This is a genomic window from Romboutsia sp. BSD2780061687b_171204_C1 (genome assembly GCF_015560225.1).
In the GTDB taxonomy this organism is placed as follows: domain Bacteria; phylum Bacillota; class Clostridia; order Peptostreptococcales; family Peptostreptococcaceae; genus Romboutsia_C; species Romboutsia_C hominis.
The window spans coordinates 230,686-288,356 of the sequence record NZ_JADMRK010000003.1 but is presented as its reverse complement, the minus strand read 5'-3'; the positions used below and the strand labels follow the sequence as shown (position 1 = coordinate 288,356).

The window sequence follows — 57,671 nt, the reverse complement described above, 5'->3', positions numbered from 1 at the left end:
ACACAAAAACTTATAGAAGATTTAAAAATAGTAGAAAGAAAGTTTTATTCTCTTACTTTAGATCATCCTAATTTAAAGGACTCTTATTTAAAATATATGAATTTTGGTGATAAAGAAGACATGTTAGAAATATCTATAAATAAATATTTTAAATCTGATAGTAGTGAGTATAAGCATTACTTAATATTACGTTCTATGTGCAATTCAAAACCTATATATCCTAAATTCAAGCTAGATAATCTTATTAGTTCATTTAATTACAATATTTAATAAATTTTATAAAAACTATTTATATTTAATAGCTAATCATTATAGAAAATACCTGCACTACATATATAATAGTATATCTGTAAATATCAATAAATTAAAAATGGTATTGTTTTAATTAAATCAATACCATTTTCTGTATGTTACTAACTCTTTTATCTTAGCTTCCTATATATATTCTCTCAATATGCAAGCTAATTTTTTGTAAAAAAATAGACTGCATATGCAGTCTTAAGATTTTTAATACTATTCAGGGGGGATAGTATTTTCCATGTCATTAGATTTACTCTTATATTATTCATCATTTAAAAATAGTCTGAGTAAATTAATTTATTCTTATGATATAAATTGTGGTTGTGTCCTTCTATGTCCGTTCCTGTCGGTGACTATTAATAATATAATATATTTCTACATTTTTTACCATATTATAATTTCTTTTTTATGTAAAATTTTATTTTTATGTATTTTTCAATTAATTATTTTTAAACATCCTATAAAATAGATTTTATATTTTTCTCATTTTTATAATATAATTTATATATTTGTTTTATTTAATCAATTTCTTAATACAATAAAAATGGATACCTAAACTTTTAGGCATCCATTTTTATTATATATGTGATTCTACTTTGCTCTTTATAGATTCCTTTGGCATAAATCCAACCATAGTATCTACAGGCTTTCCATCTTTAAAAATCATCATTGTAGGAACACTAGATATCATATATTTTCTAGCTATTTCAAGACTTTTATCTATGTCTACCTTAACAAATTTAGCGTCATCTTTCATTTCAACGCTAAGTTGCTCAAATATAGGAGCTAGCATTTTACAAGGTCCACACCAAGTAGCAAAGAAATCAACCACTACAACTCCATCATTCACTTCTTGTTCAAAATTAGTGCTATCAATTATTTTTGACATTTTTCTCCTCCAAAATTTCCTCTTTAATTCTTATTAATTTAATACATACTATTTCTAGTGTAAAATATATTAATAGTATATTTATTACATTTAATAACTGTTAAATCAATTTTTCAAAAATTTATATCTTGGCAAAATTTATTTATATTTAATAGTTATTAATTTGTATTTTTACATTTCCTCTGCAAGTAGCTCATTTATAGCATCATAAGTAAAGTTTATTATTTCATCGCATCCAACTTTATTTTTCTTTAAGTCTACACATATTTCTGAATTATATTTTTCTCTAACTTTTTTCATCAACTTATTTGAATATTTTCTAGCTATATTAGCCTCTGTATTATTTTCTCTTCCTTTTATAAATCCTATAACTACTATACCTGCATTTACAGCACCACATACACTTCCTACTGTCATACCAACTCCCATACCACTACCTAGTGCAACAGGTATGTCTGTATTATGTTCTTCGTTATATGCTTTTATTAATGCTTCTGCACAAGTATACCCTTGACTATGGTATTCTGATGGTCTTATCATACTATCACTCCTTAAGTACTTTAGTTCATGAATATATGTTACCATACTTTACTACATATTTCTGTGACTTTGTCACACATATAAATAACCCTTATAATTATAAAGATTTATTATATTAACTTATCATCTTTTAGAAGTTTGTATAATGTTGGCTTAAAGTTAAATTCACTTATTAAATTATTTACTTCATTTAATGCTTTTTCTCTCTTCTCTTTAGACACTTTTCCCTTAGCCGCTCTTATTAATATATTCTTAGGTGAGTGGGCTATATCTATAAATTCTAATAATTGAGTTTTATACCCTATACTTTCAAGTAAATTTGCTCTTACAGCATCTGTCATAAGTGCAGCCATTCTTTCTTGGATTATCCCATACTTTGTAAGTAGTGAAAATTCATCTGACTTCATTTGACTATTAAACTCGTGTTGACAACAAGGAACTGAGAATATCATCTTTGTATTCCACTTTATAGCATTATATAGAGCATAATCAGTAGCCGTATCACATGCATGAAGTGTTATTACCATATCTACCTTATCTGTAAATCTATATCCATTTATATCTCCTAATTCAAAGCTTAAATTATCATAATTGTACTTTTTAGCTATATCATTACACTTTTTAATAACATCAGCTTTTAAATCTAGACCTATCATTTTTACGTTTATTTTTTTTATCTCTACAAAATAATAATATAAGACAAATGTTAAATAAGATTTTCCACATCCAAAGTCTAATATAGTAAGTTCTTTATAGTTATTCTTCTTAATTTCATCATCAATAATCTCTATAAATCTATTTATTTGCTTATATTTATCATATTTTGATTTAACAACCTTCCCTTCCTTGGTAAATACTCCTAAGTCTATAAGTGGTTGTATTATCATTCCTTCTTTTAATATATAGTTTTTCTCTTTATTATGGCTCTTGTTTACCATATTTGAGTTATCACTATTCTTTTTTCCTAAAAATATTTTACCTTTTTTAGATACTTTTAGATCAAAAGTTTTAGATATAGTCCATGCTGCTAATTGTTTATAGTTATCGCCTATATACTCTAATAATTTAGTATTTAACTCATCTTTTTCTATGTTCTCATGAAAAACTTGTTTATCTGTATACTTTTCTATTTGATAGTATTCTTTATTGTTTTTTTCTTTTAAAACTATATTTATTTTATTGTATTCTATATCTTTATTTTTTTTATTACTTATAACTACTTTAATAACTTCATCTTTAGTTATTTCATCAATTGATTTTATTAGTTCTTCCATTTATTCACACCTATCATCTCATATTTTTATGTCCACATTAAGATATTATTATATATATTAGATTAATTCAAACTCTTTTTGCATAACACCATCATGTATAGTCATTTTTTAATATTTACCTTACACACTTATCTCTATTCCTTCATTTTGTAAATTTTCTTTGAGAATATGCACTTCTAATAAAATAAATTAAAAAGCCGCCTTTAATTAAAGGCGACTTTTTATTAAGCTATTTTAATTTCCTTTTCAGCTTCTAGTCTTTGTCTTCTATCTTTGTTTAGATTATTCATTCCTCTAGATGCTATTATAAGTAATATGTATGCTGCTGCAACACAAGCTAATATTCCCATCCATGCAGTGTTATAACCAAACTTATCTGTAAATAAACCAAATATAGCTGATCCTCCTGAGAATCCAAGTGCAAATACCAAGTTTATCATACCTAGTATACTACCATATTCTTTTCTTCCAAAGAATGAACCTGTAAGATATGCTGGTCCCATCATATACATATAAACAGCTATACCTTTTATAGCAGAGAATGCATATGCAAATATTGGAGATGTTCCAGACATAGTCAAGAATATTCCTGATACAAATACTGCTACTGATGATATTACTAAACACTTCATAACACCTATTTTATCAAATAATATACCACCAACTACGTTTCCACATAATGATGTAATTGCAAATATTGAACCTGACATTGCTACAACACTAGGATCTAACTTTAACTCTCCTTGGAAATATGCAGCATATTGTACTGAATATGCAGACACATATATTCCTACAAATAAGAATCCTATTGCCATCATCCAGAAATATTTTATTTTCTGTACTTCTTTTAATGTATATGCTAAATCTACTTTTTCTTCCTTTTTATCTTCTGCCTTATCTGATTTTTTATTTCCTACTACTATCTCATCTTTATTTTTAGGCATTCTTATCATTAATAATGCTACTGGTATACCAACAGCTAAAGATAATACTCCAAATAAGAAATAAGCTCTAGAATATCCATTAGATGCTATTGAGTATATAGCCATTTGTTGAAGGAATATATTACCTATAGATCCTCCAGCAAAAGCAATTCCCATTGCCTTTCCTTTTGTACTTTCATCAAACCATGAGTTTATTAAAAGTGGAACTCCTATAGCTGATATAGCCGATGTTCCTATATTAACTATTCCTGCTACTAAGTAGAATTGCCATAACTCTGTACACATAGAGAATAACATAAATCCTCCACCAGATAATAAACATCCTACTATATATATTAATTTAGCATTTACCTTCCCGTAAAGCGCACCTATAAATGGAGATGCTACCGCTGATACTATTGTCCCTATTGTAAATATTAATGAGAATGAACTTAAGCTAAACCCCTTATCTGTTGTTACTGGATGTATAAATAATGGCTGAATATTTGATGCTACACCAAATGGTATTGCTTGTATAAGCATACATGCTATTACTATCATCCATCCCTTTGCTATTTTGTTACTCTTTAAATTGCCCATATATCCTCCTAATTTATTGCCTAGAAATTTTCTAGTTTTTCCTTACCGTAATTTTAGTATATTTCGTATTCCCTTGTTGAGAAAACGTATTTTTCATTGTCTATGCTTATATAATAACACGTATCATCTACTTACTTTTACGAATAATAACGAAACTTAAGGATATAAGGCATTTTTTATATGCCTCTGCATTTTTCATTGAAAAAACTTTCTTCAAATTGCTTCTATTTTATTATATTTCAATCTATTTCGAACTCTTATAATATACCTTAGTAAGTGATATAATATAATTTAAAAGCTGACATAAAACGAATTATTAGGGGGAATATAACTTGAAAACCATTACTTTTGGAAGTTTATTAGAGAATCTACTATACTTATCAAATCAAAAGAAAAGTAGTTTGGCAAAGTATGTAGGCTATGATGTTTCTTATGTAAATAAGTGGATTCTTTCTAAACATCTTCCAAGCTCAAAAAGAATAAATGAAATATGTAAAAATATATCAGACTTTATTATGGAGTCTTTAAATGACGATACATTAGATAATTTAATAGATTATTTTGAAATATCTTCTGATAGCAGTAATGAATTCATTGGAGAATATATAGAAACTAAGCTCAAAGAAGTTTATATGGATACTGTCAATGTAAACAATACTCAGGTAAAATCCATGCCTAAAACTACGCATTCAGAGGAATATTATAATAGTACTTCTTTAGTTAATCCAGGCATAATTTATAAAACCTTTTTTAAAGAATTGAGCTTTTATGCTGATAAAGATGAAGATTTAGAAGTACTGATTTCTGTAAATTTACTTTATCTAAACCATAAAGATAAATTAACACTATCTAATTTGAAAGCTTTTTTAAATGAATTAAGTAAAAAAGTTAATGTTAAAGCGAGTTTTTTAATCGGTCTTAATGACTATGAAGATGAGGACGTTATTAATACACTCCTTGCTATAAACTTAATTTCAACATCTACTTCACTTAATTTTAAGTTATACAACTGTAGTATAAATTCCAATACTGCAATATTTGCAATTAAAAATAAATTCTTATCTACAAATCTATTCTTTGAAGAAGGTGAATGTATGTTTACCACAACCTCTAAAGACAGAAAATTAGTAGAAGATTTTTATGCAAATATAAAGTATACTTTAAAAAATAAAGGAAAACTTTTATACGACAAAAGAGATTGTACCTCTATGATAGAAAATCAAACTTATATACAATATATAATGAACAATGATTTAAGATGTCTTTTAGGTTCTATTAATGAATTCTTTATGCCTCCGGATTTATTCATGGAGATTGCCGAAAGAGTTTTTGGAGATAATAAAAAAATTATAAATGAGCTAAAAAAAATAAATGTATTCCTTCATAATGTTACTTATAAATCTAATCTTAAAGTACTTATATATGAATCAGAACTTAGAAAGTATATGTCTTCAGGTTGCTTACACTTTTTCAATATACCAGTAACTCTTACATTCAAAGAAAGGGAAAGACATATTGAATATATAGAAAAAATATTAATGGAATCTAATGATGTTGAAATACGATTAGTTGATGGAGATTTTGTTGATGATTTTAGAGAAAAAGAAAATCCATCTTTATATTTATCTAAGAATTTAAAGTTTACAAAAGTACATCCTAATTCAGGACAAAATGATTACTTTATAATAAGTGATAATGATTTCAAAAATATGTGTAATAATTTATTTGATACACTTTGGAATGATAGAAAAGATATAGTATTAGATAAAAAAGAAGAAATATTAGACAGAATATCAAAATCTATAAGTTATACGCGAATAATAAGCGAAAATTTCGGAGAAAATATAGAATAAAATCAAAGCTGTAGAAAAGCCTTTTGCTATCTACAGTTTTTTTGTACATTACATTATTGTAATATTATGTTTTTTTATTGACAAACGATAATTACATATTTATTATAGGTGTATAATATATATTTTTTAAGAGAGGTAAATAAAAATGATAAAAAGCTTAAATTCTAAAATATTAAATGTTATTATATTAATAGGAATATTTATTACAGGTGTTTTACTCCTAGCTACACCAATGATAAGTATAGCTTTATGTAAAACACAAGTACCTGTGTCAGAACTTAACCCAATAATGATTAATGTATCAATTTGCGTATACTTATGTTTTATACCTTATATGATATCTTTATTTAAATTAAAAAAGCTTTGTAGATTAATTATAAAGAATATACCTTTTACTATGGCCAGCTCAAAAGCTCTAAAAACTATATCTATATGTTCTTTTAGTGAGATTATTATATTTGCTGTATGCATGTTGTATCTAAAATACTTTGTAAGTCCATTTAATGACACTCTTATAATTCCAGCAATTATAGTAGTTACTTTTATCTGCCTAGTTATAGGATTATTATGTCTTACTTTATCTCAATTATTTGAGACAGCTACAAAGATAAAAAATGAAAATGATAAAACAATTTAGTGAGGAATATTTTATGCCAATTCTTGTAAATTTAGATGTTATGATGGCTAAAAGAAAGATTAGTTCTACCGAACTTTCAAAGGAACTTGGTATAACTATGGCTAATCTATCTATATTAAAAAATAATAAAGCCAAAGCTGTAAGATTTACTACATTAGATTCAATATGTAAAATACTAAACTGTCAACCAGGAGACATATTAGAATATGTAGATGAAGATGATGAAAGATTAAAGTAAATAATTAAAAAAGGAGCTATATTAGATTTCTAATAGCTCCTTTTTTAGTTTAATATTTTAAGTTACTACAAGTTCCACATTAAACAAATACTTTTTTAATATACAAAACAAGCTAGATACATATATTGTATCTAGCTTATTTTTATATTATGAATTTTTGACTATATTTTTATATCCAGTATAAGTTGCATAGAAATATCCAACATATATAAACACAAATATTAACGCAGTTACTAAAGATGATAATCCTATATCTGGCTTACCATACATAGCTATAAACTCATTTGATACTTTTATACCAACTATAGAATGTATAAATGCAAGTACTATTGGTAAACTAAAATATATTAATGTTTGTATAAATATACTCTTATTTATCATTTTATCATTTGCACCTATTCTTCTTAGTGATTTATATCTTTCTATACTATCACTTGCTTCTGATAACTGTTGTAATGCTAATACTGCCATACTAGATATTAAGAATATTATTCCTAGGTATATACCTATAAATAACATAATTGTTGTCATACCTTTACTTTCTGCATATACTTGAACCTTAGTTTCTCCGTAGATAAATGCTGAATTTTTATAGTCAATCTTACCATTTTTAAAATCATCAAATAATTTAGATAGTTTTTCTTCTGAGTTCTTGCTATTTTCTCCAAAATTCACATTTAAATAAGATTCTCTAACTTGAAGTTTGTTTGTTAAATCATCATTAACTACTATAGTAAACATATTGTCAGCTAAAGCAGTTGTATGAAGAGAGTCCTCTATAGCCTTTTCATTTTTAACCTTATAATTTTTTTTATCTATTTTTATCTCTTTATTATTTTCTAAAAAGTTATTTATTATTTTGCTAGCCATATTATTATTTGACATAATTAAAACTTCATTCTTACCTAAGCTTATACTTTTTTTACCCTCTAGCTTTCTTATGTCATTGTATTCTGATATTTTTATAAAATCAGCACCTATGTCCTCTATCTTGTTTAAATTCTTTTGATTTTCCTTATCTAAACCTTTATTTAGATTCTTTATCTCAAATCCTGAGTCATATGTATTATAGTATAAATATTTGTCTTTATCATTAAATTTAAATCCTAAATTATTTAAAGCATCTTTTATACTTTTAATTTTATCATCTTCATTTGCAAATACTCTCGCACTAGCATCAAATGGTGTTGTTTTCTCAAGTCCTTTTTCTAATGCATTTTTAAACCCTATTCCAGTTGATAACATTCCCATAGTTAAAAATAACATTAGACATATAATAGACATTGATATAAAGTTTGTATTAACTTTGCTATTTATTTGCTTTGTTATAAAAATATTTAATCCTCTAAAATAAATATTTTTACTATTTTTAAATATATATAATCCAAATCCAGCTAAACTATAGAAAAATAAGAATGTACCAACCACACCAAGTCCTATTGACATTGAAAATCTTATATCTTCAATATTAAGTTTAACATCTAATATTAACTTATATGCAGTTCCTATTGAAATTAAGCATAAGATAAATGTTATTAGGTATATAATTGGATTTTTAAATCTTATATTTTCATTCTTTTTCCCTGCAGTTAATAAATCTATTATCTTGTATCTAGATATTACAATTACATTAAATGCCATAACAATTAAAAATATTATTCCAAAGTATATTATGGTTTTGATTATTGCACTTGTAGAAAAAATAAATTTATACTCACTCATATTTACTTCAAATAATTTAGATGTAAATAATGATAACCCTTGACTCATTATTAGTCCTAATATAAGCCCACTTGCTAATGATATTACCCCAACTATAAGTGTTTCTAAAATTAGTATTTTAGATATTTTTCCTTTACCCATACCTAAAGTCATATATATTCCAAGCTCTTTTTTACGTTTTTTGATTAAAAAATTATTTGCATATACTATTAAACTACCTAATATAAATGATACAAATACAGATATTCCACCTATAATCTTAGATAGTGTATCTACAAATCCCATTGTTGAATTGTTCATCTCTAAAATAGCTTTTTGAGATTCTATTGAGTTAAAACTATAGAATATACTTACAGCTAAAGTTAGTGTTAAAAAATATATAGCATAATCTTTAAAACTCTTTTTTACATTTCCTATTGCTATCTTAGAATACATCGTTGTCATCACCTCCAAGAAGAGTTATAACTTCTATTATTCTGTTGAAAAATTCTTTTCTAGTATCACTACCTCTTACTAACTCACTAAATATTTTTCCATCTTTTATAAATAAGATTCTATGAGCATAACTTGCAGTAAAGGCATCATGTGTAACCATAAGTATTGTTGTTTTTAAGTCTTCATTTAAACTTTCAAATCTTTCAAGTAATAATCTTGCTGATTTTGAATCTAATGCTCCTGTAGGTTCATCTGCAAGTACAAGTGATGGATTTGTAACAATCGCTCTTGCTGATGCTACTCTTTGCTTTTGTCCTCCTGATATTTGGTATGGATATTTATTTAATGCTTTTTCTATTTCTAGATATTTTGCTACTTCTTTTACTTTAGAGTCTATATTAGATGGCTTCTCTCCTTTTATAGTAAGAGCTAATGCTATATTTTCATAATTTGTTAAAGTATCTAAAAGATTAAAGTCCTGAAATATAAATCCTAATTCATTTTGTCTAAACTTATCTAGTTTTTTTGATTTTAAATTCGTTATATTTTGACCATTTATTATTATATTTCCTGTAGATACATTGTCTATTGTCGATATACAGTTTAGTAGAGTTGTCTTACCACTTCCTGAAGGACCCATTATACCAACAAATTCTCCTTCATCTACTCTAAAACTTATATTATCAATTGCCTTTGTTATATTGTCTTTATTTCCATAGTATTTTTCTATATTTTCAACTTTTAATATATTATTCATTTAATAACCTCCTTAGATTTCTTATATATGTATTTTATACTAAATCCAAAAATCTACATATTCATTTGTCTTTCATTTTCATTACACTTTTGTAAGATTCTATAACTTTCTAATATTTCTTATTGTCTAATTTAGGTATATGTAACCATATTGCAACCAAATTTGTCTAAATATATCTTACAATTATATTACTTACTTGTTTATTAAGGGGGAATATTTTATGAACTGTTTAAGATGTGACACAAGTCTTGAATTTTTAAAAGAATATAGATTTGATTCTCAAGAGGCTGACCGTGGATTTTTTAAAGCTATCTTTGATGTAGAGGAGCATTTAATGTTTAAAATTTACGTCTGTCCTAAGTGTAGACATACAGAGTTTATATATACAGGTAAATCAACTTGGGTTGATTTATAAAAACAAAAGATGATTCTAAAGTTAGAATCATCTTTTTGTTATATAACTTACTATTTTCTATGAAGTTTTGAGTAAACTCCACCTTTTTCTATAAGTTCCTTATGAGTTCCTCTCTCTTCTATACCTTTTTCCGTTAATACTACTATCTCATCTGCATTTTTTATAGTTGATAATCTATGTGCCACAACTAAATTTGTTCTATCTTTACTTAGCTCTTCTAAAGATTTTTGTATTTCATATTCTGTGACATTATCAAGTGCTGATGTAGCCTCATCTAGTATCATTATTGGAGGATTTTTTAAAAATATTCTAGCTATAGAAATTCTTTGTTTTTGTCCTCCTGATAACTTAACTCCTCTTTCTCCTATATATGTATCATAACCTTTAGGAAGAGTTTGTATAAAATCATGTATTTTAGCCTTTTTACAAGCCTCTACTATTTCTTCATCAGTAGCACCAGTTTTTCCTATTACAATATTATCTCTTATAGTTCCTGTAAATAAAAATACATCTTGTGCTACAACCCCTATATTTTTTCTTAGGGAATCTAAGCTTACGTCTTTAATATTTATTCCATCTATCTTTATGCTACCTTCATCAAAATCAAAAAACCTAGGTATAAGATTACATAAAGTTGTTTTACCTCCACCTGATGGACCAACTAAGGCTATTGTTTTTCCAGCTTCTATAGATAAATTTAAATTATCTAAAACTTGATTTTCATCTTCATATGTAAAAGATACATTTTCTATTTCTATATTACCTTTTACACCATTAAGTTCTATTGGGTTTTTAGCTTCCTTTTCTGTTTCTTCATTTATTATTTCCATAAATCTTTCAAATCCTGTCATACCATTTTGGTATTGCTCAGTAAAGTTTATTAATTTTCTAATTGGCTGTATAAACATTTTTACATATAAAAGATATGCTGCGAAATCACCTAACGTTATACGATTCATATAAGTAAAATATCCTGCTACTATTAAAACAACTAACTCTAATAAATCTATAAATAAAAACATTCCCGAAAAATATTGTGCCATAACTTTATATGCACTTTCTCTTGCGTATTTAAATATGTTATTAGATTTATTAAATTTTTCTAATTCTTCTTCTTGGGTACAGAATGATTTAGTAACTTTCATACCTGCTATACTATTTTCTAAAGTAGCATTTACATCACCAGTTTTTACTCTAGTTTCTTTAAATGCCTTATTCATTCTCTTTCTTTGAGTTATAGCATATAAAAGTATTATAGGTAATATAGCAAAAACTATTAGTGTAAGCTCTATATTTATTCCTAATAATATAAAGAATGAACCAACCAACATGACAATAGATATGAATAAGTCTTCTGGTCCATGATGAGCCAATTCAGATATCTCCATAAGGTCATTTATTATTCTAGACATTATAACACCTGTTTTATTATTATTAAAATAAGAACTTGGAAGTTTTTGAAGATGAGTAAATACATAGCTTCTCATATCAGCTTGCATCCTTACACCTACTACATGCCCCCAGTATTGCATAAAATAGTTTAATCCTGCTTTTATAATAAATATAACTAATAGAGATATTGCAAATACAACTAACATTCTTGTATCTTTATTTGGTACAACATCATCCATTATACTTCTAGTTATCATTGGATAAACTAAGTCACATAGTGCCACTGTGAAAGCAGCTAGTAAATCAAGTACAAACAATTTTTTATAAGGTTTGTAATATTTTATGAATTCTTTTATCATTGTCTACCTCCATCTTTCAATATATTTATACATTGTATATAATATTTTAAAACCATTTTATATTTCAAAGATTTTATGCACTCCACATAATTATATTTCTAATTTATCTATAAGTAAATGATATCTATATTATTCTTACAAATAATATAACTTGTATAATAGTTACTAAAGAACAAAAGTTGTATAAGAATTAAACCCATCCTCATACAACTTTTAGTAAGTTACATTTATTTGTATTATACGTGAATTATTATTTGCTTATTGCTTCATCTACCTCATCTAGCATAGTATTTGTAGATATTATTCCACCATCACTTAAATACCATGAATGAGTATCTAAATAAACTATATTTCCATCTTTAGCTGCCCTAGTATTATTTATTAATTCATTATTTAATATTTCCTGTGCTGGCTTTTGACCTTCATCACTAGATATAACTGACTTATCAACAACAAATATATAATCTGAATCTTGACTTGCTATATATTCAAATGAAACATCTTGTCCATGATCAGAATTTTTCACATTCTCATCTGTCTCTTTAAATCCTAAACTCTTATATATTATCCCAAATCTTGATTCTGATCCAAGTACACTTAATGATCCATCACTAACCATTAAAGTTGTTGCATCTAAATCTTTTTCTGTTACTTTCTTATTTATTTCTTCTACTTTTTTATTTATCTTAGCTAACTCAGCATCTACCTTATCTTCTTTATCAAATATATCTCCTATAACCTCCATATTGTGAGTAAAAGATTCCATGTACTTCCCATCTTCTTTTGATAATGATATAGTTGGTGCTATTTCCGTAAACTTATCATAGAAACTATGTTGTCTTCCATTTATTATTATTAAATCTGGCTTAAGTTCATTTACCTTTTCTAAATTTGGTTCTTTTAAGCCTCCAACATTTCCATACTTAGACCCTTTGTATTCGCTTAAATATTCTGGTATCGAAGATGATTGCGGAGTTCCTACTACACCATCTATACCTAAACTTTGCATTACATCTAATGCTGCATAGTCAAACACTACCACTCTCTTAGGATTAACTCCTACCTCCGTAGTTCCTAAGGCATGCTCTACCTTAACTGTTTCATCTGCTTTAGATGCAACTTCTTTATCTCCTTTATTTGAAAATACTAATGCCCCTCCTATTAATCCTGCTATAACCAAACCTGATATAGCTGCTACTTTTTTATTCATAATAAGTCCTCCTAATAATTTCTATTATTTTATATTGATTATCTTTATCATTAAAACCTTAAATTTTTTAGAAATAAATACAAATTTTATCTCCATTTATCTCTTGAATATCAAATTTCATCTCATATATTGCTTCTAATACTTCCTTATTTATTATCTCATCAGTCTTTCCATGCTTTGCTATTTTTCCATCTTTAAGTGCTACTATATAATCTGAATAGCAAGATGTATAATTTATATCATGCATAACTAAAATTACAGTCTTTCCTAGCTCATCACATAAATTTCTAAGTACCCTCATCATTTCAACTGAGTGCTTCATGTCTAAATTATTAAGTGGTTCATCTAAAAATACATATTCCGTATTTTGAGCTATAACCATTGCTATGTAAGCTCTTTGTCTTTGTCCTCCACTTAATTCATCTAAGTATCTATCTTCTATACTTTTAAGCTTCATATATTCTATTGCTTCATCTATATATTTATTATCTTCTTCTGTAAGCCTTCCTTGACTATGTGGAAACCTTCCAAAGGCAACAAGCTCTCTTATTGTAAGCTTTAGATTTATATGATTAGATTGTTTTAATATAGCTATTTTAGTAGATAATTCTTTATTATCCCAATCTTCTAATCTCTTTCCATCTATAATAACTTCTCCACCATCTTTTTTCATTAACCTAGTTATTATAGATAGGGCAGTACTTTTTCCAGCTCCATTTGGGCCTATAAAGGATGTTATTTTTCCTTTTTCTATATTTATTGAAACATTGTCAACTACTGACTTATTTGAATATTTTTTTATTATATCTTTTACTACTATCATTATGCTTTACTCTCCTTTAGCAATAAGTATATAAAATATACTCCCCCTACAAAGTTTATAATTACACTTAGAGTTGTATTAAAGCTAAATACTCTTTCTACTAAGAATTGACCACCAACTAATGTTGATATACTTATAAGAATCGATGCTACTATTAAGTAACTGTGCTTATATGTGCTTAGCAGTTGCTTTGTTATATTTACTACTAATAGTCCTAAGAAAGTTATTGGACCTACTAAAGCTGTAGATATTGATACTAATATAGATACTACTATTATCATCTTTTTAACAACTTTATCATAATCCACACCTAAATTTATGGCATTATCTTTACCTAAACATAATACATCTAAATACTTAAGTTCATCATATATAAATGGTATTATTGCTATTAAAATTATGGATGCTATTAAAAGTATTTCTGTATTTACATTCCCAAAACTTGCATGTAGGCTATTTTGAAGAGTAGCATACTCATTTGGGTCTATTACAACTTGCATGAAAGTAGACATACTTTTAAACAAAGTTCCAAATATCATCCCTACAAGAAGTAAGAAAAATATATTATTCCCACTTTTTTCAAAAAGTTTCTTATATAAAACAAAAGATGCTACAACCATTATTACTACTGATAATAAAAAGTTATGACTTTTACTTGCTATAAATTTGCTATCTATTCCAACAATAAATACTATAAGCGTCTGAACTAATATGTATAAAGAATCTAAACCTAATACACTTGGTGTAAGTATATTATTATTAGTTATGGTTTGAAAAATCATGGATGAAAAAGCTATACATCCACCTGTTAATACTATTGCTATTAACTTAGGTATTCTTTGGCTCATAGCATAATCTATATGTTCTGGATTTACCCCTGCTATTAAGAATAGTGCTGAAAATGCAATAACCATTAATCCTATTAAATATATAATTCTTTTTTGCCTGTTTTCTTTTTGTAATCTAATATTTATATTTTTACTAGGTAATTTATTTACACTACTAACTTGCATATGACTTCCTCCTTAATATCATATAAAGGAAAACTATACTTCCTATAACACCAACTGTTAATCCTATTGGTATTTCATAAGGATATATTACAATCCTTGAGAATATATCACATGTTAACACAAATATTGCTCCAAATAACCCTGTATGCCATATACTATCTTTTACATTATCACCTTTATAAATTGATACTATATTTGGTACTATTAATCCTATAAAAGGTATACTTCCTACTGTTGTTACTACACATACTGTAACTATTGCTACGATAATTAACCCTAAGTTCACAACTTTATTGTAATTAAGTCCTAGGTTTGTCGCAAAATCTTCACCCATACCAGCTATAGTAAATTTATTTGCATAAATATATGCAAGTATTATCATTGGTATTGTTATGTATAATATTTCATAGTTTCCTTTAAGTATCATAGAGAAATTTCCTTGCATCCAAGAAGTTATATCTTGCATTAAATCATATTTATATGCTATAAAAGTCGTCATTGAACCTATTATATTTCCAAACATTATACCAACTAACGGTACAAACACAGCATTTTTAAACTTTAAACTTTTTAATATTTTCATGAATATAAAGGTCCCACCAAGAGCAAATACAAAAGATGTTATCATTTTGCTACCCATAGTTGCATTTGGTAGAATTAGCATCGCAAATATCAGTCCTAATTGAGCTGAATCAATAGTAGCTCCTGTTGTTGGAGATACAAATTTATTTCTACTTATTTGTTGCATTATAAGACCACATATACTCATTCCTATTCCTGCAACTAATATACTTATTAATCTAGGCAATCTGCTTATTAATAAAATATTTAATTGTTCTTCATTTAAAGTTAATATATCTACTATCTTTATGTTATGTACTCCTAAAAATACTGATATTGCAGATAATATTATCAATATTATTCCTAAGTATCTTTTCTTCATCTTTCCTCCTAGCTATAACCTTATATGAAAATACATATCTCTTGAAATTAATTTTCAACTTACTTTTATTGTATTGATAATTATTATCATTGTCAATATTTTTTTATTTATTAATAATTATTAATTTAAATTTTTATCTTCAAAAACAAAAATAAGCTCTTACATATATTAACGACTTGTTTTCATTTATATGACAAGCACCTAATAATAGTGATTTCTAAATATAATATAAAATAAGAGGAGAATGAATAATCTCCTCTTATTTTAATATTTAGCTATGTCTATTCCACCTAAGGCAATATGAGCAACTCCTGCTCCCACTAGAAGTGCACCTGCCATATTTTTATAATCTTTTCTATTGAACTTCTCTTTTTTATTTTGCTTAGCATCTAACATCAATCCTGTTGCTGTTACTACTGTTCCTAAAGCTACTGGTATTAATCCTTTTTTCATATTACTACCTCCATAATGATATTATTTTATTATTTATCTAAATTTATTATTTGGGTTACCTACTCTATTATGACTTTTAGGCCCTGCGCCTGCTCTAGTTATACATCTTTTATTCCCATTACTGTTTATTTCTGTTATATTCTCTCTATCAGTATTTGTATTCTCACTTTCTGTGTAAAGTAGTTGCTTTCCCAAATTTCTTAATCCATCCATAAAAGAATTATTATCTTCCACTACCTTCACTCCTTTTTATAATCTATTTAACATTAGTTTGTTCATTATACAAAATCAAATACACCATAATTTTTGCAATAAAATCTACTTATCTTCTTTTTTTTAATTAATATCCATTTGTGGATATAAAATACTTATATTTTCCTTAAAAAATTTTAATTTAATTTTTACTAATAAGTAAAATTTCCATTTGTTAAAACTTCCCTTACACTTTCCATATCTTCCTATTATAAAAATTTTATTATTTTTATAGTATTTACTTTTGAATTGGAGACTATCATAAATTAATGCTAATTAGTTTAATCTTAAACATTTTGTGTTATATTTATAATTAAACTATTATATTATCTGGAGTGTTTTATATGAAAATTAATAAGAATATACATTTTACTACTGGAGAATTTGTTAAGCTTTGCAAAACTAGTAAGCAAACTCTTTATCATTACGATCAAGTTGGAATTTTTTCTCCTGAAATAAAAGGAGATAATAATTATAGATATTATTCTTATCAACAAATAGAAACGTTTGGAGCTATAACAATGCTAAAGGATATTGGTATGCCTTTAAAAGAAATAAAAGAATACTTAAGTAAGAGAAATCCCAATGAATTAATTAATTTACTAGAAAAGGAACGTATAAATGTAATCAATAAAATAGATAAGTTAAACCAGATAAAACTCTTTATTGATAGAAAAATTGAATACTCCAAAGATTTTATTAATAATTATACAGATAAAGTCAGCATTTTACCATTACAAGAAGAATACATATTTATTTCAAAAGTTTTTAATTGTTCTACAGATAAAGAAGTTTATGAGGCTTTTTCTGCTCATATAGGTCGTTGTGAAGATAGAGGTATAGCTTACCCCCATTTTTTAGGTGAAATGCTTGAATACAGTGATATAGCTAATGGTAATTACTTAGATTATAAATATATATATAATAAACTTCCTAATAAAGAATATTCTAATTTTACTAAAGCTAAGGGATTGTACATTGTTGCATATCATAGGGGTAGTTATTATAACACTAGCATTACTTATAATAAGATTTTAAAGTTTATAGAAGAAAATAATCTATCTGTTCAAGGTCATTTCTATGAAGATATAATACTTGATGATTTAGCAGTTCAAGAATATGATGATTATGTAATAAAAATCTCAATAAAAGTTAATTTATCTAAATAAAACTCATGATTTAAATGGTATTAACTTTAAATTCTAATCCTTTACTAGATCAAAGATTGTAACTATTTTAAATAGTAAAATACATAAAAATACCTATTTATAATAAAAGTTAGCGTCTAAAATAATAAAAATTATTTTAGACGCTAACTTTTAATCTATATTATATTCATTTATTGTTTTTTTTATATTTTTACTACTCATTAGGTTAGACATAACAGCTATATCATCACAATAATCTACTATGTATTTGACATTGCTAGGTGTTATTCCACCTAATGCAATTAAATTTATATTTGAATTAATAAGTAAAGAATTGGCCTCTTTTAATATTTCAATTCCTTTAGGTTTTAAGTTTTCCTTACATTTAGTTTCATATATGTGTGATAAAAATATATAATCTGCATTTCTTTTTAGTACTTCTACTATATCTTTTATACTATGAGTTGATACTCCTAATATTTTATTAAAGTTTTTGATATCTATATACTCATTTGTATCTTTTTTATTTTTTTCATCATAAATATCTATAAACTTATCAAATGGTAAATGTATACCGTCGGCATCAACTCTTTTAAATACTTCTATATTGCTATTTATTATTATCTTAGTATCTTTATTTATATTTTTTTTAATCTTAAGATATAAATTTTCTAGCTCATCATTACTCAGATCTTTTTCTCTTAGTATTATATTTTTAACGCCACAATAAGATGCTTCTTTTATAACTTCAATATACCTATCATATTTGCATAGATGCCTATTCGTTATTAGATACATTAAAACCTTTCCCAATCTTTAAATATTTGTTGGTATCCAATATCTTTTAACATGGCTTTTATATCACTAACACTACTTTCATCACTAATTTTAAATTGAGATGTATCTTTACTATTTTGAGAATGCCCTCCTACATTTGTTGATACACCTGCACTTAATTTTGTAACTCCCAAAGGTATTAAATTTCTTCGCAATGATAAGCTTTCTCTAGTCGATAAATTTATACCACCTTGATTATCAAATAATCTCATAACAACCATAGCTTGTACTAAATCATTATCATTGATATCAATTATTTTTTCATAACATCCCTTAAATGGTCTTATTCTAGGTATTGAGTATGAAACGTCTACATGTGGATATTTTTTTCTTAAATATCTTCCATGCATTAATGTAAAAAAAGTTTCTTTTCTAAAATCATTAAGACCAAGTAACGAACCTATTGATACACTTCTCATTCCAGCTTTTATTCCTCTTTCTGGTGAGTCTAATCTATATTTATAATTAGATTTTGGACCTTTTAAATGTACCTCTTTATAAATATTTTCATCATATACTTCTTGGTATACAGTAAGCCCTTCAACGCCTTTATCTACTAAATATTTATACTCTTCTTCATCCATTGGATAAACTTCTATTGTAATAGATGGAAATTTATCTTTAAGAACTTCTACAGCTTCACCTATATACTCTACGTCTGAATGAATCTTACTTTCTCCAGTTAAAAGCAACAAATGCTTAAATCCCTCTTTAGATATTTCATTTCCTTCTATTTTAATTTCATTAATGTTGAGCTTTTTTCTACTTATTCCAGAATCTATATTATATCCACAGTATAGACATTTATTTACACAATAGTTTGCTATATACATAGGAGTATACAAAAGTATAGTCTTTCCAAAATATCTATTAGTTATCTCGTGTGCTTTTTGTGCCATTTCTTCCAGGTATTTAGTGGCTTTTTTAGATAATAAATTTAATAAATCATATTCATCTAAATTATCCTTTTCTAAACTTCTTAAAACATCATAATTTGATACATTTTCTAGATATTTATCTATATCAATATCTTTATACTTTTCTATAACATTATAAAAACTCAAATTAAACACCTACTTCACTTAAAAATCCAGTAAGAGGTGAAGATGCATTTGCAAAATTGCTTACTCTTCCTGTTTTAGCTAAATATGCTTCTCTTCCACCTTCAACTGCTAATTTGAAAGCATTCGCCATTTTTATAGGGTCGCCTGCACTAGCTATTGCAGTGTTTACAAGTACTGCTGCTGCCCCCATTTCCATAGCTTCCATAGCCTGAGATGGTTTTCCAATTCCTGCATCTACTATTATTGGTATATCTAATTCTTCTATCATTATTTTTATCATTTCTTTCATTTTAAGCCCTCTATTAGAACCTATTGGTGCCCCAAGTGGCATAACTGCTGCTGCCCCTGCTTCTATTAGCCTTTTGCCTGCATATAGATCTGGACTCATATATGGAAGAACTACAAATCCTTCATCAGCAAGTATTTTAGTTGCTTTTATAGTTTCTTCATTATCGGGTAATAAGTATTTTGTATCACTTATTACTTCTATTTTTATAAAGTTTCCACATCCCATTTTTCTAGCTATTCTTGCTATCCTAACAGCTTCCATATGATTAGTCGCTCCTGATGTATTAGGAAGTATTGTCATATTGCTAGGTATATGTGATAGTATATTTTCTTCTGTATTGTCTAAGTCTACTCTTCTTAGTGCCATAGTTATTATTTCACTGTTACTTGACTCTATTACTCTTGGTAACATATCATTTGAACTATATTTTCCCGTTCCTATTAAAAGTCTACTATTAAACTCATGTCCGTTTAATATTAATTTATCCATTTTTATCCCCCACATAATCTTATTTGTCTTCTATCAATATTTTTGTTGCTAAATTAGCCATGTGATTAGCACATATAGCCACCCTTGGTGCCATAAGCCCATCACCTTCTTTAGCTTCATTTATCTCATCTCCACATATGTAAAATTTATCTCTGATTTTTCTTGTTTTTATTATGTTAGAATCATAATATCCTGCCACTCCAGATGAGGATATTAAATATTTATCTCTCATTTTAGTTAAAATGTTATTTGCAATTTCTGCTTTGTACTTTGGATTATCAAAAGCCTCTATTATTATATCTACGTTCCCAAATTCATGTATATTTGATGAATCTATTATTTTGTTTATAGTTTCAACTTCTATAAATGGATTAATATTTTCTATATTATTTTTAAGTGCCTCGGTTTTATATTTTCCTATATCATTTATAAAATATTGTTGTCTATTTAAATTAGATGGTTCTACTATATCAAAGTCTGCTAGTATTAATGTTCCTACGCCTATTCTAGCTAAAGATATAGCTATATTTGAACCCAATCCACCAATACCTAATATTGCTACTTTTCCATTTTTTAATTTGTAGTGAACATTTGGAGTATGTCTGCTAACCATAAGATTTTCTAATTCTTCAAATTTTGGAATTTCACCCCTTTTTATTAATGTAACTCTATCATTTTCATATAATTCTAAATCTACATATGCATCTACTGGATGACCATTTAGTATTATTATATCTGCATCTTTTTTATATTTTTCTTTAACTTTATCTACTGTAACTATATCTTCATCAATATTTACAAGTAGCTCATTTATAAAAAGTTGCATCTTATCCCCCTCCAACAAACCTTATGACTTCTATAACATCTTCTTCTCTTAGTATATAGCTATCGTATTGATTATTTTCAATTATGTTTAAATTTATCTCTACTACTACGCTATCTTTTTTTACTCCAATATCTTCTAATAACTTTGATATTGTCATATCTGATTTAAATTCAAACTCTTCCCCATTTACCTTCACTTACATTTCCTCCTTTTAAGGATTATCTTTTATAAGATATAAAAATAATTATATAAATTTAACTTTAATAGCATTAAAAAAGCACTCTCTTTTTATAGAGAGCGCCTTATTTAACTAAAAATCTAGGTACATTAAAATATACGAGCTTCCCTACGTAAGAATTATCTTAATCAGGTTCTTAGAGTCTGAAAGTTATGGCTTTACTTCTCAGCTATCCAATCATAGCTCCCCTAGCTTTTATTTATTTTTACAAGTTGAGTGTAGCACAATGTATTTTCATAATCAACAAATTATTAGTTTATAAATAAACTATATATATATATTTATTATACGAATTTTATTTAATTTCCCTATTAAATTAGTTAGATTTCTTATGTATAATAATTATATAGTTATTCAATAATTTCAATATACTTTGAATTATTCTATAAATTAATTCTTATAAAAAATTCGGAGGCGAAAAAAATTGATTTCAAAAGATACAAAGTACTTTTTTATAGTACTAATACTTTTTTGTATAATTGGATTTACAGTAACTATATCTACAACACAACTCAATATTTTAATATATGGTTCTCCTATTTTTATGTTATTTTATGCACTTTCAGGGTATTCTCCTGCTTTAGCTGGATTAATTACCGCTAAAAAGTTTTTGTCTAAAGATGAATTTGATAGATTTTTAAGGAACTGTGTAAATGCAAACAGGAGTCTAAAGGAATATTTATATGTTATTATCGCCGCTTTAATACTTTGGACCGTTCCATATATAGTAGTTGAAATGTTTAGAGGCTATGGTGCCTTACTAAAATCCCCATTAATATTTTTAAGTTGGTTAACTCCTATAATGATATTTGGGGGAGGATTAGAGGAAATAGGATGGAGAGGTTTTTTACTTCCTAAATTACTAAAGAAATATTCTCCTTTTAAAAGTTCTCTAATAATAGGTATTATTTGGTCCTTATGGCATCTACCTTTATGGTTTGTAGTTGGTACACCACAACAACATACTAGTTTTATTCCATTTGCTCTTAGTTGTATTGCTTCTTCTTTTGTACTTACTTACATATACATGGAAACTAATAGCATTTGGCTTTGTATATTATTTCATGCTTTAGATAATGCTTGTTCTTATGTATTTGAGTATGATGTGGATTTACATATAATTATAGCTCTAGCAACTTGTCTAGCTGGTTTTATTATATTTTATATATCAAAAAAATGTATAAAACTAAAATCTAAATAATTCAAGTTATATTAATAATAATAAGCTATTTTTTAATAATAAAAAACGTATTGAAATTTTCAATACGTTTTTTATTATTAAATGTTTATGGTATTACACTTGTTCTATAAGGCCATATCCATCATGTCTTTTATATATAATACTTGTTTTATTTGTCTCTATATTTCTAAATAAAAAGAATTGATGTCCTAATAAATTCATTTGAACAATTGCATCTTCTGGAGTTATTGGCTTGTCCATTTTAAATTTCTTTCTTCTTTTTATTACATCGTCATCTAAATCTATTTCTTCATATTCCTCTATATTATCAAATCTTATACTTTCATTTTTTCTATTTCTTCTTATCATTTGTGTTTTGTATTTTCTAAGCTGTTTATAAAGCTTATCATATAATAAGTCTATTGCTGAATATAAATCTTCTTGGCATTCTTCAGCTCTAACGATAGTTCCATGTTTAGTATATACTGTCGCTTCAATACTTTGATTTTTTCTCTTTACATCTATTTTAACATGTACATCAAAATCATCATTAATATATTTTTCTAGCTTTTCAAACTTACTTTCAATTTTTTCTCTTATTGCCTCTGTAACTTTTACATGCTTTGAAATTATTTTTACGCTCATAGTATGTACCTCCTGTATCTGGACTACATTTTTAAATATACAAGTTATCTTGTATATTTAAATAATAACAGGAAAACAATTACATTTTAAGGCTATTATTATATATTTTTTTGGTGTATTATAGAAGTTAAGGGGGTTTTTTATCTACTATCTTTTTTTATTTTTACCATCTTCTTTTTTACACTAATCTCTTTATACTTCTTTAATATAATTTCACCTTTGTGATTTAATATATCTACATAAGAACAAAGGTCTTGTACCTCTATTACACCTATATCTTCATTATTTATTCCCTCTATACTATTAAGAGCTCCAACAATATCTATAACTCTTATTTTCTTTTTCTTTCCAGCATTTAGGTATAGTCTCGTTACTTCACTGTGAACCTTTTTTTCTTCATTTCTATTTTTTCTATTTTTTAAAACTTTTTTATTATTTTCTTCAAACTTAGCTTTTCCTAAAGCAATATCTTCTTTTTTTATGTCATCTAGATCTTCTATTTTATATCCAATATAATGTTCTATTTCTTCCATATACTTTTCATCTTTTTGATTTACCATAGTTATAGATTTTCCAAAGCTTTTTTTTCTACCTGTCCTACCTATTCTATGTATATAGTTTTCTTTATCTCTAGGCACATTAAAATTTATAACTAAAGATATGTCATCTATATGTATACCTCTACCAGCTACATCTGTACTTACTAGTATATTAAACTTACCATTTTTAAAATCTTTTATCGTAAAATTTCTTTTGTCTTGAGACATATCACCATGAAGTTCTGTTACTAAAAACCTATCTTCCTTTAAATTTTTATAAAGTTTTGTAACAGTTTCTTTTGTATTGCAAAATATCATAACTGATACTGGAGCCTGAGAATATATTATATTTTTTAAAGTATCATACTTTTTTTTATCCTCTACTTTGACTGTCTTTTCTGATATTTGTTTATTATTTAATAAATTTTCATTTTTTACTTCTACCATTTCTGCATCTTTCATATATTCTAAGCAAATATTTTTTATATCTTTATCTATAGTCGCTGAGAATAGTCCTTTAATGCTATTTTTAGGTATACTATTAAATATAAACTCCATATCTTCTACAAACCCTTTTTTAAGCATTTTATCTGCTTCATCAATTATAAAATATCTTATACTTTCAAGGTTAATTGTACCCCTACTTATATGATCAATTATTCTTCCTGGAGTTGCTACTACAATATGAACTCTTTGCTTTAACTCCTTTATTTGATCTTTCATAGGTTGTTTTCCAAATATAGCACTACATCTTATTTTCTTCAATCTACCTATATTAGATATCTCTTCTTTTACTTGAAGTGCTAACTCTCTAGTGGGTACAACTATTAGTGCTTGAAGATTGTTATTATCCACTTCTACTGTTTCACATATTGGTATAGCAAAGCTCGCAGTTTTTCCACTCCCAGTTTTTGATTTGACTATTATATTTTCATATCTTAATAACCTTGGTATAACTTCACTCTGAACTTTCGATGGTGAATTATAGCCTAAATTATACAATGCTTTTAATATATCTTTATTTAATTTTAAACTCTCAAATTTATTATTCATTTAATTCCACCTTATCTAATTTTACTATTATTGTTTTATTAACCATCATAGAATATGGCTAATATGTTTATTTTATTTCAATGTTTTATTGTATTATGATTGTCTTTTTATTTTATTACTTTTATATTAGCATTTAACTAATATACACTAAATTTTTATTTTTTCTATAATTGCTATTACTTAAGCCTTTATAATTTACTGCATATTTATAAAATATTTTTTACTTTAATTATAAAATAATTTGTATAAATTTTCTGAAAAATATTATTGACATATTCCCTTTAACTATATATAATCAATTTAAATATAAATTTTTTAGGAGAATATAAATATGATAATTAATACAAATCTAACTAACAATAAACAATTAAATATATCTTATTTTAGCTTTTGGCTATTGTAGTTGGTTTGTATTTATGAACGATAGATTAATCGTAGATACAAACTGGTACTTGTTTGTATCTATGATGGTGAAAGCTAACTTGTTATGTAAAGCCACATAGATAATACTATGTGGCTTTTTTATTTATCCTAGGCAAAATAAAAGTCACATGGTACATACTATGTGGCTTTTTTATATATAAAATAAAAAAAGAGGTGTTATTATGAAAAAAAATATTGATATTATTGTTATTGGTTTCGCACTATTTTCAATGTTCTTTGGAGCAGGTAATTTGATTTTCCCACCATACATAGGTGTTACCTCTGGTAGCAATTGGCTAATGAGTTTCTTAGGGTTTATAATTGCAGATGTTGGTATAATACTACTTTCTATCAATGCAATAGCAAAGGCTGGTTCATTCCAAGATGTTATTGGAAAAGCTGGCAAAAGATTTGGGCTTACTTTAGAAGTAATAATGATGTTGTGCTTAGGTCCAATATTAGTAGTTCCTAGAACTGGTGCAACTACATTTGAAATGAGTATACTTCCTCTAAATAACTCATTTAATCCAATAATATTTTCAATTTTATTCTTTACACTAGTGTTTATATTAACTATAAAACCAAGTAAGGTTATGGATATTATAGGTAAATTTTTAACGCCTATACTTTTAGCAGCGTTAGCGATCTTAATAATCAAGGGGATATTATCTCCTATTGGTGAGTTAAATACTAATATTTCTTCTGATAATCTATTTATGAGAGGTGTAACTCAAGGTTATCAAACTATGGATGCCCTTGGATTAGGTGGTATAACTGCACTTGTTATGTCATCTTTCTTAAGTAAAGGTTACAGAAATAAGAAAGAAAATATAAGCCTTACGATAAAAGCATCTTTAATTGCAGGTATTGGGCTTACACTAGTTTATGGTGGACTAGCATATCTTGGAGCTACAGTTTCTACGGTGTATGATGCTAGCATTTCTCAGACAGAATTACTAGTTAATATAACAAATCTTTTATTAGGAAATACTGGTACTATATTATTAAGTATAGTTGTTGCATTTGCTTGCTTAACAACTTCCATAGGATTAACTTCTGTTACAGCTAAGTATTTCGAAGATGTAACTAATAGAAAACTAAAATATGAATACATAGTAACCTTTATATGTGTATTTAGTGCCATATTTTCTAATTTAGGCGTAGATAAAATAATAGCTATTGCTGCTCCTATACTAACAGTGTTATATCCTGTTTCAATAGTTTTAGTTCTAATGAGCTTGTTTGGAAAAATATTTAAGAGAGATTCTGCTTTTAAGGGTGCTGCTTATGCAACATTATTAACAAGCTTGCTTACAGTACTTAGTAATCTAGGTATAAATATCCCTTTTATTAACAATCTTCCATTTGCTAATATAGGATTTAACTGGGTTATTCCTGCACTAATTGGAGCTTTTTTAGGCAAACTAATAATTAAAGAAAATAGTATATGTATAAATTCAAAGATTTCTTAATAAAAATATTCATATAAAAAACTAATAAAAACCTTCAAATAATTAATAGTTGTTTGAAGGTTTTTTATAGATTTTATTAACTTATTTTATCTTTTTCAATTTTATCTAATGAACTAGCAACTGCTATTGCTGAAGCCATAGTTCCATTAACATTAAGCATTGTACGTCCCATATCTAATATTGGATCTATAGCAAGTATTCCACCTAATAGCGGGAAATATGCTCCCATACCCATACCTGATATAACTACTGAAACTGACATTGTTGCAGTACCTGGTATCCCAGCTATTCCTAACGAACTTATAGTTATTACTATAAGTAACATGATATAAAAACTAAAGTTCATAGGAGTACCAGACATATTAGCTACAGTAATTGCCATTAATGCTGGATAGATTCCTGCACAACCGTTCATTCCCATATTAGAACCTAAACTTCCTACAAAACTTGCTATACCTTGATCTACTTTAACATTATCTGTAAGTGTTTCTATTGTTACAGGCAATGTTCCTAAACTTGATCTAGATGTAAATGCTAATATAAGTGGTTTAGATACATTTTTTAAGTATTTTATAGGATTTACCCCACTTAAAGTTATTATTACTAAATGTACAATAAACATTATTGCTACACTTACATAAAGAGCTATTATAAAGTCCATAACATCTAATATTGATGTTACACCTCTATCTATTATCGTAGTAGCCATTAAAGCAACTACTGCATAAGGCATTAGTTTTATTACTGTTATAGAAACACTTATTATTATTTTATAAAATGCTTCTACTAAATCTACAAATGGTTTTATTATTTCTGAATACTTTTTATTAAGTCTCTTTACTGCTATACCTAAAAATCCTGCAAATATTACTACTGCAACTACATTAGCTTGTGCCATTGCATTTACTGGATTTGATGGTAATAAACCTCTTATAGTATCGACTATTGGTGTAACCTCTCTTATTTCTCCACTTTTTACTATCGCTTCGTGTCCTACTCCTAAGTTAAATAAATTTCCAACTACTATACCTATTATTGCTGCTATCGCTGTTGTTCCTAATAACATTACAATAGTCTTTCCTGTTAATTTACCTAGGTTTTCACCTTGCTTTAAGTTCATTATTACTCTTACTATTGAAACAAACACAAGTGGAACTACTAACATTTTTAATAAATCCATAAAACCATATCCAAATAGCCCATACCATTTAGATACTTCTGTTAACCAAGTTACCTTAGTAGGATCTTCTGGGAATCCTGCTATAGCATGGACTAATACTCCTAGTCCAATCCCTAATACTATTGATAAAATCATTAATTTATTAAATTTTATCTTTTTACTTAATTTATTTATTACAAAAAACATTCCTATTAAAATTGCTATTGATATTAAAGTCATATAATTCGTGACCATAAGAAATTCTGAAAAAAACGTATAATTCATGTATTGCCTCCCTCCGATTATTTTTATATAAAGTAAATGAGCTCATACCTGTTTTTTATAATATAACAAGTATGAGCTCTTGTATCAACTGGTAACTTTTTTGTAACCAGATTAATATCTATATAAAATTAACAATCACATTTAATATGTTTGTTACTCCAAAGTATCATAGTTTCCATTATTGGAAGTAACGAAACACCACATTCACTTAAATAGTATGTTGATTGGATATTATTTTTTAATTCTTTTTTGTCATTAATTACTATTCCATTTTCGATTAAAAATTCTAATTGTTGAATTAACATCTTCTTGCTACATCCTTCTATGCACCTTTGTAATTCTCCAAATCTTTTTTTATCATTACCAATTTCCCATATTATTTCACATACCCATTTTTTTCCGAGTATGTTTGATATGAATTTTAATGGACAATTATTTTGCTTGATATTGTTCAAACTATACATTAACGACCTCCTTTTAATTATTTTATATAGATTAGCTTATAATATAACTATCATTTTGTCCATTTTTATCTTTATAAAATACTTAAAATAAAAAAATTACCATAAACCCTAAGATTTATGGTAATTTTATATTTAGATTATTTTGAGTAGTACTCAACAACTAAAATATCGTCAATTTCTATTGGTACTTCATTTCTTTCAGGCTTTCTAGTAAGAACACCTGAAAAGTTCTCTATATCCTTAGTTAAGTAAGGATATTGGCTAGTAGCATTTTGTTGAAAACTATCTTTAAACATTGTATTTTTTTGAGATTTTTCTCTTAAAGATATAACATCTCCTACTGACACTCCATAAGAAGGTATATCTACTTTTTTCCCATTAACTAGTATATGTCCATGAACTACCATTTGGCGAGCTTGTCTTGTAGAGCTTGCTAACCCTAATCTATATACTAAGTTGTCTAATCTACATTCTAACATTTGTACTAATGCTGTACCTGTAGAGTCTTTAGATTTCATCGCTTTTTTTACATAGTTAGAAAATTGCTTTTCTAACACACCATAGTAAGCCTTTAATCTTTGCTTTTCTAATAACTGTACTCCATATGGTGAAAGCTTTTTGTCCGCTCTAGACGTTCCTTTTGTAGCTCTATCCATTGCTTTTGGATGCCCACATACATTTAACCCTAGTCTTCTACATTGTTTAAATCTAGGTCCCATCATTCTTGCCATAATTATCATCTCCTATAAAATCAGAAATTTGCCGCGATAATTTTAAGCCTATTTTTAATATATCATAATTTTTATTTTTTGTAAATGAATTTCATTATCATTTTTTAAAATAAAAACCACGATATGAATCGTGGTCTTTATATAGAAGTTGTGTAGTTATATTAGTAAATTAAGAGTATAATTAGCATAACATTTATAATGTAATTTATCATATAGGGGAATATTATACTTTCTGTATTAAATCTAATAACGTGCTGAAGATCATCGGATTTAAAAAATTTATGTAAGCTATGATATAATTTACACTTTTATGTTCACTTGCTAGTAAATTACTCATTAATTCTCTATTTATTTAAAGTATATCATAATTAATCATTTTTGTAAATGATAATAATTATTAATTTCATTTTTTGAAACTAAACGTTAAAGTACTCTATGAAATTACTTCTTCTAGCATAATAATTTTTTATTTTGTAAAAAATTCGCTTCGCTTAAGCCACTGCGTGGGCGCTACACTTCATGTCACCAACGACTTTGTCCGTTCCTCAAATGTCACGTTTTACATTTTCAATCTTATTGACATATTTTACTTTCATGAGTTGTTAACATTTTTGTGCTTAATATAATTTACTTACATGTAAAAAATGCATCAAGATAAAATTTATATTTATCTTGATGCATTCTACATACTTAACCTAGCTCATAAAATACTATTTTATTACTTAATAATGTCTTTTTTACGTCTATAACTCTTTGATTTGATGAACCTCTTAACATTAGGCTTAGATTTCTATTGTTTTCTTCAAACTTACCATCTATTAATACATCTATATATTTTAATACTTTCTTTTGACTTTCATCAAAATTTTCTAGTGTATATCCACTCCATAGGTATATCATTTTATTTGGGTAATGTTTCTTAAATTCTTTGCATAAATTAAATACACCTTCTACATTTTGAGGGCATAATGGCTCTCCTCCTAATATAGATAAGTCTCTATCTATATTATTTTTATTTATATTATCAATAATATATTGTAAATCTTCTTGTGTAAATTCTTGACCTCCGTTAAAATCCCATGTTTCTCCATTGAAACATCCTTTACAGTGGTGGGGACATCCTTGTGTCCAAAAAGACATTGTTACTCCAAGTCCATTAGCTATGTCATTGTCTTTTATTTTGGCAAATCTCATATTATCACTCCAAATTCTATAAGTGAAGTACTCTCTCACCTATCTCTTGAGTACGTCCTTTACCCCACATATTTGCCCCAATGTATCCACAAGTTCTTCTCATAACTTGCATTTCATCTTTATCTCTGTTTCCGCAGTTTGGACAATACCATTCTAAATCCTTATCAAGCTTTATTTCACCTGTGTATCCACATTTATAGCATATATCTGGCTTAGTATTTATTTCTGCGTATTGTATATTGTGATAGATGTAATTTATTATTTGCTCTACTGCTTGTAGGTTTTTACTCATATCCGGTACTTCTACATAACTTATACATCCACCTAAACTTATGTCGTGGAATTGACTTTCAAACTTTAATTTTTCAAAAGCATCTATTTCTTCAGTTACGTGAACATGGTATGAGTTTGTATAATACATTCTATCAGTTACATTTTTAATTTCTCCGAATTTTTGCTTATCTATTCTACAGAATCTTGAAGTTAAACTTTCTCCAGGAGTTCCGTATAATCCAAATCCAAGACCAGTTTCTTCCTTCCAACTTTGGCAAGCATCATTTAAATGGTGCATAACTTCTAATGCAAATGCTTCCCCTTCTTTAGTTGTATGACTTACACCAAGCATTGCTTGAGTCATTTCATATACCCCAACATATCCTAAAGAAAGAGTTGAATATCCATCCTCTAAAAGAGCGTCTATCTTCTCTCCTTTTTTAAGTCTAGCTATTCCTCCATGTTGCCAATGTATTGGAGATACATCTGATTTTACTCCTTTTAATAAATCATGTCTAACCATTAAAGCTTCTTTACAAAGTTCTAATCTTTCATCTAATATCTCCCAGAATTTATCCATATCTTTATTTGCAGTTAATGCAACTTGTACTAAGTTTAATGATATTACACCTTGATTGAATCTTCCATACCACTTATAATTTCCATTTTCATCTTTCCATGGAGATAAGTGACTTCTACATCCCATAGGTGGGAAAGTATTTCCTTCATAATTCTTTCTCATTATTTTAGCACTTTGATAATCTGGAACTAATCTTTTCGTATTACATTTAGCTGCTAGCCTTGTAATATAGTCATACTTACCACCTTCTAGGCAGTTATGTTCATCTAATAAATAAACTAGTTTAGGGAATTCTTCTCCTACTTCTTGTCCTTTGTAGTTTTTCATTCCTTCTAATCTTTGCGCTATCATTTCTTCGCAAATTAAAGCCATTTCCCTTTCATATTCATGACCTTCTTCAATCTCTAAATATATAGTTGAAAATGGTGATTGACCATTACTTGTATATAACGTTGATAATTGATATCTTATAGTTTGTATACCTGCTTTTAGCTCCTCTAACATTCTTTCTTCAGCTAATTCTTTAGCCATTTCTTCAGAATACTTTTCTTTGTATTTATTGAAATATTTATCATACGATACTCTTAAAAATGGTGCTATATGCTTTATAGTTATAGAGTTTCCACCATATTGACCGCTTGCTATTTGAGCTATTATTTGTGTTGTAACTGTACAAGCTGTTGTAAATGATTTTGGTGATTCTACTAATTTATTACTTATTACTGTACCATTATTTAACATATCTTCTAAGTTTATAAGCATACAGTTATGAATTGGTTGAATTGCATAGTCCATATCGTGATAGTGAAGTACACCTTCATCATGGGCATGCGCTATATGTGCTGGTATTAATTTTCTTCTTGCTATATCTTTTGAAACTTCTCCAGCTATTAGGTCTCTTTGAGTAGACGCTAATAATCCATTTTTATTTGAATTTTCATTTATAACATCTTCATTACTATTGTCTAGTAATCCTAATATACTTTCGTCAGTTGTATTCACTTCTCTTTTAAATGACTGTACCGCTCTATATCCTTCATAAGCTTTCGCAGTCAATTCGTGTTTATAATCTATTAACTTCTTATATACCATATCTTCTATTTGATATACTGTCGGCGAAGGTGACTTTTCATAACAATTTTCTTCTATTTCGTTAGCTATTTTTTTAGCTATTTCTTCTTCATATATACCGCTACCATATTTCATAGCATTTAGTATTGCATTTTCGATTTTTATTTTATCAAACTCTGCAACCTTTCCATTTCTTTTTATTATATTTAATTTTCTGGTCATAAAACTCTCCTTTTGCCTAATATTTCTTGATGTGTTTGTCAAGTCTTACTAGATAAAAAAACAATAACTTTTTTAATAAAAAGTATTGACTTTTTTGTTTTTCAGCACTTTACTTAACTTTGCATAAGCACTATATGTAGTAACACAACCTCTATTTTATACCATATATAGTGTATATTCAAGCTATTTATATTCACTTTTCTTATACCCCTTGATACCACCTAATTCTAGCTTAAATTTTATATTTTTCAGTAAATTTCCTTATTTTTTTATATTTTTTTGAAAATTTTATAATATCTCGATGTAAATAATCTAATAAATATAAAAGTAGCTATAGATCATATTTACCCAAATTTTTATACAAATAAAATTTATTTTATACTAAAAAGACACTTATATCATTAAATAATATAAGTGTCTTTATATTCTATATCCTAAAAATAAACAAGAATCATGATTAGAGATACTATCCCATACATTAAATAAATTGTCATACAAATATTTATAAGAATAGACTTTATATAATTTAGAATAAGCTAAAACTATCCCCCATTGATAAGTTCTATATACATTATTTCTATGTATATATGGTTTAATCTTCTCTTTATTATAATATATGTATTCTTTCTTTAATGACGTTTTAATTTCTTTTAATATTTTCATAGCCTCCTTTTGCTTTCCCTGTGATATGAGTTTCATACCTTCACTAGACCTTGAAATATAATAATCTATATTCTCAATCATCTCTTCTTCTGAAACTAACCTTTTGTCAAATTCTAAAACAATACTTTGGTTAAACATATGAACTCACCTCTTTATTAATATACTTTTACAAATTTAAACAAATTCCTTTAATTAATCCACTTTTTTTATATCTTTGTATTTATTATTTAAATATATTAAAAAACACTAACTTTAATAAGTTAGTGTTTTAGTAAATAATCTAAATAGATACTTATATAAACATATAATACTTAAATTATATACCTTTATAAATACCTATTTAATTTATTTATTTACTTTTCTTTCTTCCCTTTTTTCTTCAAACTTTTCTTTTTCTAATTTTTTCATAGATTTTTGATGAGCTTTAGCTTCTTTTTGTGCTTCTTTGTAATTTCTTTCGCTGTTAATTTCGAATTCCTTTTTATCACATTTCTCAGATTTTCTTTCTATCTTTTTAGCTTCTCTTTCTTCTAATATTATTTCTTTTTCCAACTTCATTTTAATATCTCCTAACTACATTCTTTAAATTCTTCAATTTCTTTTTTACTTGAATTAAGCTTTCTATCCATATATATTAATTTTATTCCCATATTTTTACATATAAAACATATAAGTTAGATTTTAAACAAAAAAATACTAACTTTACTTGTTAGTATTTTTTATAAAGAATTTAGTTATTTGTTTAATATATCAATTATTTGACTAAATGAATTTTCATTTCCATTTCCACCAACTTGAGTTACTTCATTTGTTTCTTTAGATGATAAAATTTCTTTTTGCTTCCAATTTAAATTACTTCCAACTATTACAATTGGAGAGTTTTTCTTAGCTGCTAATACTCCTGCTGATAGGGCGTCAATTAAATCATCTTGTTTATTTATGCCATCTTTTGCTATAAGTATGTCTTCTAGATTTTTTTCTTTATAAAAGTTCTCTAAAATTAAAGCATTGGTTTCATTTCTATCATCTCCACCTATTCTTTTATAGTTAGGTAATTTAGTTGTTATATCATTAGATATAGTACTTTGTCCACCTATAACATAAGATGTTTGTATATTGTTTTGTTTAATAAACTTATTAATTTTATCAAAATTTTCATTTTGTGATGTTAGTATTATCGGCATATTCTTATTGGCTGCGACAGGTGCTATACTAACTGCATCTGCTAATCCTTTAACTCCATTTACAACAGCTATATTTGATATGTTACCTAATCTTTTAGCTATTTCTAATGATGTGTCATATCTATCTATTCCACTTATTCTATTTACCTTAAATCCATCATATTCAAGCTCATTTACTATATTATTCGATACTGAACTTGTACCTCCAATAATATATATATTTTTAGCTTTTAGTCTCTTTATCTCTTGTTCAATATTATAATATAAGCTGTCATTTGGTGTTAGAAGTATTGGAGCATTTATAGATTTTGCAAATGGTGTGGCTGAAAGAGCATCTGCTATAGAACTTGAATTTACTAATACTACATTATCAGAAGTATCCCAACCTTTTTGACTTATCATTATAGATGTTTCATATCTAGTTTCTCCTACCATTTTACTTATAACTACTTTAGGATTATTTGAGCTTACCTTCATTATCCCAACAGCTTTTAGAGCATTTTCTACTGTTTCTTTTTCACTTGCTGTTTTAGCTTTTAATAATAATACTTCTCCTAGATGATTAAAATCTGATTGAGAATATAAGCCTTCTGTAAGTGCATCATAGAAAAGTTTACCCATTTTTTCTTCTCCGATACCTTTAACATTAATACCATATTGTGTTCCACCTTCAGATATTAGGTAAGCTAATTTATTTATTATACCACTATTTTCATGTACGTAATCATTGTCACAGCTATCATTATGTACATGAGACCTTCTACAGATTTCCATATTATCTACATTATCTATATCTGGGTTTTTCATGCTTCTTAAGTATCCATATTTTGAAAAATCTTCTCCTATAGTCCAATTTTTGCTTGATTTATAAGTATGTTCTACTAAAGTACCAAAAATATCTCCATATGCTTCGTTTATAGCGCCTGATTGAGATACATAATCTAAATTAGCAGTATGTCTTACTACTGAATGAGTATATTCATGTCCAATTACATCTAATGATCCTGCAGAATCATAAGTTGTTGAGTTTTCATTTCCAAAAACTAGTATATCAACTCCATTTACTAGACTGGAAAATGCATTTCCTGGCTCATTTACATTTACAAGTAATTCTGGCTTACTTCCCTTTCCATCTAGCCCATCTCTATTGTATTTATTTAAATAAAAATCGTAAGTTTTTCCTACATGGTAGTTTGCATCTACAAACTTTCCATCGCTCTTTTCTAGTTTTGTGCTAAAATATTTTATATCATTATCCATGCCATAAGGAATTTTATTTTGATAATAATATTGATAAAAATATTGACCTTTTATATCTAAAGTTTTTATAGGTTTTGATCCTCTACTTAAATCTATAAAATAATACCCGTCTTTAAAGCCTGCTTCACCTTGTCTATGTATTACTTGTATTTCTCTTTCATCTCCAAATACACCTTTTGCTTTAATTTTTTCTGATTTGATTATATTGTTTGTGTTTTCGTATTGATTTATTATATCTCCACTGTTAGCATCTATAAATACAATTTTGTTATAAATTGTTTTTCCTATTATATTTACATCTACTTTGTATGCAAGTTTATATTCTTCTTTACTTTTATATAAATATAACTCTACTTTTTCATTTTTATTTAATTCATTTTTTAGTTCAAGTTTTTCCTTTGCTATCTTAAGTGCATCATCTTTAGTTAAAGTCGGATTATAGTTAAATCCTTTTAATGTCTTTGATGTTGGCTCTATATATCCTGAAATTGATTTTATATTTCCGTCATAATCTACGCATCCTACTAAATCTGAACCATAGATAGGTATATTATTTATATACTGTTGAAGTCTTACTATAACCTGAGAATCATTTTTATCATCTTCTTTTGATTTGACTTTGAAAGTAGAAGTTTTTTCTACATTGCTTAAATAATTAATTAGGATTTGTTGAGGTGATATACCTTCTTTTTTCTCTTCCTTTATATTACCACTTACTACAAATGGTTCCGATTTTTCTATAGCTTTTTTTAATTCTTGTTTTTGCATATCCTCACTTGCAAAACTCAAACTAGTTAGATTTATAGTTATTAAACATAGTGTTGTTATGCTTGCTATGCTCTTTTTTAATAATGTCACTTGCTTTCCCCCTCAATTTTCTTTATTTAATGCTTTTGCTCCTTGTTATATTTTTACTAACTATGTTAACTCTATTTTAACACTTGCAATTATTGTTAGTAAACTTATTATTTATTGTTTTTGTACAAAATCTAATCTTTTCTATTGACTTATTTTTTGTTTTGGTTATAATTTAAAACAACAAGTAGATAACTGAGATAGAGGCGCGAAATTTAAGAGTAGTATTATGGAGGTAAGCTCAATGAAATAATACAAAAGGAAATTTCGCCGAAGTAAATAGTTAATGGCTTTGATACTATTTACTGGGCTTATGTAAAATATGCATAAGACTGTCACATTTTTGTGGAGAGCTATTTTCAATGAAAACGTACGGTACGTTGTATTTTTTGTATATAATTTACGTATTTTTGTCATGGGTATAGTCTCATGGCTTTTTTTGTATACAAAAACCTTATGTAAACCTAAAATTACTGATAACTTATATAAGGTATATCAATAACTCAATAATATAAAAATATATCTGAGTAACCGTCGAAGTCGTTAGCGACATAAACTAAGCGCATTTTTATTGTTAGATAAATTTTATTATCTTAGTTACTTACTTATGGAAAATTTACACCATAAGGAGGATAATCAAATGAGTGAACAAAATCAAGAATTAAAAAGAGGATTAAAAGCAAGACATCTAAACATGATAGCACTAGGTGGTTCTATTGGAACAGGTATATTTCTTGCAATGGGAGATACTATCTATCAAGCAGGACCTGGTGGTGCATTAGTTGCATATGTTTTAGTAGGCATTATGGTTTATTTTTTAATAACAAGTTTAGGTGAAATGGCTACTTTTATGCCAATCTCTGGATCTTTCAGTTCCTATGCTACTAAATTTATTGACCCAGCACTTGGGTTTGCACTTGGATGGAATTACTGGTACAACTGGGCTATAACAATAGCTGCCGAAATGGTTGCAGGTTCTTTAGTTATGAAATTTTGGTTCCCAAACATACCAGGAGTTTACTGGAGTTTATTATTTTTAATAATAATTGTCGGATTAAACTTCCTATCATCAAAAGCCTACGGTGAGTCTGAATATTGGTTTGCTGGTGTTAAAGTTGTTACTGTAATTATATTTTTAATAATAGGTGTATTAATGATAGTTGGTATAATTGGTTCTGATGAAATAGGATTTCATAATTATTTTATAAAAGATGGACCTTTCCATGGTGGAATAAAATCAATCTTTGCCATTTTTCTAGTTGCAGGATTTTCATTTCAGGGAACCGAACTTATAGGAGTTGCTGCTGGAGAAAGTGAAAATCCAGAAAAAACTATTCCTAGGGCTATAAAATCCATATTTTGGAGAATATTAATATTTTATTTAGGAACGATAATAGTTTTAGGTGCTATAATACCTTTTACACAGGCTGGTGTTTCTGAAAGTCCATTTACTATGGTATTTGAGAAAGCAGGTATAGCTGGAGCTGCTTCTCTTATGAATGCAGTAATATTAACATCTGTATTATCTGCTGGAAATTCTGGTATGTATGCATCAAGCAGAATGCTTCACTCTATGGCTAAGGATGGACTTGCTCCAAAGCTATTTGCTAAGACTAATAAAAGAGGTGTTCCTGTAAATGCTTTAATATTAACTACTATAGTTGCATCTTTTTGTTTCTTAACAGGTGTATTTGCCGAAAGTACTGTTTATGTTTGGTTAGTTGCTGCATCTGGCCTTGCTGGATTTATAGCATGGGTTGGAATAGCAATATGCCATTATAGATTTAGAAAAGCATATACTCATCAAGGTAATAATTTAAAAGATTTAAAATTTACTGCTAAATGGTATCCTTTTGGACCTATACTAGCATTAATAATGTGTATAGTTATAATAATAGGTCAAGGTTATTCTTGTATTAAACCAGATGGCATTGACTGGAGTGGTTTAATAGCTTCTTATATAGGTATACCTCTATTTTTAAGTTTATATATAGGTTATAAAATTAAGCACAAGACTAAACTTATCCCTCTTCACAAGGTTGATTTAACTTATGGAGAAGATAAAAATTTAGATAATATAGAAAAAAAGATCCTTGAATTAAATTAATAAACATAAAAAATGTAACTCCTTTAACTTAGGAGTTACATTTTTTATGATGAAGTTATATAATTTCTATCAACATATTCTAATATATAATCTCTAAATAACTTTGCTATTGGAGGTATATATGAATTTTTTAAATAACTCATATATATTATTCTTTCCTTAATAGTTTCTTTAATATTTATTTTAGATAGTGTATTTGTATTGATAGTTGGTGAATCAGGAACTACTGAAATCCCTGCTCCAGCAGATACTAATCCTTCTATTACACTTCCTATATTAGCTCCTTTTGGCTGAATTGATATTTTAGGGGTATACCCTAAAGCATCAGTACAAGAAAGAATCCTATCTTTACTACCTTCACAAAATGCTATAAAAGATTCATTTTCTAATTCCTTTAAAGATACCTCTCCTCTACCGGCTAATTTATGATTCTTTGGTACTATTAATATATACTCTTGCTTTTTTATTGGTATAGATTCTATATTAATATCCCAAATAGGTTCTGTATGATTATCATAGAAACCAATATCAATTTTTCCTTTTTTTAAATCTTCTATTATTTCAGTTACAGACTGTTGGTTAAATTGAAACTTTACATTAGGGTTATCATTTAAGAAATCGCTTATTATAAAATTCATAAAATAAGCTCCTACTCTAGATGTAGAGGAAATAGAAACTGTCCCTGTAGTATCACTAACCATTTCATCTAATTCCTTTATCCCTTTTTCAATCTCTACCAATGCTCTCTCTGCATGAACTAAAAATAATTTCCCAAACCTAGTTAGTTTGACATTTCTGCCACTCTTTTCAAATAAAGGGACTTTTAGTTCTCCTTCCAACTTTGCTATTGATTTACTTAATGCTGGTTGAGTAACTAATAATAACTTTGAAGCTTTAGTAAAATTTTCGGTTTCAGCGACTGTTTTGAAATACTCTAGTTGTTGTAGGTTCATTTTCTACTCCTTTTTATAATTTATCAAATCTATAACTAAAAGTTATATGTTTATGAATATTTTAAATTAGACATAGTGGTTATAACAGTGCTATAATCACTATTATCCTTAATAAATATATTTGTATTTTCTTATGAATTTTACTTATTAGTATACCAAAATAATTAAGACATATAAATTAAAATTGAAAGATATTATATAAATTAAAGGGAGTGTTTTTTATGATGAAAGTAGATAAGGATCTTTGTATAGGATGTTCTCTATGTGTTAAAGATTGCATGGTTAAAGATATTGAACTTATAGATAAAAAGGCTCATATTAAAAATGTAGCCTGTTTTAAATGTGGTCACTGTATTGCAATATGCCCTAAAAATGCAGTATCAACTGATGATTATAACATGAATGAAGTTAAAGATTATAATAAAGAGGATTTCTCTATTGATGCAGATAATTTACTAAACTTTATCAAGTTTAGAAGAAGTGTAAGACACTTTAAAAATCAGGATGTAGAAATAGAAAAACTTTCTAAAATCATAGAAGCAGGGAGATTTACTCAAACAGCAAGAAATGCACAAGATGTATCTTATATTGTAGTTAAAGATGGCATAGAAACTTTAAAAGAAATGTCTTTAGAAAGATTAAGTGATATGGGTAAATATATGCTTGCTAACTTAACACCTGAAACAATGAATTTAAAGCTATATGCCCAGATGTGGGTAAAAATGTATGAAGAATTTAAAGCAAATCCTACTGGTAGGGATAGTCTATTCTTCAATGCTCCTGCTGTAATACTTGTAGTTTCTGATAATCCTGTAGATGCTAGTTTAGCTTCCTCTAATATGGAACTTATGACTAATGCTCTAGGCCTTGGAACTTTCTTTAGTGGATTCTTTACAAGATCTGCTGAAGGAAATAAAAAAATTATGGACTTCTTAGGACTGAACGAAAATCAAAAAATTGTAACTTGCATGGTTATCGGATATCCAGATGTAAAATATCAAAGAACAACTCCAAGAAAAGAAGCACAAATATCTTGGAAGTAATCTAAATAAAAAATTCGCTTCGCTCATGTCGCCAACGACTACGTCCGTTGCTCAAAATATATTTTTCTACATTTTCAAACTTGTTGATATATCTTATATCCATAATTTATCAACAGTTTTGTTCTTAATATAAAATCCTTGTATGTAAAAAAATAGAAATGGGCTATGTTAAGGTAAATTAGCCCATTTTTACTATCTCTTCATTGATTTTATTAAGACTTTCCTTTCTTTGTCAATCTTTAAAGATTCACATATTTTCTGGAGAGATTTATTGTAAGTAAAATCATCAAGATTATTATTATTTAAATATTCTAGTGTTATATTTTTTTAGAAATTCCCATACTATTTCTTTATTTTTATTGGTTATTTTAAGCCCACTACAAAAACTATCACATACAGACCAGTTATTTATTTTAGGAATAAAGTTTTTTATATATACTAATATTTCTTCTATATTACTATCCTTAACATATCCTATTACCATTCCCTGTAGCATAACCTCTTCAAAATATGTATCATTAGCATTTTTTAGATATTCTCTCCAGTCTTTTTTAGCTATTCTCTTCGCTATTTTTCTTAAACACAAAAGTCTAACACCTAGTATATTCTCAACTCCTGGTATTAGCCTTGAAGAAAATTCTCTATACTTTTCTTCTGATAATTTCAAAAGTTCTTCTCTAATTTTTTCGTTCATATATCCCTTCTCCATATAATGTTAATATACTTTTATTTAATTATTATTTTCCATATCTAATAATTGTTTTTTTATCTCTAAACCCGCAGCATAACCAACTAAACTTCCATCAGCACCTATAATTCTATGGCATGGAATTATTATTAATATAGGATTTTTATTATTTGCCATTCCCACTGCTCTAGCTGCTGTTGGCTTACCTATTTTTTGAGCTAATTCTTTATAACTATATGTTTTGCCATATGGTACATCTTTAAGTTCATTCCATACTAGCTTTTGAAATTCTGTACCGTTAAGAGAAAGTGGTACATCAAATTCTATTCTTTGTCCTAATAAGTATTCCTGAAGTTGCTTTGCTGTTTCTTTAATTAATGGTGTTTCTTCAATATTCATATCTTCTGATGATAGTTTCTCCGCTAGATAAAGATCTGTTATTCCTTTTCCATCTTCAGCAATTCCTATCTTTCCCAGCTTTGTTTCATAATAAAAAATATTTTTCATATAAACACCTCATTTGTTAATTTGCATATGTTATTTCATAATCTAATATACAATACTTTATATAATATTTATATAATAAAGAAGTTACTATACTAAAAATAAGCATAATAACTTCTTTATATTTTTCTATATTAATATTATTTTAAATTTTTTAAATCATCATCATAGTATTCTTCTAATTCTAGTAAACTTTCATATGGATTACCTTTTAATCCTAGTTGTTTAGCAAAAGCTGGCTCTGTTTTTAATCCCCTCTTTTTTAAAGCTATTATTTCATTTTTAAAATCTTTTCCTAAAATCTCTATCAATCTAGCTTCTATCACCATATGTCTATATCCGTTGGTTTTCTCTGAATGATTTTTGCTCGCATATATCTCTATTTCTATATCATCCACATAAAAGTTACATACTATTATATTTTCTATACTATTTTATATTACTTTAAATCCTTTTCTTATTTCAAATTCATTGACTAATACTTCTTTAAAAGTAACGAAGTTTTCTACTTCACATACAATATCTAGATCACTACTTTCTATGTTTATTTGTATTGGAATAGTTCCTATCAGTATTGGGTTGTAATCCTTGAGTACTTCAAATATATTTATTCTTTTAAGTATTTCATAACTTTTTCTTTGAGTATTATTCCCCTCTTTTAGGTATGATATATCCTTCCAGTTTATGTCCTTTATTTTCATATCTTCCCCTTATTCAGATCTTTAAATGTAAATTGATTTTAAAAATGATTATCCATTTTCTTAAAGTATATTATAAAACATGAATTATTTATTTATCCATATATTTTTCACACAATCAATAATATAATCTATTTCTTTTTCTGTGTTAAAGTACACAAAACTAAATCTAACAGTACCATTAGGAAAAGTTCCTAGTGTTTTATGAGCAGAAGGTGCACAATAAAGACCGCTTCTAGTTGATATACCGTAATTTTTATCTAACATATGACATACTATCCCATTATCAAGTTCTTTAAAATCAAGAGAAACTACCGAGGTTCTATTTTTAGTATCAAGCTTTCCAACTAACAAACTTTTATCTATTCCTTTTATTCCACCTACAAATCTTTTAGTTTGATTTCGCCTAAAAAGTTACAATTAACTTTTGTAATCGTTATGTCATTTAAAGAATTCAACGGTCTCATAACTGCATTGTGCTCCATAGAAGAAACTATTACATTGTCACCTTTTTTAGTAAGCCTTTAATTACTATATTTAAGCTAGTTGTAATATTAGGTGTGAAAACAACATTTTTAGGTTTATCAAAATTGAATAATTCACATATTAATTCTCTAGTTTCATATAGAACATTTTCCGCTTCATAGGATGATGAATATGCACCTCTATTTACATTACAACCTACATTATTTATATAATCTAGCATAGTTCCACCCTTTAATGTTGTCTTTGGATATGATGTTGCTCCATTATCACAATGTATCTTATCCATTTTTCCCCCTAATTAAATATATCTTAAGTTTAATATATCATTCATTTTTATTACTGCTATACTGTTTTTATCTATCTTTACATGAGTATTTTAGAATTTTTCTATACTACATTTTTACCTAATTATCTACAAAATGGCTATGTTATACTTTGCGTGGAAAAGTATTTTGTATCTAACAATTTCATATGGGGGTATTTTTAATGAAGGAAAAAAGAAACATCATTATCGGTGGAGCTATAATTAGAATTATATCTGTTTTATCCGTACTTTATGGAAATCCAAAGAATATGGGAATATGTGTAGCTTGCTTTATTAGGGATATTGCAGATTCATTAGGTCTTCACAGAACTGAAATAGTTCAATATATAAGACCTGAAATTATAGGAATGGTGCTGTGTTCTTTTATTTTAGCACTTGGTAGTCGTGAATTTAAGTCTCGTGGTGGCTCTTCTCCATTTATAAGATTTTATCTAGGATTTATAGTAATAATAGGAGCATTAATGTTCTTAGGTTGTCCTACTAGAATGGTGCTTAGACTTGCAGGTGGAGATTTAAATGCTTTATTTGGTATAGGTGGTTTTGTAGTAGGTATACTTATTGGTATAGTTTGCTTGCGAAAAGGATTCTCTCTCAAAAGAAGTTACAAACAAACTAAATTAGAAGGATTTTTATTCCCAGCTATAAATATTGTATTATTCATTATGCTAATATCATCTTCTGCTTTATTATTATTCTCAAAAGAAGGTCCTGGTTCTCAGCATGCTCCAGCTTTTATAGCTTTAACAATAGGGCTAGCTGTTGGAGTTATATGTCAAAAAACTAGATTGTGTATGGTTAGTGGATTTAGAGATTTAATATTGTTTAAAGATTATTATTTTTTATTAGGATTTTTAGCTATGCTAGTAGCTGCTTTTATAGGGAATTTAACTTTTGGATTCTTCACTCCTGGATTTACTGATCAGCCAGTAGCCCATACAGATGGTTTATGGAATTTTTTAGGTATGGTATTAGCAGAATGGGGTTCTGTATTATTAGGTGGTTGTCCTATGAGACAATTAATTTTATCTGGCGAGGGAAATATTGACTCTGTAATAACTATATTTGGTATGCTTGTTGGAGCAGCTTTTTGTCACAACTTCCAATTAGCATCTTCTTCAAAAGGACCTACATCTAATAGTCAAATAGCTGTGATTATATGCTTTTTTATACTTGGTATCATTTCATATTACAGTTGCAAGGCTGATAAAGATATAAAAAATAAATTAAAAGTAGATGTTAGTATTGGCTAAAAAAATAGATGCTAGAGGATATTCTTGTCTTCAACCTGTACTCATGGCTAAGAAGGGTTTAGAAGAAAATCCTTAAGGTGTAGAAGTTTTGGTAGATAATAATGCTGCTTGTCAAAATATAAAAAGTTTACTCATTCTTGCGCTATTAAATTTTCTAGATTTTTAACTAAAAGTGGTATGGAAAATGAGTCTTCTCCAGTTCCCAGAAATTTAAGCTCTAACTGTGGTATTGGAGTTAGCTTTTCTTATACAGATGACATAAATAAACTTTATATAAAAGATATAGAAAAAATTTATTTTATAGATTGTAATGAGTACTCTTTGTATAAGGATTTTGATGATTAAATAAATTTATAAAAGCTGTAGATAAGTTTGTTTAATACAACTTTACCTACAGCTTATTTTAATTCAATATGTTTACCTTAACCAATCAGGATTTCCTGGAACGAAAGGTCTTTTACCAAACTTTTCTTTATATTCATCAAGAGCCTTTTTTATAAGTTCTTGATTATCTTTAAAAGTATTTACTTCTTTTATAGTTTCTAACTCTTGTGCAAATGGACATACTGATATACACATCCCACAATCTGTCCCCATATACAACCATTTTATGTAACAAGATTCTTGCTCTATTACCCAAGAATCTTTATCTGGCTTATTGGATAAAGATTGCGAAGGACAAAAATGTGCACACTTGTTGCACAATTTACAGAAGTCATCTAGCCCAAAATCTATTTGCTCATCTACATCTAATTCTAAATCTGTAGTTACCACTCCAAGTCTTATTCTTGAGCCATACTCTTTAGTAGTTAAAATAGTATTTCTTCCTATCTGTCCAAGTCCAGCATCTTTTGCCACCCTAACTGGCATCAATAAATAATTCGAGTCCATATGATTTCTAGCTTCATAGCCTAGGTTTCTTATGTAATAACTAAGTACCATCCCAACTATAGATGCATCTACATAGCACTTACTAGTTTCTATAACTTCTGCTATCATAGGTCCTCTATTTATCATATCTTTATCCATCTCTACTGCAAATACTATTCCATATTTGTGATGATTAGTTATTTCTTCACCATAATTTTCTTCATGTCTTCCTCTATGAGTATAATAATGATAGTCTTTTAATTCTGTTATCCCTACTAATTTAGCTCCATACTGTTTTGCAAACCCCTTTATTTTCTTAGTTATTATTTTTTTATTTACTTTTACCTTTTCTGGTTTAGGTTTGTTTTCACATAAGTGCTTTATGTCTGATAAAAATTCAAATGCAGACAAAGCCATTGGTGAATTTGTTGGATTATACGTCATACTTTCCTCACTGCATAGATAAGGTCTAGTTCTTATGCTATCATCTATATCCTTTTTTTCAGGATTTCTCGAGTAGTAATCTACATAAGCCTCACTACCCTTTTCATAGTTTGATCTAGCAAACATTGTATCTCTTTCATCAACTCTATTCATTATTTTACTTGTCATCCCCTTTGACTTAGTGTTAGTAGATAATATATTCGACTAAATCTCCTATAATCCTTTATACAAAAAAGATACTACATAATTTATTGTAGTATCTTTTTATATATTAATTGTTAACACAAGCCTCTAGATTTTTATTATCTTTTTCTTTATAATCAATATCTCTAATCCACTTTTTGCTAAATAATCTAAACACACACCAAATTCCCTTTAAAATCTCATCTGATTTTAATACAATAAGAACTATTCCTGGAGGTAATTCTAAAACAATCCCAGCTACATATCCTAGTGGAATAGATATAATCCATAAAAATAATACATCCGCAATCATTAAAAACTTAGTATCTCCACCAGCTCTAAGTACCCCTTTTGTAAGAAGTGTTGCTACAGACATAAATACTACTAAAACTGACGTTGAGTTCATTAATTGATAGGCAATAGATTTAGTATAATCTGATATATTATAAAAATCTATTACAATATATTTAAGGCTAAATATAACTACTCCTGAACATCCCCCTAATATAATAGCCATAGCCAAGAACGTAACAGCTCTTTTATATGCTGATTCATAATCTCCTTTACCTATAGTATTGCCTGTAATAACTCCACTTGCATTAGATACACCCATTAAAAATACATTAGTAAACTGTAGGACAACAGCAGATATACTGTTAGCTGCCACCATGTCTGAACCCATTCTACCCATTATTACAGATACCATGTTAAGACCAAGAGCAAGTATAAGATCACTTACTAAAACAGGTCCACCTATTTTTATATAACTTTTAAGTAGCTCTTTATCTAAAGTAAGTAAATACTTTAATTTGAAGTTAAGTTTTTTATCTATCTTAAATAAGTAAGTAACTACCACTGTAAATTCTATAATTCTAGCTATAAGAGTAGCTATTGCTGCTCCTTGTATTCCAAGTTCTGGTGCGCCTAATTTACCAAATATTAAAACCCAATTTAGAAAAATATTAAATCCAAAAGATGTTAAAGATGCAAATAAAGCAACTTTAACTGACCCTACTGTTCTAAACAAAATATTTACTGTAGTAGATATTCCTTGGAATATAAATGATAATGATATTATCTTAAGGTACATTACTCCTTGATCTGCCACAGGTAATTCACTAGTATATATAGACATTATTTTATCTGGCATAAACTGTGATAAACTTAAGAAAATTATAGCAAAAGCTATACTAGCTCTTATCAATATTGATAATACTTTGTTAATGGAATTTATATCCTTCTTGCCCCAAAATTGACCAGATAATACACCTGCTCCTCCACCTAGTCCAAAGTTAATAATTAAAAATATAAAACAAAATTGATTCGCTAAGGATGCTGCTGATAGTGTTATCTCCCCAAAAGAGCCTAACATCATAGTATCTGTCATACTTACACCAACATTTATAAGTCCCTGCATAGCTATCGGTATGCTAATTTTTAGTACATCTTTATAAAAAGATTTTTCTTTCACAAAAACACTCATATTCTCTTTCCTCCTTATGTTAATAACTTATTTATGATATAAAAAGCTGGATAAGTTGCAAGCTTAAAGCTCACTTCTTATCCAGCATATAATCTTAATTTATAAGCACATTTTAATTATTAGCTTGATTATTTTATTATATTATATAATATAATATTTTATTTGTAAATTATTTAAACTTAAAACAATATCACAATTATATAAAATTCCTTTTGCTAAAAATATAATTTAACTTGTCCATAGTTATTATTTTTAGAGTGAGATTTTAGAGTTTTTTGATTCCGAATAAAAATAAAAGAAGATATTATCATAAGACTATGGTAGCATCTTCTTTTACCTTTAATACTTTTAGATTAAATTTTATTCATTACCTAACTAAACGTTATATTATTAAAAATACATCTTATCGCTATCTTTATAACAGTAATATGTCTTTTCTTTTGTTTCTATACGTAAAGAATCATCATATACTACTATCTCATCTATAGCACTGTCTTCTACTTCACATACAGTAGTATTTTTACATTCTCCAAAACTTAGATATCCTTTATCTTCTTTAGGCTCATATCTAAATTTTATATTAGCCTCTTTTATATTCATTTCTTCACCATTTACTTTGCTGCTTACTTTTATATCTGTATATTCATTTGTAAGAAGTAAATTTTGTATTTTGTAAGTTAATTTATCAGTCATAATCTTATGCCTATTTCTAAGTACATTTAATACTTAAAATCCTTTCATTATATTTATATGTTTAATATAACAAATTTAATTGACATTAACAATTAGGCACTTTTTTGTAACTACCATTTTATTGTAGTTATAAAAACACCCTATCAAATATTGATATGGGTGTTTACTTTTAAATGTTTTTTACTTTTTTAAATTCTTTTAATAAAAATATACCTACTATAATCATAGCAATTATATCTGCTATCGGTTGTGATGACCATACTCCATTTAATCCGTATATTCTAGGTACTACAAGTATAACAGGTATCAATATTATTACTTGCCTTAATAAGCTTAGGAACATAGATATCTTTGCACTACCAATTGATTGGAAATATACTGCTCCTAAAATGGTAATAGCTGTTATTGGCAATGTAAATGTATAAATACTTATTCCATTCATAGCTAATTCAGTAAGTTTACTATCTTTTGTAAATATACTAATAAATAACTCTGGGAATAGTCTAATAAGTATAAAACCAAAAGTTAATATTATTGTTGCTACTATCATAGCTATTAACAATGTCTTTTTAGTACGGTCATATTGCTTAGCTCCATAATTATATGCAATTATAGTTTGCATTCCTTGGCTTAGCCCAAATACAGGCATTAAGAAAATCAAGTATATAGATGTTATGGTTGTCATAGCTCCTATTGCTAAGTCTCCACCGTATATTTTCAGTACTCTGTTTGTTACTAAATGTATAGAACCTGATGCTAGTTCCATAAAAAATGGAGTTAATGCTATTAATATAATAGCTTTTAAAAGTCTTTTTTCTAGCCTAATATTTTTGATTTTTAGCTTAAGATTTGATTTTCCTAGTGTAAAATAATAGGTAGACCATATAAATACTAACAGTTGACACATTATAGTTCCTATAGCTGCACCTTTTATTCCCATATCAAATCCAAATATAAATATAGGGTCTAATATTAGATTAAGAATACAACTTATTATCATCATTGTAGCAGCTAGCTTAGGTCTTCCTTCTGCCCTTATAGCACTATTAAGTGCAAACCCTGGCAAATTAAACCATGTACCAAAGAATATTACACTCATATAATCTCTTGCGTATTTAATAGTATCAATACTAGCTCCAAACATATAAAGTATATCATCTAAAAAGAATGCTCCTATTATCATTATTGCTATAGCAACAACTATTTCTAAAGCAAATGTATTTCCTAATATCCTTTCAGCTTCTTCTTTATTACCTTCACCGAGCTTTATAGATATATTAGTACTTCCTCCAATAGCAATTCCTACACAAAATGCTCCTAGTATTGTAAATAAAGGCATTGTCACTCCAAGTCCAGATATAGCAAGTGCTCCTACATCCTTAATAGAACCTATAAAAGCTCTATCTACTGTATTATATAAAGATGTTACCATCATTGCTAATATAGCAGGTACTGAATACTTAAGTAGTAACCTTCCTATTTTATCTTCTTTTAAAGCTTGTTGACTTTCCATAAATTACTCCTATACCACCATGTCATAAGTTATACATACTGGTTTTTGAGTTCTAGGATCTTCAACAATCTCAGCATCTATATTAAATAACTCTTTAAGATTTTCCTTTGTCATAACCTCATGTGCACTACCTTGACATGCTATTTTACCCTTTTTAACACCTATCATATAGTCTGCAAACCTAGCTGCATTGTTAAGTTCATGTATTACCATAACAATAGTTGTTCCCTGTTTTCTGTTTAATTCTTCTAATAACTTTAATACTTCTAATTGGTGAGCTAAGTCTAAATATGTTGTTGGCTCATCAAGTATAAGTATATCTGTTTGTTGAGCTAGTGCCATGGCAATCCAAGCTCTTTGTCTTTGACCTCCAGATAAGGCTTCCATCGGTCTATCTCTAAATTCCTCTATTCCCGTTGACTTTAATGCCCATGTAACTATATCATTGTCTTCTTTTTTTAATTTACCAAATCCCCTTTGATGAGGAAATCTTCCATAAGCTATTAACTCCTCTACAGTAAGGCCACTTGGAGCCTGAGGACTTTGTGGAAGAACTGCCATAGTTTTTGCTAATTCTTTTGGACTTTGTTCCTTTATATTTTTATCATTTATATATATGTCACCACTTTTAGGTTGTATAATTCTAGCTATAGTTTTTAATATAGTTGATTTTCCACATCCATTAGACCCTATTATCGTAGTTATTTTTCCTTTTGGTATGTCTAAATTTAAATCTTTTACTATATCTAAATTTCCATATGAAATATTTAAATCTTTAGTATTTATACAGTTCATTTTTATCTCCTTTGGTTAATTATTTCGATTATTTAAAATGAAATTATTTATTCTGATAGCATCAGATAAATAAAGTATGGAACACCTATTATTGCTACTACTATTCCTACAGGGATTTCCATAGGTGCTATTAAATTTCTAGCTATAGTGTCAGACACTAGTAAAATTAAACTTCCCACAAGTGCAGCTGTAGGAATTAACTTTTTATGCTTAGGCCCAACTAATTTTCTAGCTATATGCGGTGCAACTAATCCTAAAAAGCCTATACTTCCTGCTACAGAAGTCGCTACACCTGCTAATATTACAGCATATATTATTAATCTTCTTCTCTCTTTTTCAACCTCTATACCTAACCCTGTTGCCACTTCATCTCCTAAATTTAGTACATCTAAATATCTAGATTTATATATTGTAAGCAAAGTAAATATTAATATAAAAGGTAAAACTGATAATACATATTTCCAACTTGCTCCCCATATACTTCCTGAAGTCCACGCCATTACTCTATTAAATTCTTGTGTTGTAAATCTTAATTGGAATATCGTAAGTAATGATGTAAATGCTACATTTATACCTATACCTATTAACAATAATCTAGATGAATTTATTCCGTTTTTCCATGCAAGTATATAAATTAAAAATGCTCCAAATATAGCTCCTGATAATGCAACTATTGGCATTGTAAATATAGTCATATTACTTATACCATCATATACATTTCCATTCATAATATAAATGTATATGACAACGAATAATGCAGCTCCTGAATTTATTCCTAGTATTCCTGAGTCTGCCAAATCATTCTTAGTAACACCTTGTAAAATAGTACCTGCTATTGCCAAAGCTGTTCCAACTAGAATTCCAATCACAATTCTAGGTAATCGTAGTTTAAATATAGCAATTTCATGACTTTTAGATCCTTGTCCTACTAAAGTTTTTATAACATCTAATGGCTCTATAGACAGCGATCCCATATTTAAACTAACTAAAAATGTAGCAAATATTAATACCATTAAAATGCCTATAATCATAATAAATTTTTTATTCTTTTTTATATTCATAATCTATTTTGTATCCTTTCTAACAAGGTATATAAACATAGGAACTCCTAATAATGCTGTTAAAGAACCTATCGGTGTTTCATAAGGAGGATTAATCATTCTAGCCATAATATCACTATATACAAGTAAAACTGAACCTAATATCATTGAACTAGGTATTATATATTTATAGTCCGCTCCTACTACTCTTTTAGCAATTTGAGGAACTATTAATCCTACAAATACTATATTTCCAGCCACAGAAACAGATGCTCCAGTTAAAAATATTACTATTATTAAACTCACAAACCTAACTGCATTTGTTCTTTGTCCTAATCCTATGGCAACTTCTTCTCCTAAACTTAAAATAGTTATCTTAGGTGCCATAAACATAGCCCCTATAAATGCAGTTCCTCCTACTATAGCTAGTAGTTTAACACCTTCCCACTTAGCACTAACTAGTCCTCCAGAAATCCAAAAGCTTAGCTGTTGAGATAAGTTGAAGTACATTGAGATTCCCATAGCTAATGATATAAGTAAAGTACCTAATGCAGTTCCTGCAAGAGCAAGCTTTACTGGATCTACTTTCCTTGCCGACCTTGAGCTTATAAAATAAACTAAAAGTCCACTTATACTAGCACCTAAAAATGCAAATACCATCAACCCAAAACTTCCTATAACTAAATTTTTGTATATTCTTTGTAATACAAAAGCTACTGCTATCATAAATGTAGCACCTTGTGTTATACCCATTACAGATGGCTCTGCAATAGGGTTTCTAGTTATACCTTGCATTATAGCTCCAGCCACTGCTAAGAATCCTCCAACAAGAGCTGCACAAATAGCTCTTGGTATCCTAACATCTCTAACTATCTTAATACTTACATCATTACTATTTGTAAATATGCTATGTATTATTGTTTGAAAATCTATATCTTTTGCTCCTAGTGAAATAGACATAACTATTCCAGCTATAAGCAATATTATTCCTATAAGCATAAATGAATAAGCTAAAGTTTTTTTGCTTAATTTTTTCATAGTTCCTCCTTAGATTAAATTTAACTGAAATACTCTTTTAAATATACCCATAAAATTTAATTGTAATTATTTTTTAATTGAAATTAATTCTCTATAAATTAAATAGTAGGTGACAAAAGTTATATCCTTTTACCACCTACTTTATATACTTATATTATTTTACAACTTCATCTTTTATTGATTGTAATAATAATTCTCTTCCTATTGGATTGTATGCTTGACTAAAGTATGGACTTGCATCAAGTATTGTTACGTTACCTTCTTTTACAGCTCTAATTTCTGGCCATACTGTACTTTTTTCTAAATCGGCTTTATCTGAATCTGTAGCTATAACTATTATATGGTCTGCATCTATCTCTGTTAAACCTTCCATAGTAACAGTTGGTAAAGTTATTCCATCTTGCTTAGGCATATTAGCAGGTTGAGGTAATCCCATATCATCTTTTAATATTGTCCCTATACCACCTTCAGTAAATACCATAAATTGACCTTGACTAGCTAATACTGTTAAGTATGTTTTGTCCCCATTAGCTTTCTTTATTTCATCACCTAATTTTTTAGCTTTTGTATAGTAGCTATCTAACCATTTTTGAGCTTCTTCTTCTTGTCCAAATAACTTAGCTACATCTTTAAGTTTAGCTTCCCAATCATTTGCTTCATCTTTTAGCATAACTACTGGAGCTACTTCTTTTAATTGATCATATATCTTTTCTTGTCTTGGTGCCATTATTATTAAATCTGGATTAGATGCTAATATTGCTTCTATATCCATAGTATCCATCATTGAGTGACCAACTACTTTTGACTTTCCTAACTTATCCTCTACGTATGATGGAACTTTATCTGTTTCATATGAATCTACATTTGCTGTAGCTACTGGAGTGTGACCTAGTAAAACTAGCTCCTCACTACTTCCAGATATATCAACTATTCTTTTAGGATCTGCTGGTATTTCTACCTCCCCTTTTACTGATTGTACTACTCTTGTTTCTTCTTTTTTATTACTATCTTCATTGTTACTGTTTCCCGAACAACCAGTAACAATTCCAAGAGTAGCTATTGTTACACCTAATACTACTAATGATTTTAATCTTTTCATGTCATTCCTCCGTGTTGTTATTTATGTAATTATTATCATTATTTTTTGTTATTAATAATTATTATCATTTGATTTATATAATTATTATATCATCTAATTTTTTATAGTCAATATATTTTTATTTTATAAATTTTTTTATATATTTTAAAATAAATAAAAAAATATTATCATACGCTTATGATAATATTTTCTTATATTTGATATATTTAAAATGTATTTTACTTAACCCTATTTAATTTTTCCTTATTATTTTTCTGTTAATCTATCTATAATGCTAACAAGATTAACTATTTCTGGCTTAGTTATCTGTTCATCCGCTCCAAGTGCCTGACCTTTAATACGTATTTCTTCACTTATTAAAGATGAGAATAGTATTAGTGGAATATCTTTTAAAACACTGTCTTCTTTAACAAGTTTTGTTAGCCTATGACCATCCATTAGAGGCATTTCAATATCTGATACTATACAAGAAACATGATTTTCAATTGGGTCACCACAAGTTTTTACTTCTAATAAATAATCCCATGCTTCTTGTCCATTATCTGCCTTAACTGTGTTTTTATAGCCTGCTTTGTGTAAACACTCGATTATAAGTTTTGAAAGTAACATTGAATCTTCTACTATTAAAATAGTTTTATCATTACATTTACGATCGCCTAACTTTTCTATAGCTTCAAATTGAATACTTGATTCCGGACTAATTTCTGCAATTATTTTTTCAAAATCTAATATAGTTATAAGTCTATCCTTGTATTCTGCAATACCTGTTGCTGCGCCTTCATCTCCACCATATATAACTCTATCAGGTTTTTTTATATCTTTCCAAGAAACTCTATCAATCCCAACTACTGAATTTACACGGAATGCAAAGTTTAACTTGTTAAAATGAGTAACGATAAATATATCATGTCCTATATCTTTTGGCTTAGGAAGATTTAAATATTTTCCAAGGTCTATAACCGTGATAATCTCATCTCTTGGCTTAAATACACCTTCTACAACGTCATGTGAATTTGGCATTTTCTTTACTTCTTGAGCCATTAAAATTTCACGTACTTTTGCTACATTTATACCAAATACTTCACCTGAAATTGTAAACTCCATAATCTCAAGTTCATTAGTGCCAGACTCTAAAAGTATTTTCGTTTGGCTTGTATTTTCTGAAAGTCCCATTATAATCCTCCAATTTTCTCTACTAACTATTTTGATGTCTATATATTCTATATACGTCTTTTATGTATAAATCTATAGGATTATTAATCATCTATTGTAACTAAACTCTTGTAACGCTATAAATAAAAATACTCTTCTTTAATATGAATAGCATGTTTATAAAAACAGATAAATAATTGTTATTATTGCTATGATAATAAATATGCTTGATAGATTATCTGAAACCGTACCTACATAGAAATATGGATTTATAATAAACTTTAATAACTTACCTTCATCATTTTCTCTTTCTTCTTTATTTATTTCTAATTTGCTATCTTTTATAAATATGGCAGCTTCTTCTATTGCTGCCATATTTATTTTTAATTCACTTTCTGAAATAATGCATTTACTGCTCATATTTTCTATATTCTTAATTTCTTTTGATACTATTTGTTGCCTTTCTTCTTCATTTTTACATAACTTTAATTGTTCCTTTAAGCTATTACTTTTATTTATATATTTTTCTACTTCATGTCTTAACTCTGGGTACTTTTCATTTATAAGATTTTTTTCTTTAGGAGTTAATTTCTCACTTTTAATCATTTTGATAGCTATTATTTCTGACTTTTTAAGTTCTTTTCGAATATTCTTCATGAACTTTTCAACTTCTTCTATTCCTGACATTTTAATTCTAGTTTGTGCTTCAGAAAGTATTCCTTTTTTATTCATTAGTTTTATATTATTTATTGCTTTTGATATTACTTGTTGTTTTTGTTCTTCACTTTTTAAGTTTTTTATCTCATGCTTTAATTCTTTTACTTCTTTTTCAGATTCTTTTGCTACTTGCTTTAAATCTGGATATTTTTCTTTTATAAAGTTTTTTTCGTCAGAATTTAATATCTCTCCTTTAACTATTTTTACTGCTATCATTTCTGCCTTTTTAAGTTCTTTTTGAATATTCTTTATGAACTTTTCAACTTCTTCTATTCCTGACATTTTAATTCTAGTTTGTACCTCAGAAAGTATTCCTTTTTTATTCATTAGTTTTATATTATTTATTGCTTTTGATATTACTTGTTGTTTTTGTTCTTTACTTTTTAAATTTTTTATTTCATGCTTTAATTCTTTTACCTCTTTTGCAGATTCTTCTGCTACTTGCTTTAAATCTGGATATTTTTCTTTTATAAAGTTTTTTTCGTCAGAATTTAATATCTCTCCCTTAACTATTTTTACTGCTATTATTTCTGCCTTTGCTATCTCTCCTTGAATTCGCTTTAATAAATTTGCTACTTCTTCTTTTTGAGATTTATTTAATTTAGCAAATTGTTCCTTTGATACTGCCTCTAAATCTATTTTTATTGCTGACTTATCTTGTATTGTCTTAGCTTGATTATTTCTATTTGTTAATACTGCTTTAGATAAATTGCTATATGAATTACTATTTATATTATTAATCACCTTGTCTCCTCTTTAGCATTATATTTATTTTAAGTAAAACTATCTTTTATTATATTTTATTACAAAAATAAAAACCACCTATCCATTATAAACCGTCTTAAATATTAGCTTCAGTTTATTTATGAAAAAGTGGTATCTAATATTAAATAATATAAATAAAAACTTCTCTATTCTTAATGATATTATTTAATAAGTTAATTTATTCTTTCTTTTACGTTCTAATACTAAATATAGCATAATTAATACTAATGATATTGATACTGCTGCTAATAAATCTAACCCTATACTTAAATAACTCCCCTCCATAATAATCTTTTTAAATGCTGAATTTATCCAAGTTAGTGGTAAAATCAGTGAAAAATGTTGAACTGATTCTGGCATAAATTCTATAGGAAGAAATCCACCACTTAATAAGCACATTGGAGTTACTATTACAGAAAGTAGTGTATAATACATTGTTGAATTATTAGATATACTTAAAACTACTAAAGCTACTGCTATCCCTACAATGGATAATGCAAACGATAGTAGCATCATCCATATTAAGTTAATATCAAACTGTGGATTTAGTATATAAAAAGTAGCTACTAAAGTTACACCTTGAAACAACAATAATACAAAGCATCCTAATATGTGTCCTAATGTATATTCTACCTTACTTATCTTAGACATTA

56 protein-coding genes, 1 pseudogene and 2 riboswitches (2 of these 59 only partly in view) are annotated in these 57,671 nt (G+C 27.4%); of the genes and pseudogenes, 12 read left to right on the top strand and 45 right to left on the bottom strand.

Features of this window, described 5'->3' with window-relative positions:
• Nucleotides 1-270, top strand: the final stretch of a protein-coding gene (locus tag I2H23_RS09145; protein ID WP_195237902.1) for a hypothetical protein. The gene continues 456 nt to the left of window position 1, outside the view; the window shows 270 of its 726 coding nt (coding positions 457-726); the start codon falls outside the window, past its left edge; the stop codon is at nucleotides 268-270.
• Between the two features lie 607 nt (nucleotides 271-877).
• On the opposite strand, the gene trxA is transcribed toward I2H23_RS09145, so the two are convergent.
• The 4 genes from trxA to I2H23_RS09125 form a co-directional block, all read right to left on the bottom strand.
• A complete protein-coding gene (gene trxA / locus I2H23_RS09140) occupies nucleotides 878-1,189 on the bottom strand; it encodes a thioredoxin (protein WP_195237909.1) in 312 nt (103 codons plus the stop codon).
• Nucleotides 1,190-1,360: 171 nt separating this feature from the next.
• Nucleotides 1,361-1,729 (bottom strand): C-GCAxxG-C-C family (seleno)protein, encoded by a 369-nt coding sequence (locus tag I2H23_RS09135; RefSeq protein WP_195581527.1) that lies wholly within the window; start codon nucleotides 1,727-1,729, stop codon nucleotides 1,361-1,363.
• A gap of 110 nt (nucleotides 1,730-1,839) precedes the next feature.
• Complete coding sequence (locus tag I2H23_RS09130; protein WP_195237911.1) at nucleotides 1,840-3,003, bottom strand: class I SAM-dependent methyltransferase; 1,164 nt, start codon at nucleotides 3,001-3,003, stop codon at nucleotides 1,840-1,842.
• Between the two features lie 224 nt (nucleotides 3,004-3,227).
• Nucleotides 3,228-4,526 (bottom strand): conjugated bile salt MFS transporter, encoded by a 1,299-nt coding sequence (locus I2H23_RS09125; RefSeq protein WP_195237912.1) that lies wholly within the window; start codon nucleotides 4,524-4,526, stop codon nucleotides 3,228-3,230.
• A gap of 332 nt (nucleotides 4,527-4,858) precedes the next feature.
• On the opposite strand from I2H23_RS09125, the gene I2H23_RS09120 reads away from it, so the two are divergent.
• The 3 genes from I2H23_RS09120 (at nucleotide 4,859) to I2H23_RS09110 (ending at nucleotide 7,254) form a co-directional block, all read left to right on the top strand.
• Nucleotides 4,859-6,379, top strand: coding sequence for a hypothetical protein (locus tag I2H23_RS09120; protein WP_092922991.1), 1,521 nt, complete (start codon nucleotides 4,859-4,861; stop codon nucleotides 6,377-6,379).
• Nucleotides 6,380-6,524: 145 nt separating this feature from the next.
• Nucleotides 6,525-7,016, top strand: a complete 492-nt coding sequence (locus tag I2H23_RS09115) for a DUF2975 domain-containing protein (protein WP_195237913.1) — start codon at nucleotides 6,525-6,527, stop codon at nucleotides 7,014-7,016.
• 13 nt (nucleotides 7,017-7,029) lie between these two features.
• Nucleotides 7,030-7,254 (top strand): helix-turn-helix domain-containing protein, encoded by a 225-nt coding sequence (locus I2H23_RS09110; RefSeq protein WP_092923282.1) that lies wholly within the window; start codon nucleotides 7,030-7,032, stop codon nucleotides 7,252-7,254.
• Between the two features lie 147 nt (nucleotides 7,255-7,401).
• Here I2H23_RS09110 and I2H23_RS09105 read toward each other — a convergent pair whose 3' ends face one another.
• Nucleotides 7,402-9,411: an FtsX-like permease family protein gene (locus tag I2H23_RS09105; protein WP_195581526.1), complete on the bottom strand. Its 2,010-nt coding sequence runs from the start codon at nucleotides 9,409-9,411 to the stop codon at nucleotides 7,402-7,404.
• Nucleotides 9,401-10,168 carry an ABC transporter ATP-binding protein gene (locus tag I2H23_RS09100; protein ID WP_092922982.1) on the bottom strand — a complete coding sequence of 256 codons (768 nt, stop codon included), beginning with the start codon at nucleotides 10,166-10,168 and terminating at the stop codon, nucleotides 9,401-9,403. Before I2H23_RS09100 ends, I2H23_RS09105 begins: the two co-directional genes overlap by 11 nt.
• A 220-nt stretch (nucleotides 10,169-10,388) precedes the next feature.
• On the opposite strand from I2H23_RS09100, the gene I2H23_RS09095 reads away from it, so the two are divergent.
• Nucleotides 10,389-10,583: a zinc ribbon domain-containing protein gene (locus I2H23_RS09095; protein WP_092922979.1), complete on the top strand. Its 195-nt coding sequence runs from the start codon at nucleotides 10,389-10,391 to the stop codon at nucleotides 10,581-10,583.
• A 50-nt stretch (nucleotides 10,584-10,633) separates the two neighbouring features.
• Here I2H23_RS09095 and I2H23_RS09090 read toward each other — a convergent pair whose 3' ends face one another.
• The 7 genes from I2H23_RS09090 to I2H23_RS09060 form a co-directional block, all read right to left on the bottom strand.
• Nucleotides 10,634-12,334 carry an ABC transporter ATP-binding protein gene (locus tag I2H23_RS09090; protein WP_092922976.1) on the bottom strand — a complete coding sequence of 567 codons (1,701 nt, stop codon included), beginning with the start codon at nucleotides 12,332-12,334 and terminating at the stop codon, nucleotides 10,634-10,636.
• A 250-nt stretch (nucleotides 12,335-12,584) separates the two neighbouring features.
• On the bottom strand, nucleotides 12,585-13,544 hold the full coding sequence (locus I2H23_RS09085; RefSeq protein ID WP_195237916.1) for a siderophore ABC transporter substrate-binding protein: 960 nt from the start codon (nucleotides 13,542-13,544) through the stop codon (nucleotides 12,585-12,587).
• A gap of 67 nt (nucleotides 13,545-13,611) precedes the next feature.
• Complete coding sequence (locus tag I2H23_RS09080; protein WP_092922970.1) at nucleotides 13,612-14,367, bottom strand: iron ABC transporter ATP-binding protein; 756 nt, start codon at nucleotides 14,365-14,367, stop codon at nucleotides 13,612-13,614.
• Nucleotides 14,367-15,380 (bottom strand): iron chelate uptake ABC transporter family permease subunit, encoded by a 1,014-nt coding sequence (locus I2H23_RS09075; RefSeq protein WP_092922967.1) that lies wholly within the window; start codon nucleotides 15,378-15,380, stop codon nucleotides 14,367-14,369. Before I2H23_RS09075 ends, I2H23_RS09080 begins: the two co-directional genes overlap by 1 nt.
• Nucleotides 15,370-16,323 (bottom strand): ABC transporter permease, encoded by a 954-nt coding sequence (locus I2H23_RS09070; RefSeq protein WP_166504826.1) that lies wholly within the window; start codon nucleotides 16,321-16,323, stop codon nucleotides 15,370-15,372. The genes I2H23_RS09075 and I2H23_RS09070 overlap by 11 nt, the downstream gene beginning before the upstream one ends.
• Nucleotides 16,324-16,587: 264 nt before the next feature.
• Nucleotides 16,588-16,776, bottom strand: coding sequence for a hypothetical protein (locus tag I2H23_RS09065; RefSeq protein WP_092922961.1), 189 nt, complete (start codon nucleotides 16,774-16,776; stop codon nucleotides 16,588-16,590).
• Nucleotides 16,777-16,809: 33 nt separating this feature from the next.
• On the bottom strand, nucleotides 16,810-17,010 hold the full coding sequence (locus I2H23_RS09060; protein ID WP_166504825.1) for a hypothetical protein: 201 nt from the start codon (nucleotides 17,008-17,010) through the stop codon (nucleotides 16,810-16,812).
• 362 nt (nucleotides 17,011-17,372) lie between these two features.
• Here I2H23_RS09060 and I2H23_RS09055 point away from each other — a divergent pair, with 362 nt between their 5' ends.
• Nucleotides 17,373-18,197: a MerR family transcriptional regulator gene (locus I2H23_RS09055; RefSeq protein ID WP_195581525.1), complete on the top strand. Its 825-nt coding sequence runs from the start codon at nucleotides 17,373-17,375 to the stop codon at nucleotides 18,195-18,197.
• 150 nt (nucleotides 18,198-18,347) lie between these two features.
• Here I2H23_RS09055 and I2H23_RS09050 read toward each other — a convergent pair whose 3' ends face one another.
• The 5 genes from I2H23_RS09050 to thiS are packed head-to-tail and all read right to left on the bottom strand — an operon-like array spanning nucleotide 18,348 to nucleotide 21,877.
• Nucleotides 18,348-18,974: a thiamine phosphate synthase gene (locus I2H23_RS09050; protein ID WP_195237918.1), complete on the bottom strand. Its 627-nt coding sequence runs from the start codon at nucleotides 18,972-18,974 to the stop codon at nucleotides 18,348-18,350.
• Nucleotides 18,974-20,077 carry a 2-iminoacetate synthase ThiH gene (gene thiH, locus I2H23_RS09045; RefSeq protein WP_092922948.1) on the bottom strand — a complete coding sequence of 368 codons (1,104 nt, stop codon included), beginning with the start codon at nucleotides 20,075-20,077 and terminating at the stop codon, nucleotides 18,974-18,976. The genes I2H23_RS09050 and thiH overlap by 1 nt, the downstream gene beginning before the upstream one ends.
• A 1-nt stretch (nucleotide 20,078) precedes the next feature.
• On the bottom strand, nucleotides 20,079-20,855 hold the full coding sequence (locus tag I2H23_RS09040; protein ID WP_166504823.1) for a thiazole synthase: 777 nt from the start codon (nucleotides 20,853-20,855) through the stop codon (nucleotides 20,079-20,081).
• Nucleotides 20,856-20,874: 19 nt separating this feature from the next.
• Nucleotides 20,875-21,681 (bottom strand): sulfur carrier protein ThiS adenylyltransferase ThiF, encoded by an 807-nt coding sequence (thiF, locus tag I2H23_RS09035; protein ID WP_166504822.1) that lies wholly within the window; start codon nucleotides 21,679-21,681, stop codon nucleotides 20,875-20,877.
• 1 nt (nucleotide 21,682) lies between these two features.
• Nucleotides 21,683-21,877, bottom strand: coding sequence for a sulfur carrier protein ThiS (thiS, locus tag I2H23_RS09030; RefSeq protein ID WP_166504821.1), 195 nt, complete (start codon nucleotides 21,875-21,877; stop codon nucleotides 21,683-21,685).
• Between the two features lie 130 nt (nucleotides 21,878-22,007).
• Nucleotides 22,008-22,119: riboswitch (TPP riboswitch) on the bottom strand.
• Nucleotides 22,120-22,343: 224 nt separating this feature from the next.
• Between thiS and I2H23_RS09025 the strand changes: the two genes are divergently transcribed.
• The gene (locus I2H23_RS09025) at nucleotides 22,344-23,120 is read left to right on the top strand and encodes a CPBP family intramembrane glutamic endopeptidase (protein WP_166504820.1); all 777 of its coding nucleotides are present in this window, start codon (nucleotides 22,344-22,346) and stop codon (nucleotides 23,118-23,120) included.
• Between the two features lie 93 nt (nucleotides 23,121-23,213).
• On the opposite strand, the gene hpf is transcribed toward I2H23_RS09025, so the two are convergent.
• Together hpf and I2H23_RS09015 are read right to left on the bottom strand one after the other, a co-directional pair.
• Entirely contained in the window at nucleotides 23,214-23,744 is a 531-nt protein-coding gene (gene hpf, locus I2H23_RS09020) for a ribosome hibernation-promoting factor, HPF/YfiA family (RefSeq protein WP_092922933.1), read from the bottom strand.
• Nucleotides 23,745-23,884: 140 nt separating this feature from the next.
• Entirely contained in the window at nucleotides 23,885-25,336 is a 1,452-nt protein-coding gene (locus I2H23_RS09015) for a DEAD/DEAH box helicase (protein ID WP_195237920.1), read from the bottom strand.
• Nucleotides 25,337-25,941: 605 nt separating this feature from the next.
• On the opposite strand from I2H23_RS09015, the gene brnQ reads away from it, so the two are divergent.
• Entirely contained in the window at nucleotides 25,942-27,231 is a 1,290-nt protein-coding gene (brnQ, locus tag I2H23_RS09010) for a branched-chain amino acid transport system II carrier protein (RefSeq protein ID WP_092922927.1), read from the top strand.
• Between the two features lie 76 nt (nucleotides 27,232-27,307).
• Here the strand turns inward: brnQ and I2H23_RS09005 are convergent, their stop codons facing one another.
• From I2H23_RS09005 to I2H23_RS08970, 8 genes are all read right to left on the bottom strand, one after another.
• Entirely contained in the window at nucleotides 27,308-28,675 is a 1,368-nt protein-coding gene (locus I2H23_RS09005) for a cation:dicarboxylate symporter family transporter (protein WP_092922924.1), read from the bottom strand.
• A gap of 128 nt (nucleotides 28,676-28,803) precedes the next feature.
• Nucleotides 28,804-29,139 (bottom strand): winged helix-turn-helix transcriptional regulator, encoded by a 336-nt coding sequence (locus I2H23_RS09000; RefSeq protein WP_092922921.1) that lies wholly within the window; start codon nucleotides 29,137-29,139, stop codon nucleotides 28,804-28,806.
• A gap of 137 nt (nucleotides 29,140-29,276) precedes the next feature.
• Entirely contained in the window at nucleotides 29,277-29,870 is a 594-nt protein-coding gene (gene rpsD / locus I2H23_RS08995; protein ID WP_092922918.1) for a 30S ribosomal protein S4, read from the bottom strand.
• Nucleotides 29,871-30,560: 690 nt separating this feature from the next.
• The gene (nrdG, locus tag I2H23_RS08990) at nucleotides 30,561-31,064 is read right to left on the bottom strand and encodes an anaerobic ribonucleoside-triphosphate reductase activating protein (RefSeq protein ID WP_092922915.1); all 504 of its coding nucleotides are present in this window, start codon (nucleotides 31,062-31,064) and stop codon (nucleotides 30,561-30,563) included.
• 16 nt (nucleotides 31,065-31,080) lie between these two features.
• Nucleotides 31,081-33,210, bottom strand: coding sequence for an anaerobic ribonucleoside-triphosphate reductase (gene nrdD, locus I2H23_RS08985; protein ID WP_166504818.1), 2,130 nt, complete (start codon nucleotides 33,208-33,210; stop codon nucleotides 31,081-31,083).
• A gap of 420 nt (nucleotides 33,211-33,630) precedes the next feature.
• On the bottom strand, nucleotides 33,631-34,011 hold the full coding sequence (locus I2H23_RS08980; protein ID WP_092922909.1) for a hypothetical protein: 381 nt from the start codon (nucleotides 34,009-34,011) through the stop codon (nucleotides 33,631-33,633).
• Between the two features lie 207 nt (nucleotides 34,012-34,218).
• Nucleotides 34,219-34,431, bottom strand: a complete 213-nt coding sequence (locus tag I2H23_RS08975; RefSeq protein WP_092922906.1) for a hypothetical protein — start codon at nucleotides 34,429-34,431, stop codon at nucleotides 34,219-34,221.
• A 176-nt stretch (nucleotides 34,432-34,607) separates the two neighbouring features.
• Entirely contained in the window at nucleotides 34,608-37,175 is a 2,568-nt protein-coding gene (locus tag I2H23_RS08970; RefSeq protein WP_166504817.1) for a cell wall-binding repeat-containing protein, read from the bottom strand.
• 190 nt (nucleotides 37,176-37,365) lie between these two features.
• Nucleotides 37,366-37,536: riboswitch (Lysine riboswitch) on the top strand.
• Nucleotides 37,537-37,812: 276 nt separating this feature from the next.
• Between I2H23_RS08970 and I2H23_RS08965 the strand changes: the two genes are divergently transcribed.
• Entirely contained in the window at nucleotides 37,813-39,279 is a 1,467-nt protein-coding gene (locus I2H23_RS08965) for an amino acid permease (protein WP_195237922.1), read from the top strand.
• 44 nt (nucleotides 39,280-39,323) lie between these two features.
• Here I2H23_RS08965 and I2H23_RS08960 read toward each other — a convergent pair whose 3' ends face one another.
• The gene (locus I2H23_RS08960; RefSeq protein ID WP_166504815.1) at nucleotides 39,324-40,232 is read right to left on the bottom strand and encodes a LysR family transcriptional regulator; all 909 of its coding nucleotides are present in this window, start codon (nucleotides 40,230-40,232) and stop codon (nucleotides 39,324-39,326) included.
• A 221-nt stretch (nucleotides 40,233-40,453) separates the two neighbouring features.
• Here I2H23_RS08960 and I2H23_RS08955 point away from each other — a divergent pair, with 221 nt between their 5' ends.
• Nucleotides 40,454-41,275, top strand: coding sequence for a nitroreductase family protein (locus I2H23_RS08955; protein ID WP_166504814.1), 822 nt, complete (start codon nucleotides 40,454-40,456; stop codon nucleotides 41,273-41,275).
• 298 nt (nucleotides 41,276-41,573) lie between these two features.
• Here I2H23_RS08955 and I2H23_RS08950 read toward each other — a convergent pair whose 3' ends face one another.
• The 5 genes and pseudogenes from I2H23_RS08950 to I2H23_RS15590 all read right to left on the bottom strand — a co-directional run bounded on the left by I2H23_RS08950 (nucleotide 41,574) and on the right by I2H23_RS15590 (nucleotide 43,937).
• Entirely contained in the window at nucleotides 41,574-41,969 is a 396-nt protein-coding gene (locus I2H23_RS08950) for a DNA alkylation repair protein (protein WP_330405549.1), read from the bottom strand.
• Nucleotides 41,970-42,005: 36 nt separating this feature from the next.
• Nucleotides 42,006-42,470, bottom strand: coding sequence for a methylated-DNA--[protein]-cysteine S-methyltransferase (locus I2H23_RS08945; RefSeq protein WP_092922888.1), 465 nt, complete (start codon nucleotides 42,468-42,470; stop codon nucleotides 42,006-42,008).
• A gap of 137 nt (nucleotides 42,471-42,607) precedes the next feature.
• Nucleotides 42,608-43,168, bottom strand: a pseudogene (locus tag I2H23_RS15365) (DUF4269 domain-containing protein).
• Nucleotides 43,169-43,252: 84 nt separating this feature from the next.
• Nucleotides 43,253-43,519 carry an aminotransferase class V-fold PLP-dependent enzyme gene (locus I2H23_RS15595; protein WP_334293979.1) on the bottom strand — a complete coding sequence of 89 codons (267 nt, stop codon included), beginning with the start codon at nucleotides 43,517-43,519 and terminating at the stop codon, nucleotides 43,253-43,255.
• Nucleotides 43,520-43,661: 142 nt separating this feature from the next.
• Entirely contained in the window at nucleotides 43,662-43,937 is a 276-nt protein-coding gene (locus tag I2H23_RS15590) for an aminotransferase class V-fold PLP-dependent enzyme (RefSeq protein ID WP_330405548.1), read from the bottom strand.
• Nucleotides 43,938-44,137: 200 nt separating this feature from the next.
• Here I2H23_RS15590 and yedE point away from each other — a divergent pair, with 200 nt between their 5' ends.
• A complete protein-coding gene (gene yedE, locus I2H23_RS08925; RefSeq protein ID WP_195581524.1) occupies nucleotides 44,138-45,226 on the top strand; it encodes a YedE family putative selenium transporter in 1,089 nt (362 codons plus the stop codon).
• A 108-nt stretch (nucleotides 45,227-45,334) separates the two neighbouring features.
• Nucleotides 45,335-45,571, top strand: a complete 237-nt coding sequence (locus I2H23_RS08915) for a putative Se/S carrier-like protein (protein WP_166504809.1) — start codon at nucleotides 45,335-45,337, stop codon at nucleotides 45,569-45,571.
• 72 nt (nucleotides 45,572-45,643) lie between these two features.
• On the opposite strand, the gene I2H23_RS08910 is transcribed toward I2H23_RS08915, so the two are convergent.
• The 11 genes from I2H23_RS08910 to I2H23_RS08860 form a co-directional block, all read right to left on the bottom strand.
• Nucleotides 45,644-46,693, bottom strand: a complete 1,050-nt coding sequence (locus tag I2H23_RS08910) for a 4Fe-4S dicluster domain-containing protein (protein WP_195238104.1) — start codon at nucleotides 46,691-46,693, stop codon at nucleotides 45,644-45,646.
• A 118-nt stretch (nucleotides 46,694-46,811) separates the two neighbouring features.
• A complete protein-coding gene (locus I2H23_RS08905; RefSeq protein ID WP_092922876.1) occupies nucleotides 46,812-48,206 on the bottom strand; it encodes an MATE family efflux transporter in 1,395 nt (464 codons plus the stop codon).
• A 390-nt stretch (nucleotides 48,207-48,596) separates the two neighbouring features.
• The gene (locus tag I2H23_RS08900; RefSeq protein WP_092922873.1) at nucleotides 48,597-48,899 is read right to left on the bottom strand and encodes a hypothetical protein; all 303 of its coding nucleotides are present in this window, start codon (nucleotides 48,897-48,899) and stop codon (nucleotides 48,597-48,599) included.
• A gap of 169 nt (nucleotides 48,900-49,068) precedes the next feature.
• Nucleotides 49,069-50,412, bottom strand: coding sequence for an MATE family efflux transporter (locus tag I2H23_RS08895; protein WP_195581523.1), 1,344 nt, complete (start codon nucleotides 50,410-50,412; stop codon nucleotides 49,069-49,071).
• A 9-nt stretch (nucleotides 50,413-50,421) separates the two neighbouring features.
• Nucleotides 50,422-51,207: an ABC transporter ATP-binding protein gene (locus I2H23_RS08890; protein ID WP_195237926.1), complete on the bottom strand. Its 786-nt coding sequence runs from the start codon at nucleotides 51,205-51,207 to the stop codon at nucleotides 50,422-50,424.
• Nucleotides 51,208-51,254: 47 nt separating this feature from the next.
• Nucleotides 51,255-52,238, bottom strand: coding sequence for a FecCD family ABC transporter permease (locus I2H23_RS08885; protein WP_330615405.1), 984 nt, complete (start codon nucleotides 52,236-52,238; stop codon nucleotides 51,255-51,257).
• A gap of 33 nt (nucleotides 52,239-52,271) precedes the next feature.
• A complete protein-coding gene (locus I2H23_RS08880) occupies nucleotides 52,272-53,285 on the bottom strand; it encodes a FecCD family ABC transporter permease (protein WP_195237930.1) in 1,014 nt (337 codons plus the stop codon).
• A 154-nt stretch (nucleotides 53,286-53,439) separates the two neighbouring features.
• Nucleotides 53,440-54,384, bottom strand: coding sequence for an iron-hydroxamate ABC transporter substrate-binding protein (locus I2H23_RS08875; protein WP_092922857.1), 945 nt, complete (start codon nucleotides 54,382-54,384; stop codon nucleotides 53,440-53,442).
• A 246-nt stretch (nucleotides 54,385-54,630) separates the two neighbouring features.
• Nucleotides 54,631-55,557 (bottom strand): chemotaxis protein, encoded by a 927-nt coding sequence (locus I2H23_RS08870; protein WP_092922854.1) that lies wholly within the window; start codon nucleotides 55,555-55,557, stop codon nucleotides 54,631-54,633.
• Between the two features lie 156 nt (nucleotides 55,558-55,713).
• Complete coding sequence (locus I2H23_RS08865; RefSeq protein WP_195581522.1) at nucleotides 55,714-56,997, bottom strand: hypothetical protein; 1,284 nt, start codon at nucleotides 56,995-56,997, stop codon at nucleotides 55,714-55,716.
• A 186-nt stretch (nucleotides 56,998-57,183) separates the two neighbouring features.
• Nucleotides 57,184-57,671, bottom strand: the end of a protein-coding gene (locus tag I2H23_RS08860) for an ABC transporter permease (protein ID WP_092922848.1). The gene runs 643 nt beyond the window's last position; only the last 488 of its 1,131 coding nucleotides appear in the window; its start codon lies off the right edge, out of view; the stop codon is at nucleotides 57,184-57,186.

What these genes read in the sequence shown, in the direction of transcription:
- I2H23_RS08890 (WP_195237926.1), bottom strand. Translation starts at nt 51,207, where the DNA reads ATGAACTGTATAAATACTAAAGATTTAAATATTTCATATGGAAATTTA.
- I2H23_RS09075 (WP_092922967.1), bottom strand. Translation starts at nt 15,380, where the DNA reads ATGCAAGTTAGTAGTGTAAATAAATTACCTAGTAAAAATATAAATATT.
- I2H23_RS08875 (WP_092922857.1), bottom strand. Translation starts at nt 54,384, where the DNA reads ATGAAAAGATTAAAATCATTAGTAGTATTAGGTGTAACAATAGCTACT.
- I2H23_RS09040 (WP_166504823.1), bottom strand. Translation starts at nt 20,855, where the DNA reads ATGGATAAATTAATATTAAACGGACATGAGTTTAATAGTAGACTTTTA.
- I2H23_RS09065 (WP_092922961.1), bottom strand. Translation starts at nt 16,776, where the DNA reads ATGAAAAAAGGATTAATACCAGTAGCTTTAGGAACAGTAGTAACAGCA.
- I2H23_RS08960 (WP_166504815.1), bottom strand. Translation starts at nt 40,232, where the DNA reads ATGAACCTACAACAACTAGAGTATTTCAAAACAGTCGCTGAAACCGAA.
- I2H23_RS08885 (WP_330615405.1), bottom strand. Translation starts at nt 52,238, where the DNA reads ATGATTATAGGCATTTTAATGGTATTAATATTTGCTACATTTTTAGTT.
- I2H23_RS09095 (WP_092922979.1), top strand. Translation starts at nt 10,389, where the DNA reads ATGAACTGTTTAAGATGTGACACAAGTCTTGAATTTTTAAAAGAATAT.
- I2H23_RS15590 (WP_330405548.1), bottom strand. Translation starts at nt 43,937, where the DNA reads ATGGATAAGATACATTGTGATAATGGAGCAACATCATATCCAAAGACA.
- brnQ (WP_092922927.1), top strand. Translation starts at nt 25,942, where the DNA reads ATGAAAAAAAATATTGATATTATTGTTATTGGTTTCGCACTATTTTCA.
- I2H23_RS09100 (WP_092922982.1), bottom strand. Translation starts at nt 10,168, where the DNA reads ATGAATAATATATTAAAAGTTGAAAATATAGAAAAATACTATGGAAAT.
- thiF (WP_166504822.1), bottom strand. Translation starts at nt 21,681, where the DNA reads ATGCAACTTTTTATAAATGAGCTACTTGTAAATATTGATGAAGATATA.
- trxA (WP_195237909.1), bottom strand. Translation starts at nt 1,189, where the DNA reads ATGTCAAAAATAATTGATAGCACTAATTTTGAACAAGAAGTGAATGAT.
- nrdG (WP_092922915.1), bottom strand. Translation starts at nt 31,064, where the DNA reads ATGAGATTTGCCAAAATAAAAGACAATGACATAGCTAATGGACTTGGA.
- I2H23_RS08895 (WP_195581523.1), bottom strand. Translation starts at nt 50,412, where the DNA reads ATGGAAAGTCAACAAGCTTTAAAAGAAGATAAAATAGGAAGGTTACTA.
- I2H23_RS09090 (WP_092922976.1), bottom strand. Translation starts at nt 12,334, where the DNA reads ATGATAAAAGAATTCATAAAATATTACAAACCTTATAAAAAATTGTTT.
- I2H23_RS08980 (WP_092922909.1), bottom strand. Translation starts at nt 34,011, where the DNA reads ATGTTTAACCAAAGTATTGTTTTAGAATTTGACAAAAGGTTAGTTTCA.
- I2H23_RS09110 (WP_092923282.1), top strand. Translation starts at nt 7,030, where the DNA reads ATGCCAATTCTTGTAAATTTAGATGTTATGATGGCTAAAAGAAAGATT.
- I2H23_RS09105 (WP_195581526.1), bottom strand. Translation starts at nt 9,411, where the DNA reads ATGTATTCTAAGATAGCAATAGGAAATGTAAAAAAGAGTTTTAAAGAT.
- I2H23_RS09135 (WP_195581527.1), bottom strand. Translation starts at nt 1,729, where the DNA reads ATGATAAGACCATCAGAATACCATAGTCAAGGGTATACTTGTGCAGAA.
- I2H23_RS09070 (WP_166504826.1), bottom strand. Translation starts at nt 16,323, where the DNA reads ATGAAGAAAAGATACTTAGGAATAATATTGATAATATTATCTGCAATA.
- yedE (WP_195581524.1), top strand. Translation starts at nt 44,138, where the DNA reads ATGAAGGAAAAAAGAAACATCATTATCGGTGGAGCTATAATTAGAATT.
- I2H23_RS08880 (WP_195237930.1), bottom strand. Translation starts at nt 53,285, where the DNA reads ATGAAAAAATTAAGCAAAAAAACTTTAGCTTATTCATTTATGCTTATA.
- I2H23_RS09000 (WP_092922921.1), bottom strand. Translation starts at nt 29,139, where the DNA reads ATGTATAGTTTGAACAATATCAAGCAAAATAATTGTCCATTAAAATTC.
- I2H23_RS09130 (WP_195237911.1), bottom strand. Translation starts at nt 3,003, where the DNA reads ATGGAAGAACTAATAAAATCAATTGATGAAATAACTAAAGATGAAGTT.
- rpsD (WP_092922918.1), bottom strand. Translation starts at nt 29,870, where the DNA reads ATGGCAAGAATGATGGGACCTAGATTTAAACAATGTAGAAGACTAGGG.
- I2H23_RS08975 (WP_092922906.1), bottom strand. Translation starts at nt 34,431, where the DNA reads ATGAAGTTGGAAAAAGAAATAATATTAGAAGAAAGAGAAGCTAAAAAG.
- I2H23_RS09015 (WP_195237920.1), bottom strand. Translation starts at nt 25,336, where the DNA reads ATGAATAATAAATTTGAGAGTTTAAAATTAAATAAAGATATATTAAAA.
- I2H23_RS08910 (WP_195238104.1), bottom strand. Translation starts at nt 46,693, where the DNA reads ATGAATAGAGTTGATGAAAGAGATACAATGTTTGCTAGATCAAACTAT.
- I2H23_RS08965 (WP_195237922.1), top strand. Translation starts at nt 37,813, where the DNA reads ATGAGTGAACAAAATCAAGAATTAAAAAGAGGATTAAAAGCAAGACAT.
- I2H23_RS08870 (WP_092922854.1), bottom strand. Translation starts at nt 55,557, where the DNA reads ATGGGACTTTCAGAAAATACAAGCCAAACGAAAATACTTTTAGAGTCT.
- I2H23_RS09115 (WP_195237913.1), top strand. Translation starts at nt 6,525, where the DNA reads ATGATAAAAAGCTTAAATTCTAAAATATTAAATGTTATTATATTAATA.
- I2H23_RS08905 (WP_092922876.1), bottom strand. Translation starts at nt 48,206, where the DNA reads ATGAGTGTTTTTGTGAAAGAAAAATCTTTTTATAAAGATGTACTAAAA.
- I2H23_RS08900 (WP_092922873.1), bottom strand. Translation starts at nt 48,899, where the DNA reads ATGACTGATAAATTAACTTACAAAATACAAAATTTACTTCTTACAAAT.
- I2H23_RS09125 (WP_195237912.1), bottom strand. Translation starts at nt 4,526, where the DNA reads ATGGGCAATTTAAAGAGTAACAAAATAGCAAAGGGATGGATGATAGTA.
- I2H23_RS08950 (WP_330405549.1), bottom strand. Translation starts at nt 41,969, where the DNA reads ATGAACGAAAAAATTAGAGAAGAACTTTTGAAATTATCAGAAGAAAAG.
- I2H23_RS09085 (WP_195237916.1), bottom strand. Translation starts at nt 13,544, where the DNA reads ATGAATAAAAAAGTAGCAGCTATATCAGGTTTGGTTATAGCAGGATTA.
- I2H23_RS09005 (WP_092922924.1), bottom strand. Translation starts at nt 28,675, where the DNA reads ATGAATTATACGTTTTTTTCAGAATTTCTTATGGTCACGAATTATATG.
- I2H23_RS09080 (WP_092922970.1), bottom strand. Translation starts at nt 14,367, where the DNA reads ATGATAGTAGTAAAAGATATAATAAAAAAATATTCAAATAAGTCAGTA.
- I2H23_RS09055 (WP_195581525.1), top strand. Translation starts at nt 17,373, where the DNA reads ATGAAAATTAATAAGAATATACATTTTACTACTGGAGAATTTGTTAAG.
- I2H23_RS08945 (WP_092922888.1), bottom strand. Translation starts at nt 42,470, where the DNA reads ATGAAAAATATTTTTTATTATGAAACAAAGCTGGGAAAGATAGGAATT.
- I2H23_RS08955 (WP_166504814.1), top strand. Translation starts at nt 40,454, where the DNA reads ATGATGAAAGTAGATAAGGATCTTTGTATAGGATGTTCTCTATGTGTT.
- I2H23_RS09050 (WP_195237918.1), bottom strand. Translation starts at nt 18,974, where the DNA reads ATGTATCTAATAACGAATAGGCATCTATGCAAATATGATAGGTATATT.
- nrdD (WP_166504818.1), bottom strand. Translation starts at nt 33,210, where the DNA reads ATGACCAGAAAATTAAATATAATAAAAAGAAATGGAAAGGTTGCAGAG.
- hpf (WP_092922933.1), bottom strand. Translation starts at nt 23,744, where the DNA reads ATGAGCGTAAAAATAATTTCAAAGCATGTAAAAGTTACAGAGGCAATA.